Genomic DNA, 53,885 nt, shown 5'->3' with positions numbered 1-53,885 from the left:
AACTGTTATCATTACATTCCCAAACCCCATCATCCATGTCCCAATTCCAGTCTGAACATTCGCTGTCTGTCGGAGCAGGCGGAATATTGTCCTGCGCTAAGGGCTCAATATCCTGCAGCGGCTGGGATACAGCTTCACTATCATCCTCATCAATATAAGAATCCTGTGAACTAGGTCCGCAGCCTGACAGACCGAGTAAAAGGGCAGTTGTTGTAATTCCTGCCATTACCTTTTTTGTTTTATTCATTTTTTTGCCTCCTAACCTTTTCATAATTTACGAATGAATTTACACAAAGATTCACATTTTAATTCCATGCTTAACATTTTTTGTAAGATTCATATTTCATTATCTATGAAACTACCTGTTTTGGAAATAATCTTTTTAAATTTTGTCGAAAAATATGGAATAAAACAGAGTATGAACATTGGAGTATTTTTATGATTATTGGAGGTTTATAGTCGCTTGTTCAAGACAAGGAATATATGATTAATGTATATTTTCAAAAAGGAGTGGCGGCGATGGGAACCACCAAATTTGATGGAATTAAAAAGCTTTCCTATTTGTATGCAAAGGATGAAATTAAAACCGGTGACCTTCTCTTTTGTGATGGGCACTATATGGTTAGCGAACTGATCAAGAAGGTCTCAGCTTCCCGTTTTAGCCATGTTGCACTAATGTTCCACTGGAATGACCGATTGCTTTTATTCGAAAGCGTGGAGGATGACGGAGTAAGAATCGTTCCTCTTTCCCACTATCTTTATAACTATGAAAACAGCGGGGCAAAGTATAACGGTACTCTTTACGCTGCAAGACATAAAAGTGTCTCTTCCCTTATTCAAACAGATGAAATCAAAAATATGCTCGGAAAAGCGGCAGATTTATTAAACCGAAGCTACGATAAAAATGAAATCGCAAGAATCGTAGCCCGTATTGGCCTGGGCGTAGGAAGACACACAGATAATGACGAGTATACATGCTCCGAATTTATAGAGGAGTGTTATAAACAGCTGAAAATCATTTTTTCGTTTGAAAACAAAGGCTTTATTTATCCTGAACATATTGCTGCCGACCCTAATGTAGAATCTCTATTCGAAATTACACATTAATAGAAAAAAATTAAAATAATCCTTTAGCCTGTCTCATATCCTTTTAAGAAGATTTAAAGGAGTGAGACAGCGTGAATTCTTTTTTTAGAGGAACCATTATTTTAATCCTGGCGGCTTTTCTTAGTGAATGTACGGAATTCTTTGTTAACATGATCCTGGCCAGAGAGTTAAAGCAGGAAGGTATGGGCCTATACATGTCAGTTTTACCCGTAGTGTTCCTGGTTTTTGTTATTGCAAGTCTTGAGCTGCAAGTCTCAATTTCTAAATTTGTTGCAGAAAATAAAAGAAATCTGCATTTCCCTTTGCTTAAACATGCATTAAAATTGGCCCTTGAAATAATGCTCGTCATGCTTGTCTTAACCTTCATTGTTACCTCTTTTCCAACCGTTCTGGATCGATTTCATCCAATGGTAAGATGGCTGCTATTCTGCCTGATTCCGATTGCTTCCTTCTCATCAATTGCCAGGGGCTACTTTATGGGCGTTCAGCAAATGGGAAAAATAGCAATCTCAAATTTTATAAGAAAAGTGTTTCAATTAAGTTTTCTTTTTATCATTTTTTACTTTTTTAAGCTTAACGTTGAATTGTCACTGCTGCTCGCCCTTAGCGCAATAATAGGTGGAGAATTAATTGTTTTTCTTTATTTGATAAGCCTTTTCCTTATTCACTTCCGCGCACTTAAAACGATGGACAAAGCCGTTTTATCGGGTAAACAAGCACGCCAAAAACTTCTCTCCATTTCAGTGCCAACTGTCGGACTTCGAGTCTTTCATGCTGTTACGAATGCTATTCAGCCCTTTTTGATTCAGGGCGCACTGGTTTCCTCTGGATTTGGAACCGTTGCAGCCACTGAACAATTTGGCATGCTCAGCGGAGTTGCTATGACCATTGGTTTTTTCCCTGCTTTTATTGCCCATTCCTTAATGATTATGCTAATTCCAACCGTATCCGAAGCTTATGCAAAAAACGATTTCCAAAAGCTCAGAAGCCTGCTGCAGCAATCCATGTGGCTGACAATGATATACGGAGTCCCTTCCGTTTTTTGTATGTACATATTCGCTGAACCCTTAACTTCACTTTTCTTTTCATCTGTAGATGCCTCATTCTATTTAAAATTAATGTGGCCTTACTTTTTGTTTCACTTCTTTATTATTCCGATGCAGGCTTATTTGATTGGACTGGGATTAGTCAAAGAAACATTTCTTCATTCTGTCTGGTCACACATATTTTCATTTGGTTTAATCTATTTCCTTGGCTCCAAGGAACCATTAAATACAACCGGGGTTATTATTGGATTAAATACAGGTGGTGTCCTGCTCGCATTACTGCATTACTTTACTATTTGTAAAAAAATAGGAATAACTATATGGCTTACGATTGAAAGACCGAAAATAACTTAAAAAGGAGAGTCAGCCGGCTCTCTTTTTTTGCAGTACATTATTTTTTTATTGTGAATTGTACAGAATCTTTTGTTACTGAGCTTCGTACAGAAATACAGAAGCAGGCCTTGTCAAAGTCTGCCTCTTTTCAATCTTTGTTATTTTACTCCAAGGTATAAGATACTCAAATTTATAATAGTCACAGCCATAAAAGATCCAAGATAAATAAACACCCCTACAACCTGACTAATCCCATCGGTCTCTGAAAAAAACCACCAAAAGCTTCCTAATCCAAAGATAAGTAAATTTACTATAAATATTTTAAAAAATATGGTTCCCTTTTTAGGAGAATTCTTTTTCCCTCTTAAGCTAAAAAAAATAGTGGAAAAAAGTACTAACCCAATTAGTCCAAAGAATACAAACAGTTTCATTGCACCCCGTCCTCCCATTTCATAATCCATCTAGAGGGATCTACCATGTTTATTATTTAGTGTAATTTTACACAATTAGGAATAAGAAGGAAATGTTTTTTTAAAAAGCACATTTCTGTATTTCAGTTTTTTTGTTTCTTTTTTATAAAATCTTCGAGTATAATAAAAACAATAAAAAGGATATAAAAAAAGACCGCTGGTAGTGGATACACCGAACGGTCTTGCAATAGCAGGTTCCCTTTAGGGGGAGCAGCAAATGATTAAGAAAGTAATCTACACACTTTGGCTGCGAGGCTCAAGGGTGGGTTGCTTTTTCTGTGTTAACCCAAAATTGGTTTGAAAGACCATCATGGCAGCACCCTTTCTTTGAGTAATGCTGTATTACCCTTCAGTATCCTGTTCTATTGCTATAATAATAATAATGTATTCATAGGAATGAACGTTCTTGAAACCTGGTTTGTTTCCTATTTTTAAGGAGTGTAAAAATGAGCGTACATAAAGATCTCGCACAGCATGCCGAAAAACAAAACAAAAAATATCAAAGGTTTATGGAGCTTAATGACCTGCGTGAAACCTATATCGAGGATGCCGTTCAATTGTGTTCAGAAGGCAAGCCTTTTTCAACAGACAAAATTAATGAAATAACCAGACAGATGAATCAAATTAATTTAACGTTTATCCCGGAAATGAAATTTGTATCTGCCGAAATGATCAGTGACTATGTACATTCTAAAAAATAAGACCTGGCATCCTGCCGGGTCTTATTTTGAATCCTTTACTTTTGTATCCACGTCCAGGCTTCTTCCAGCTCATCCTTTTCAAAGTGTTTGGCTACTATTCCAGGAAGGAAAGTACCTAACTGTGTCAGTGCTTCCAGCCATGTTTTTTCACTTACTACTGCAAATTTATTAAATTGCAGCCATCGTTTTGCATCAAATTTTAAGCCTTCAGTTACTCCTTTAAAGGTTGAACCATCTACTTCATGCATAATAGCCAATATATTAAATTTCTGCTTTTCCTTGAACCTTTGTCCGACCTCGTTATCTAAAAGCCTGGCATCTTCTTTTGTAGCCTGACCGCTGAATTCAACTGCTATAGTGAAAGCATCCCTGCTTGGAAGAATGGTTAACAAGAGCATCGTCACCTTTAACTTTTTCTTAACCATTCCCCCACTTGTGGGCTTTAAACTTCTGATAACATTTTCATCTCTCTGGCAATAAGTTCATAAGAACGTAAGCGATCCGCCGGAGAATAAGTAATGGTCACTATCATTAGTTCATCTGCGTTGTTATTTAGCTGCATCTCTAAAAGCATCTCTTTTACTTCTTTTGGTGAACCGATGACCATCTTCTTTTTCATGTTTTCGGCTGTCTCTTTTTCCTTCTCGTCCATTGTGTACGCAATTGCTTCCTCTATGGATGGAACACCCTTATTTCCCTCTCCTTTTGCTCTTTGAAGCGACCAAACGATGGAACTTAACGCGACTTCTTCTGCTTTCTCACGAGTTTCGGCACATATGACGGAAACAGTTAAAATAGCTTCTGGTTTCATTCCATCTCTTCTTGGTTTAAAGGAGTCCCGGTATTGCTGAATGATTTGAGTCCCGTTTTGGTCACTCATAAAATGACCAAAAGCATATAGCATGCCTTTTTCTGCAGCCAGTAAGGCGCTCTTTTTGCTAGTTCCCAAAAGCCACGGAACAGGTGGTGTCTCTGGTCTTGGTGATGCTTTTAGCGAAGCGAAAGGATGGTCCGTGGGGAAATCTAGATTTAAAAATTGCAGTAACTCCTCTACAGCGTTGGGCATATTCCATACTTCTTTTAAGAATTGATCCGAAAGTGCATTTGTGGCTTCCGCGGAACCACCCGGTGCCCTGCCAATCCCAATATCAATTCTATCGGGAAACAAAGTGGCAAGCATGTTGAAAATCTCGGCAACCTTGTATGGCCTATAGTAGGGCAGCAGTACAGCTCCCGAACCAATGCGGATCCTTTTTGTATTTGCTCCGATAAAGCTTAACATCACTTCAGGGACTGAGCAGGCCAGCCCAGGCAAGTCATGATGCTCGGCAATCCAATAGCGGCGATATCCAAGTTTATCACCTGCCTGCGCCAATTTCATAGATTGGATCAAGGCATTATGTGGACTCTGATTGGAAGAAATAGGTGCTTGATCTAAAATGCTAAGCCTCATCCTGCAAGCCTTCTTTCTATTCTCTCACTTCACGAATTACCAGATGAAAGTCACCCGTCTGGCCTTTTTCATATAAATTTGTTATCGATGTAGAGTAATTATAAATGGTACCTCTAAATTCATCGTTTTTTGCAGGAATCCTTATATGAAACGTGCCTTTATAAAGTAAAGTAGTAACATCGTGATAATCATCATGTGTAACCTTGAAATCAAGTGTTACCTGTTTTAGTCCATTTACCTCTGCCTCTTCCAAATGATCAACTTGAATCACCTGATCATTTAAGAAAATTTCCTTAGTCAAAAGATCATCTCCTTTTTTTTATATAGAATACTGTAAATTTCTTATAAAATAAGAGTGAATCCACAAGCCTCCTTGCTCGTACCACCCTGTGGTGCCTTGTCCGCCTGTTTTTCCGGCAGAACATTGTACTAGCATCATCGAATAACAACGCAGGAATGAAATGCGAATGAATATTCGAGGAGTGTCCCAGATTCACTAACATAGCCTTTTGATAAAAAAAATGATACCACTCGGTTAAAGGAGGGGCAAATTTGCCGATTGAAAATAAAACGTAGGATGGTCATTGACATACTTTTGGAGGAAGTGTTAGCGTTTGAGAGTAAAACTTTTTAAAGGGATGGGTCTATGAATACTTTCAGCGGGAAACAGGTTCTGTTTCTAATCGTTATCACTCTTTTGGGCATTCTTAGTTCTGTATTTTTTCATTTTCCTCTTGTGATAGGTTTTTTTCCTGGATTTATTAGTTTACTTTTATTAGCTAGGAGCAAAAAAATCTCGGCTGAGCGCATATGGACGATGAGTTTGAGCGGGGTGGCTAAATCAAAGGTCGTTATTCTGATTCTTTTTTCTGTAAGCTTCCTCCTTCCTTCCTGGTACCTTTCGGGAACCATTCCAGGTATGGTGGACATAACAATCAGCCTGATTGATCCCAGCAATTTTTTTATTTTATCTTTCTTAGCAGCTGCCTTCTTTTCTATGATTCTCGGTACTTCTGTTGGAACATTAAGCACCATTGGAATCCCTCTAATGAGTACAGCTTTGGTCCTTCATCTCCCTGTTTCAGTAGCTGCCGGGGCGATTATTTCAGGAGCTTTTGTGGGAGACAGAACGTCACCTTTTTCCAGTTCCCATCAATTACTGGCTAATACTATTGAAATAACAGTTAAGGAACAGCAAAAAGCACTTAGTCTAACGACTGTTCTGGCTTTAGCAGCCTGCTTTATTTTTTATGGTTTTCTTGATTTTCATGGCAGCAGGGAAATGCCATTTCAAAGCAAGCCAAATAATCATTTTTCATTATGGGTCTTTATTCCGCCGGTACTGCTCGTTTCCCTGATATTATTCAGGATAAAGATCTTCTATAATTTTTGGATCAGTATTTTATCTGCAAGTCTAATAGCTTTTATTAAAGGTGTAAGCCTGTTTGAAATGATTCATTCCTACTGGTATGGGATTAAAGGTCTCGGCGGCGGCCTTAGCCACATGTATGAGCTTTTATTGTTCCTTGTTTTAGCAGGTGCTTACAATGGATTGCTTGAGGGGATGAATGTAATTCAGCCGTTTATGGATAAATGGCTCCAGTCTTCCAAGTCAGTTTTTGGAGATTCAGTGAGAACCATTCTTGCCACTCTGCTAATCTCTCTTATAGCAGCTAACCAAACTCTGCCTATAATTCTTACAGGGCGAGCTTTTTTGCCACATTGGAAAAATAGAAGCCGGCAGAGAGGCCTTGCCAGAGTAATGGCCGACACCACCATGCTGTTTCCTGCCATGATTCCCTGGAGTGTCCTTGCAATTATGTGCAGCACGATCCTAAGGATTTCCGTTTTTGACTATCTGTCCTTTGCTATTTTCCTTTGGATTCTTCCTTTGTTAACAATGGCTATTTCACTTTTTCAAAAAGGAAAAAGGTTTCAGGTCACCAAACGTGCAGCTTAATAATGCCCTGATATTACCATCACTAATTGGTCACATTCTTTGTTACAATTTTTAGGATGGATTATTATCAGGGGGAATGAATAGATGAAAAAGTACAAGATCCTCCTAGCCTTGGTAATTATCATTACCTTTTTAGGAGGATTTTTTAGCGGAGTTCTATACTCTTCCAACAGTGGCAAAGATAGCAAAGAAAAGACATATAAAACTCAATCTCTATCACACTCAGAAAAACATCCACCGATAAAAAATGTTCCAAAGGCCGTTGAGAAAAAGCCGAAAGTGTTAATCGGGTATGTGCAGGATTTTCGGAGCCCGGATACAGTTGATTATACTAACCTGACTCACGTCATATTTTCTTTTGCGCACCCGACTAAGGATGGTCATGTTTTGCTTACCAGTCCGACGGCAAGGCAAAATTTGAAAAAAGTTGTGGCGGCTGCACATAGCCACAACAAAAAGGCAATGATAGCCATTGGTGGATGGTTCCATATGTATGGCGGGAATTCCTATCAATATTTCAAACCGGCAATCGTCAATCCAGTTTCCAGAGAAAGGCTGATAAATGAACTTATTTCACTTGCTGACCATGAGAAGCTGGATGGAGTTGATATTGATTTTGAGCACCCCCGCTCACAGCAGGATGCACAAAGTCTGGCAGCTTTCGCAAAGTCACTGGGAGAGAGGCTTCATAGCAGCCATAAAGAGCTTTCACTTGCTGTTCATGCTAAAATCAACAGTGAAACCTTAACAGAGGCTCACGGAATCATTTACGATACAAGCATGTTCCAATATGCTGACCATGTTAATATTATGGCCTATGATGGTCAATGGGATGGCGGCTACAATGCAGCTAATCTGTCACCTTACCCTTTTACCGAAAAAATAGTAAACTATTGGGCTGGTTTATTTGAAGCGAACAAGATTCCGAAGGAAAAACTCGTTCTTGGTGTCCCGCTATATGGCCAGCCAGACGATCCTGCCATTAAACAGGTCTCTTATTCGACAATTATTAAGTCAAACCCGGAAAATGCAAAAAGAGATACTATTCAAATGAACGGCACCACCTATCATTATAATGGAGAAACAACGATTCAGAGAAAAACGAACCTCGCTCTTACCCATGGTTTTGGAGGAATGATGCTTTGGGAGGAAGGCCATGACTTGCAAGGCCCTCTTAGCGCTTCCGCCTCCATTAACAAGACCATGCAAGAAGATAAATTGGTTACCTCAGCTAAATGAGGAAAAGCAGTCTCATCAGAGGCTGCTTATTTCTTTCCTATTTGCTTTTTAAAATCTCCTTAATGGTAGATGGTTTAAATAGAATGGTTATCGGGCTGGTTAAATTCATTACCTTAACAAAGTCCTTATAGATGCTTAAATTGGTCGCAGATAGCTTAAATAGTTTTTTTACATACCATTGTTGAAAGGCTAATCCAAAAGGCTTTTTACCTTTTACTTCACTGTAGCGGAAGTCCTCACATATGACCATGGACCAGACAGGTTTTACGATTTTTGCAAGCTTCTTTTGTAATCCGCTGGTACTCCTGTTCCCTTTTGAAAAATTCTTACTTATTTCATTAGCCTGAAGAGCAGCTATGCTCATTCCCTGCCCAAAAAAGGGATCAATCCGGCAAAAGGAGTCACCAGCAATAATTAACCCCTCCGGCATATGAATACGGTCAAATCTCCGCCATACAATATGGGGAATATTGAACACTCGTGTTTCCGATAAGCTTTTCCCTGCTGATAGTTCCTGATAAATATCAGTGAGAGGAAGCTTTTTGGAATACTCTATAAAGCCATCTTCGCTTTGTACTTCTTCTTGGTTAATACTATTTATGTATCCTATCAGAGTAGCTATATACTTGCCGCCCTCGACTTTAGATAAGGCTCCGCCAATTTTTTCAAAAGGCGGATTGGGATAAGTTAATTTAATCTTAAAATCCCTCTTTTTATCGGGCAATTGGAACTCCCTCGTTGCATAACAGAGGCCTATTTCCACCTTTTCTTCATTAACCTTTTGCCCCTGTTTCTCCATCCAGCTTTTTGAAAATGAAGCAGCCCCGCTTGCATCTATAATTAAATCTGCGGACAATGTTTTCCTCTCTCCGGCTTGAAGAATTTCCACGCCTGTAACCTTACGCTTATCAACGGTTCCAATATAGGTTAATACTTTTGTTTCATAAGAATAGCCTATGTTTTTAATATTGTTTATCCGGCTTTCAATGTATTCTTCAAGAAAGGGCCTCGTCTGAAGGAATGTCGAAAACTCACTTTTTGACCTGATTTTCCAAGCACCATGATGAAACCAGAAAAAATCATTTAAAGAATCAATTTTAATAGAACCTTTTTTCTCCATATCTTCTTTAAATCCCGGAAAGATCTTCTCCAGCACTTGGTCCCCGGCATGAAGCAAAGCATGTATATGATGTCCCTGGCTAACACCCGGACGAACAGAGTTCTCCTTGGCCTTTGCATCCTTTTCCAATACTTCCACTCTATCAAAATATGGCGAGATAGAGGCAGCAATGAGTTTTCCAGCGATTCCTCCACCAATAATAATAGCCCTTGCGCTTTCTTTTATCATTTGGTCTTCCAACAAAATTTCCCCTTTTAAAAATTACTATTATCCGTGAATCAAGACAAACAGTTTCTCCAAACCATCAAGCAGCCGTGGAGATGGGCGGCAATAAAGCTCCTCTTCCAGGATGAAAATATGATCATTGCTAATATTTATCTGGCCAAAGCCCTGTCTTTTTGTTACGACACTTGATTGCACTTTTTCTTTTCTTACCCCTACCCAAGCCAGACAGATATAATCAGGGTTACGGCTTATGACATCCTCCCAGCTGGTCATAACACTGGCGAGTTCAACATCTTCAAATATATTAACTGCACCGGCGGCAGCTGAGATTTCTGTCAGCCAATTTATTTTTCCCGGTGTAAAAATGGGTTTCGGCCACCACTCCCAATAAAGTCTTGGCCGAGTTTTACGTTCCGAAGATCTTTTTTTAATATTTTCAAGCCGTGAACGAAATATGGCAGCTGCCTCTATTCCCCTATCTGGTTCCTTTAATGCTGCAGCAGTCAAGGTTAAATCATGTTCAATATCGGAGAGTGATTGAGGGTTTAAGACAATATGAGGAATTCCCCTTTCCTCTAAAGCCTGCACATTTTTCTCCATCCCAGGTACACTCAGCGAGGCAAGGACTAAGTCCGGTTTTAATGATTCAACTTTATCCATATCAATCGACAGATCTGGACCAACTCGGGGTAAATCAGTAATAGATATAGGCCAATCTGAATAATCGTCCACTCCAACAAGCAGGCCTGCAAGCCCTAAATATTCCATCATTTCGGTATTGCTTGGGCATATCGAGACAACTCTCACCTGCTCACCTCTTTTTCTACTTTAATGTAATAAGTTTAAACCAACAATTGATATATGAAAATAAAAAAGAGAAGCATCGGCTTCTCTGAATCGTTTTATTGCTCTTCCTCATCAAGAAGTTCCTCAAAGGCAACAGAGACCCTCTCGAATTCTTCGTCACTTTCAATAGCTGCAAGATCTCCATCCTGATCTACTTTTAGGAAGAAAATATCGATATCGTCTTCAGTTTCTTCCTGAATGTCCTCTACAAACGCTACTGCAGCATAATCTGTATTTTCCAGAGTTACTGTTGCAAGTACTTCTACCTCCTGTTCTTCACCATTGGCATCAGTGATAGCAAAGACTTCCCCAACCTCAATCTTTTCCATTTTTTTGACCCCTTTCTTAACCTGTATTCCTTTATTTTTCCACTTCTAGCCGAAAAAATTCCATCTTTAACTTAGACCAAAACATCCTTATAATCTGCATTTTTTTCAATAATATGTTTGGCAAAAGAACATTCCGGGATGATCGCTTTGTTTTCATTTCGTGCATATTCAACGATCTTTTCAACCAGAGCTTGTCCGGCCCCCTGACCCTTTAGTTCATCCGAAATCATGGTGTGGGTTATTGTGATGGTTTCTTTTCCATTCTTGTTTGAGTCCTCTGAAACATATTGTATCGTTCCAAGCTTTTCCCCATTTTTTTCAATATAAAATTCCTGATCGCCTTTTTTAATATCAAACACTGCATTTCTCCTCCTTTGTAGCCAATGAACAAAGTGTATTTTGGAAAACGAATGACGTTCCCTTTTCTATCTTACCTTTTCCCAATACAAAGAATCGTAAACAGATCCCCACCTTAAAAACCGCGTACCCTTTCTTTAATTTGATCTAGTATATGAAAAGAAATTTTTCAGATTCAAGCCTTGCTGTAACAAACGGTGGCCTGGCGTCTTTTAAACCTTCCAAAGGTGTGCCCCTAACAGAAAAAGAGAGATGGAATGTCTTTAATAGGAGCTCTTGAAGACAAACATATAGAAAAGGAAACGTTCAATGTCCTTAATATCTAAAAATTTATTGCAAATTGAATCTATAGGAGGTGTAATCGGTGTTATAAAAGACAAAAAAGCCACAGTATCTGGCGGTCTATCATTACAAATGGAAAAGGGAAAGGCTCATCTTCCTTAAAGTCCGGCTCTAACCTCTCATTAGCAGAGTCACTGGAGAAAAATGAATTTTGCCTTTCCTCCTATTTCCGAGCCCTTCAATCCAATTTTGATCAAGCGTAGCTCCGTTTGGCAGGCAAAGGATGATTGAGGAATTTGCCTGGCTAATATCCTTGAAAATTCTCTCCTGCTTTCGTGCATATCCATTGAAGCCTGGGACCCATCCACGAAGAAAGTGCGATGATTTTCTGAGGAGTGTAACCAACACCATCGCTTAAGATTTTATATATAGGCTATGTTATTGATCCTTGTTGATTGGGCGTGATGTAAATGGAACGAAAGCACTATCCTCCTTCGGTAAAAAGGGTCAAGAGAGACCCTGGAGTAACGACCGCGGAAAAGTGGGTGATTGAAACGTTATCCTATGTATGAGAGCTTTCCAAATCCTTATATAAGTCAGCTGCTGCCTGAAATATGGAAACAGAATAAATAATCGTTTCACTTTGCTCTTGTATTACTGGATTCCATTTTTCTAGTGCTTCTTTAATCCTTTTCAAATGTTCTTGAGGATTTAAATCCATACCGTTAAAAAATTGGCCAACCGCATTCAACAGTTTTGTACAATTGCTTTTATCATCTAAGGTACTGTTCCTTGTCTCTGACCAATTGAAAAGTATCTTTTGTGTATTAGCTAAGAAAAGATACCCGTTTTGAATTTGATTTAAGTCATTAGAAAATTTTATGAGCGCTTTTTTGCTTTTTGCAGAAAAGGGATTCCATTTTAAACTATTTTCAGCTTTTTTCAATGAGTACTGTGCATCGTGCAATCCCTGCAAGAGATGGTTCAATTCCTGCCCAAGTTCATATTCTTCATAATGCTTTTCTCCATTACTAAGCCAATTTGCCAAGTTGGAAATGCTGCCTGAAAGATCTCCTCTCAGGTTTTTAATTCGTTGTCGTGCTTCTTTAGTAAAGTTTGGCGGAAACAAAAACATATGTATCAGAACAGCTACAATAGAACCAATAATCGTATCCCTAATTCGGTCTATTGCATATCCCTTAGTTTTATGTTCAAAAACAAAAACAAAAAGGATCGTTAATGCTACCTGGTGAAGCACCGATTCATCCAGCCTTAAGAATAATGCAAGGCTAGCTCCAATTAATATAAGAAGGCCTAGAATCCAGCCGTTAAGGTGAAAATGACTTGCCAGAAGGACAATTACCATAATTCCTAACACAGTCCCCACAATCCTATGGAACGAAAAGCGGATCGATTGATCAATGGTGGACTGAAGACAAAGTATGACGGAAAGAGGCGCAAGATAGGGGTGACCGGAACCTGCAAGTGAGGCTATTTCCCAAGATAAAGCAGAGCCTAAAGCCATTTTGAAAGTTAATAAATAAGGATTTTCGTATATATGTTTTGCTGATTTTTTTTTCATGGATTCTCCTGAATTGACATGAATTTAAAGATATTTTTCCAAAAAACATGATTTATATACTCTGTTGAAGTCAAGTCAAAATGAATTGATTAAATGACATCTTTTGTTAAAGATTTTCAACTTTCCAGTTTTTTTGGTATAATAAAAGCAAATATCAATATAAACTAAAAAAGACCAAACATGCGCGAACATGTCCGGTCATATACAATAGTAGGTTCCCCACAGGGGATCGGCTATTAGGGACAATAATCCACCAGAGCCTCTAACTCAAGGGTGGATTATTTTTTTTGGTTAAATGACAAAATCGACACGACTAAAGTTGCAAAGGCTATCATCGCCATAATCGATTCAAATACTGTCAAACAGCATCACCCCCTTTCGTTTCGGGAGTGAGCCGACCACCCTTGAGAAAACCTATTCTATTGTTCTTTCATTATATCATTTACAAAAAGCGAAATCCCATAGAGAATTATTCTCTGTTTTTCTCCCACCATTCTTTTACTTCATATATCCCTGCAATCTCCTTCTTTGCTTTTTCAAAAACGGTTGCTGAATCACCCTCCGTATAAGTGAAAATAAAATGTGACGGAGTTTCCGCCAATAATCTAAACGAATTTGTTTCCCCGTCCTGGTATTCCACCATATAAACTGAGCCAGTTAGAGCTGTGCCATTAGCCAAATTTCTCATAAGTTCCACTCCTCTCTTTTTATCAATATATCAAAGAGAGCAGCTTAAAATGGATCATTTTTTGTCAAATAAAGCAACTTATAGGCAACTTTATTTTTTGCATAAAACTGACAGTTTCCCGCTCCTTAAAGGGGGTAAATGGCCAATAAAGACATTTAAGAGGAGGACAAAGCATGAATATTGAAGAAGTCATGACAACAGACGTAGAAACTTGTTCCCCAAATACCCCGATTTCAGAGGTTGCAAAAAAAATGAAGGATCTGGATGTAGGTGTTATTCCTATTTGTGAAGGTGATCAGCTGGCAGGCCTTGCCACAGACCGCGACCTAGTCATCAAGGCATTAGCCAGTGAACTGCCGCTTGACACACCTGTATCAGAAGTAATGACGGAGGATCCAGTACGTGGAACTATTCATATGTCGGCAGAGGAAGCAGCGGAGCTCATGGCAGATGTTCAGATTCGCCGTCTCCCTATAGTGGAAGAAGGAAAACTGATTGGCATTGTTTCTCTCGGAGATATTGCCGTTACAAATCAGCTTGATAGCGAAGCAGGAGAAGCGCTCGAGGAAATCTCCAATCCTTCGGAACCAAATATTTAAAAACAAGTACCCCCGTACTCCAAAAAGTGCGGGGGTTTGTTTTATCTTATTTTATTTTAATTAGCTGTAGGTCAGAAAGTGCCTGCTGCAGATTCGCTCTAGTAGCCTGTGTGCTAAAATCAAGGCCAAGGTTTACAGCTGTCTGTGCAATTTCTGGTCTGATACCAGTTACAATAGTTTGAACACCTAGAAGCTTAAGGGCTGAAACCACCTTGAAAATCTGGTCTGCAACCATGGTGTCCACCATAGCTACACCGGAAAGGTCAAGAATCAGGCTGGAAAGCTTTAGTCTGTTCGCTTCACTAAGCGTTTGTTCCATTAACTGATGGGCTCTCTCTTCATCAATGTTGCCAATTAACGGGAGAATAGCGATTCCTTTTGCCAATGGAACAACAGGAACCGATAACTCTAGGAATGCATTTTTCGCTTCCTCAAGAGATTTTTTGTAAAAGTGTACGTAGGTTAAGCTAAAGCAATAAACAGCATGGTCCATCAGCGGGTCGATAATACTTAATGCCTGGAAAACGGATCGGACTGACATATTCTCCTCGACTGCAGTTTCCTCTATAGTACTGTTAATAAAGGTTCGATAATAGCTTGTATCCTTTAGGGCTTCATCAAGTGGAATACCAAGATTATGGGTGTATTCTCCTGTTTCCTTGCCCCATTTTTCAATTGCATCATATGCCTCATCTTTCTTTAATCCCTTTATCAGTGCCTTTGAAAACAATTCAATGAAATCAGAGCGAATTTTAATTACCTCTGCTTCATCCAGCTGTGAAGATAGTTTTAGATGCTCACCCGTGGCTTCTGATTTACGGATCTCGTGAACTTTTTTAGCAATTTCATTCTTTTTTTCAGATACTCGGGATCCAAGTATAGTAAGTTCATTATTCATATTAATCCTCCAGCTGCAGTACTTACATCATTAATATTATTTTACTAGGTTCCATTTTTACAGGCAATTTTGAATGTGTATCTTAGCGAGTAATTTTTGCAAAAGGGTAATCTTTTTTTTATTGCTAATAAAGTATAAAGTTTTACCTTTTAATTTGTCTAGCTCCAGCGCCCAGCGAGTTATCATCTCTGTAAAGCTTCCTTGAGTATCTTGCATCAAGTATGACCTTTAGGTGATACTTGGTGCAGCTAGTGTCCATCCCGCTTCTCCCTACTATAAGTCAACATCGAAATGCTATACATTTCGTGTTGTCCGGCTTCAGTGTCTAGGGGCTCGAGGTCATAAGCCAATCCGTCTGAAGGTTAAAGAACAACCTTCTCGCCGGCTCGTCTTATGCTTGTCGCCCCTAGTCAAGACACTTCAGCATTTCATTATCCTTTATCTCAGTCGAAGTGGAGGCGCGCAGGACGCGAGTCAGAAAGGAGTTGCCACAGGACAAGAAAAGCTTCGTCAGCTTAATCATCGCACGAAGGAAAAGCGCAGCTTTTTCGAGGACGTGGCGACCTTAGCCTTTCTTCAAATGTCCATACGTCGCTGAACGGGCGCTTTCGCTTTTCTTTTAAGATACTATTCAGAGCCTGATACTATTCAAGCTCTCTAAATTTACCCTGCTCTTTTAAATAAACTGATTACTTGAGAAAATGGCAAATTCCTGAAATAACCTTTTCTTCCCATTCAAATGAATTATAGGTATGATCGGCTCCTTCGATGGAGATTAGACTTGCCTTTTCGCCATAGCATTTTTCAATATATTCTTTTGATACTTCAAAAGAAACGGATTTGTCCTCCGTTCCATGAATAAGCAAAACATCCTTTTTATATTTTGCTGCTTCTGCCCATACTTCAATGCTTTGCAATTCCTCGATAAAAGGCTTGCCAATTAAATTTCCTCCTATATCATATGCATCTTTGCTTTTGATATAGCGAGCATGCTTTTGCATTTCTAATGCTTTTTCCGCCATGCTTCCTGCCGGTGCGAGAAGAATTAATTTATGTAAATCATCCTGTAAATGACCTGCAAGGAGACTGGCTACCAAACCGCCCATACTAAATCCAAGAACGACAATTCTATCTTCTTCAACCAAAGGATGGGACTTAACAAATTCAAAAATGGTTTTTGCTTCCTCAAGTTCATTTAAAACGGTCATATCCTCGAAGCTGCCATCACTTTCCCCACTTCCTAAAAAATCAAAACGAAAGCTGGCAATGCCCCTAGCTTCAAGGGCTTTTGATATTTTTAAGAATAAGCGGTGTGGCTCAAGCTTTGTTCCAGTAAAACCGTGGAACAGGATGACTGCCGGAGTTTTTTCACCAACCTTGATATGTTCCATACCTCTAAGAATTTGCTTATTATGAATGATTGAAATTGCTTGCTGCATGTAAACTCTCCCTTAATCTTTCTTTTTTAATTATGTATTAGCTGACATGATGCATTTTCCCTTTTTCATCTTATCAAATTTTTCATCAAAATAGATTCCAAAAGAATCAGCAAGAATCCAAGCCAATAATAAGTGAATATCCTTCCTGGGCTATGGTCAAACTACTCTAGCGGAAAAATTTTTGAAATGAGGGAAATACATGAAGGAAGTATTACAGCAAGTCAAAGAGGATCTTGAAAAAGCATTCGATCATCCGGAAGCGATAAATCTAGATGAAGGTATTGCTAGACTGCAGCAGGCCCTTGAGCAATACGGAGATAAGGGCACAATGATTGAAAATGCTATTACTGCACTCACACAGGCAAAAAATGCTACTGTTGCCCTTAAAAGTGCCGGTGATGTTTCGTCCTCTGCCGCCTATGGACAAGCGTTCAACGCCCTGGACCAAGCAATTGAATCCTACGTAGAAACAAATAATGATCCTTATTAAAATTTAACAATGTAATTGTTATAGAAAGCAAGGGAGAGAGTCTTTTTTTGCTTTTATAAACAACAAAGTTTACGGAAAGAAAGCTGTCTGGATCATCCAGGCAGCTTAATGTTGCTTAAGTTCTTTGACGGTTACGAATTGATACCCTTTCTTGGATAAGGAGCCTAAAACTCCTTCAATTGTTTTCAACTCATTTCCACCTTTATCATACATAGGATGCAGTAGAATAATCGCTCCAGGTTTTACATGTTTATTTACATAGTGAATCTTGTCATTTACAGACGTATAATAAGTATCTGGTTCGAGGCCCCAGGTTATGGTTTCCTGATGATGCTTATTTAAATAGTAGGGCAAAACTACAAGCTTTTTCCCATTTGGCGGACGGAAATCTATAGCTCCCTTGTAACCCGTTTTCCGAATCAGTTCATTGGTTTTCGTTATCTCATTTTCAACAAATGCAGGGCTCTTCAAGACCATCCTCTGGTGTGTATAAGAGTGATTCCCCAATTGATGTCCAGCTTGAACAATTGCTTGTCCATACTCTGGATTCTTTTCAAGCTCATTTCCTATCACGAAAAAGGTAGCTTTAGCATGGTATTTTTCGAGCAGCGGGAGTATTTTTTCCACATTCTTTGTCGGCCCGTCATCAAAGGTTAAGGCTACTACTTTGTCATTTGTATCTACCTGACTTGTTAACCCTCCGAATAACTGAAACGTTCTTGAGTTCATTAATTTATAGGTTCCTACTAATAGTAAAAATACAACAAAAATCCCTATACCAATTGATATGGCTTTTTTAAGCATAAGTACCTCTTTTTTAAATCATATTATTAGACAAACTTGACATTCGTCAAGTTCCTTTCGGAGTCCCTGGTTATACTTATCACGCTCAAAACGGTACAGCCTCGAAAAAGCTATGCTTTTTCTGCGTGCGAGGCCAAAGCTGACGAAGCTTTCCTTATCCTGTTCGTCGTGGGTTCATAATTTTTGGATTTAAATTCTGTTTGCTAACAAAAAAACACACGGACTTTGCCGTGTGTCAGCATTTAATTTGTTTTGCGGTCAAGGGTGCAATGAAATGAACTTGTGCTGGCGGCGCATTTATTTGCTGGCCTGCCTTTTTCAGTTCAATTTGAAGGAAACGTTTAATTTTTCTGCTCTTCCGAACGGTTTTTGCAGTCATGTTAACGCCCTCCTTATTTTAAAACCGTTTTTTTCAAAAAGATCAATAGTCACCGGAGGCCATTTCGTAATCTTCCCATTCATCATAGACTAGGTCGCCACTTGATGCGCCTTTATGAATCGCGTTTTCACACGAAGGGCAGCAAGGGCTTACTCTCTGCAAATCGGCGATTTCCTGTCCGCAAACAATACAAAGTTTCATACTAAACCCCTCCTATTCAGAAATTGATCTTACATCTATATTATAAAGGATCTGTGGGATGGTTCAACATTGCTAAATAAGGATGAGCCTCTAATATTTTGAATTATCTTACAATAACCTCTTAAAAATTCTTCTTTTCTTACAATTTCTTTTAATTTCGTCGTTTTACTTCATTTTAGCAAATGCTTCCCCAGTTCTCTTCGCCCGTGTATGTGTTTTTATCGCTTCGTATACTTCTTCTTTTTTTCCTTTAAGCTCAATGATTTGGCCAGTAAGCAGGCAGTACAGCAGCTTTAAATCAAGTGTAGTATTTTTTAAAAGCTTCGCCTTCGGTTCATTCTCCACCCACTCGGCGGCTTTTTCTCTGCTGCTGAAAAGGGAAAAATCAAGCTTCGTTCCACTTATAGGAAACTCCTTTCGTAAAAGCAGTTCAGCTATTTCTGGAAAAGTCGCTTTTTTCTTACTTAATGAATCCTTTGATGATGATTCCTGCAATAGGAATGTATCCTTCAGGGGTGCCAAAACTTCAATTATTTGATCGAGTTCTTTTAGCTCTTTTTTAAACTTTTGTATGGAGGCAGCTTTATAAATAAGCTGAAGATGTTCCAGATAACTGGATACTTTTTTGTAGGTGAGTTCGCCCATATTCATTCCTAGCCTTCCAGACAATTTAATATTTCAAAAGATAATGGAGCGTACTCCTCCCGCCTGTTTCCGGCAGCTGTTGCTCTGGCAATTTCCTCGTAATTATGAATAACTGTATGAAAAAAGTATGTGCCTTCAGGGAGCCTGCATTGCACTTCGGCAGATTCTAAATATTCTTTAAGATCCAGCAGCACCTGTTGATTTTTCACCGTGCCTTTTTTTAGGGTTTCAAAAATGCCAAGAAGCTGCGGTCTCTCTCCAAACAATAGACGGGCTAATGAAGCATGGCGGTGCTCCTGGCAAATGTTCTGGTAGATTTTATCGACCGTTGTAATATAGTGGGCAACTCCTCGGATACTGACGGTTTGAATAATAGAAGGAATCAAATAATAGTCAGATAGCAGGAAAGCACCCTGAGTGATTAGGTTATTACTGGGAGGGCAATCAAATAAAACAAAATCATAATCCTGGTCTAAACCTGTCTTTTGAAAGAATTGCTGGAGAACGAAGAGGTCGTCAAAATCATCCTTTAGAAGGATGGAAAGTTCATCAAGCCCGCCACCTTCGTAAAAAATATTAGATGGGATAAAATCAATGCCTTCTCCCGTCTGTTTGACAAGCAATTCCTTATCAACCGGAAACTCGAGATTTAGATGCATTTTTTTCTGAATCCAGGCATCGAAAATATAGTTTAGACACTCTCCTGGATTAAGCCGATATAAATCCAAATCAATGCGAGAGAGACAAATTTCGCTCAAAGAACATTGAGGGTCAAGGTCAACCAAAAGAACTTTTTTTTCCTGCAAAACCATATGGCATGCTATCTGGTAAATACTCGTTGTTTTTCCTACCCCGCCTTTATAATTTCCAACAAATATCTTTTTGGCTTTTGCCATTTCCCCGCCTCCCATCCATCACTATTCATCCTATGGCGGGTTATTGAGATTATGACTCTTTATAACTGTTTGCCAGCAGCTTCCAATCCTCCAAGAAGGAAGGCCATAAATTAGGCCGGCGCCTGACCGCTAGCGGATGGTACCCAGCAGTTAAAGGAATGGAATGAACCTCTGTCCATCTGCCTCTCATATTTTTCACTTCTGCCAGGGGATCTTCTAAAAATGATTGCAGCGCAACATTTCCTAAACATAGTATAAGGGAGGGTTTCTTTGATTCAAGCTGCTCTTTAAGATGACCTATACAAATTTCTCTCGTCTTTTCTTTATCATAGGCCCGAACCGGCCTTCTTTTTAAAATATATGTTACAAATAAATCCGCCGGCACCAGACCAGCGTGATTAGCCGCCTCTTGAAGAGTTTGTCTTGTCCCACAAACATAGGGACTCCCTTCCTTGTCCTCACGTGCCCCTGGATTGTCCAGAATAATCATAATTGGAGCTTCTGAATTTCCCTCCCCCCAAATCATTCGGGAGCCTTGTTTATATAAACTGCACTCCTTACAGTCTTTTGCATGTTCAGGAACCGGCTCCTAAGGCCAGATATTTGGGCAAAAATCGGTCATTTATAGTCACCTACCTAATTTTATATAAACTTATTTTAACCAGCTTACAGGTTATTTTTCATGATGGCCTGGAAGATTGGCAGGTAAACACCTGTTGGGATATTTCATATTTTTTTAGGAAAATCATAAATTTATATATAAATCAATTAAGGTGAGTGATGAAAATGTATTATGCACGCTTGGTGAAGTATAAGCTGGGATCTGGGCAGAGGGTTTTCGCAGAAAGATTAACCAAAGAATTTGATCAGATAAGCAGGACATTAGCCGGGTTCAGAGGAAACGTATATTTTTTTGAAGATACACTTTGCGAGTACAGGGCGCTAAACTATTGGGATACAAAAAACGATGCAGAAAATGCGAATCAAGTTTTGTTTCCGAAGCTTGAACAGGAGCTCGAGAACCTGAGGGCCGAGAAGCCTTCTTACCAATTCTTTGAAGTATTTGACCCTTCAGAGGGCAGAGACCTTTTATTCTCCCATATTAAGCTGGTATAGGATTGCTCTAGCCGAGCAATCTTTTTTTTCGGGATTCCAGTAGGGATTTTTTCCTTGCGGAGAATAACTTATTAATCTGAGAAAGGGTGTGTCCTAATGAGAAAATTAGTAAGAATTGGTACAACCTATATTCCTGTGACTAATGTTGAACTCTCTGCCCAATGGTATGTAAATAACTTAGGTGCAGAATTGAACTATAAAGACGCAGATAAAGCAATCCTCAATTTGGCAAATCAAAGCTTTTTCCTAGTTGAAGCTGCCGAGGATCAAAGTACAAATTTTTATGATAATAAAGGTGCGAAACGTTTTTCGGTCACTTTTGAGGTTAATGGGTTAAGTGCCTTGGAAGCCCTTCATAAAGAATTTAAAGAAAAAGAAATCAAAACTGGAGAGATTGAAGACAGAGGCCATGCTGGAAGGAACTTTGTCTTCTTTGATTCTGATGGCAATATGTTTGATGTTTGGAGTGAATTAAGTCCTGTTTTCATGTAAAGGTTCGGAGTAACTAAATGAGTTAATTTTATAATTTCAGGAAAAGCTTGTCATAGATTTAAAACTTTTTCCATAAATATTGAGAATACCGCAATTAAAGGAGTGAAATTTTATAGTGAAAATGCATGTTATTTATGAACAGCCTAAAAACCCGGAAGGTTTTGAAAAGCATTATTTTGAGGTTCACATTCCTCTTGTTCAAAAGATCCCCAACTTAAAAAAATTTTCCTGTCAAAAAGTGTTACAGGCACAAAATACGGAGAAAAATTTATATTTAATGGCCGAATTAGAATTTGAAAGTTTAGATGTCTTTCAAGAATCTATGAGCTCTAAAGAAGGAAAAGAAACACAAAAGGATGTTGACAATCTTCTAGAGTTTTTACATAAACGACCAGTGATTATTATTAGCCAATAAAAAACTGCCTGGATCCTCTATAAGGGGTCCAGGCAGTTTTTTTATGCAAATACCTTTTGGCTGGCGAACTCTTCTTTAATTTTTGCAAGAAGTTCTGGGTTTGTTAAAATTTCGTATGCAGTAAGGGCCATGGCTTTCGCTCCAAGAATCATGCCTTCTCTGCCCTGCTCGCTCATCGCTGCCTCTCGAAATTCATGTGTATGGGCAACGGTTGGCACATCAACAATTTTAATATACGGGTGAATGGCTGGAACTACCTGGCTAACATTTCCCATATCAAGAGAACCGGAGCCATCGCGTTCAACCACAATTTGCTCCTCGTTAACACCCAATGAAACCAATTCCTTGTTAAATGCCTCTGATAACTCATTGTTTGTGATCATATCATCATAGGAAAATTCATAGAACGACCATTTCATAGTGGATCCTGTCTGAAGTGCTGCACCTTCAGCGCATTTCTTCACCTTTTCAACCAGCTCGTTCACATAATCCCTTTTTGCTGCACGAACATAGAATTGGGCAACTGCGTAATCAGGTACAACATTGGCTGCTTTTCCGCCTTCAGTAATAATACCGTGTATTCTTGCATCTGGCTTAATATGCTGACGGAGAGCATTGATGCTGTTAAATGTCTGGATAACTGCATCGAGTGCATTAATTCCCGCATGAGGACTTGCTGCCGCGTGCGCTGGTTTTCCAAAGAATTCAAACTGAATGGCATCCATCGCGAGCGAAGCACCACTTTTAACATAATTATCACTTGGATGAACCATCATTGCCACATCCAAAGCATCGAAGATACCGGCATCTGCCATCGTTACTTTTCCGCCTCTTGTTTCTTCAGCAGGTGTACCAAAAACTATTATTTTTCCGCCAGTTTCCTGGATTACCTTACTTAAAGCAATCCCAGCAGCGATTCCCATTGTTCCAATAAGATTATGTCCACAAGCATGGCCTACCTCAGGAAGCGCGTCATATTCCGACATAAATCCAATTACAGGACCCGGCTTGCCGCTGTCAAAAGTTGCTGTAAAGGCAGTTGCTAGTCCGCATGTTCCTACTTCTACAGCAAAATCATGTTTTTTTAATTCCTCTGTTAAAACCGTGCATGCCAGAACCTCCTCATGGCCAAGCTCCGGATTTTCCCCAATGTACTTGCTTATTCTATAAAAATCTTCTTTATATAATTCTATCTGATTAATAATATGCTGTTTCATTTTAATCATCATCTCCCTAATATGAATGTATAAAAAATCATATGATATTATATTAATACACTTTTGTGTTTTTTTCACTAGTTATTTATTTCTTTTATAAATTTGGATTCCCTGTTGATTTTCCGTTTAATGCGCTTGCTTTCGGCTGGCGGTTCAGTATTCAGTATCCTTTCAAACTTAAGCACCTAGCCTCTCGAGGTCGCTAAAGTCCTGAGATTGAAGTAAGGGAACGACTTTATCTTCACAGTTACCAGCGCTTGTCGAGGCTGAATAAAGGCACTTCCGTTCTACTTTCTCCAGGACCCTTTGGATCTGCGTGTCTCCCCTGCCCCTCTTTTCGCTCCGGTGTCTCGCACCTTCCGTTCCGATTAACATTTTGTTAATCACCAATGAGCTTTAATATAGCCATATATTAGAGAATCCGTTAAAGGAATTTTATGGTATATGATAGAATTATATTAATTTAAAAAATGAAGAGTGGTCAAGTGGAATTAATCAAATTAATTTTTATCCGTTATCCAAAAATGGCGCGGGTTGCGGCTTTAATATTGCTTGCCTATGTATTTGTGGAATCCATTCAAGCTGGTTATAAAACAGGAATGCCTCTTTTCAGGTAAGGTTCTTTTGGTTTTGGAGGATTTATGTAAACGGGGTATAATAACGGTAAGAAGAAATGAAAGGAATGATTATATGTCTACAGGCGGTTTATGGGGATTAACCATTTTATCAGCAGTAGCATTTTACGGAAGTATTGTATTAGCATATTTTTTAACTTGATAATGTAAAAAAGGCTGTTCTTTTGAGGAGAACAGCTTTTTCTTGAGAAAGATGTGGCCTTTCTATAAAAAAAGTTTATAAATGATTCCCTAGCTCTTAGAAAACGCTAGTATATTAGAATGTGAATGTCCGACTTTTTCTAAGGAATGCTTGACTTCGCCAAGGAATGGCCAACCAAGGCCGATTATGTCTATGTATGAATTGAATTGCTTAACCTTGGCCATGTAATGCACCAAAGAATTGACAGACACCTATCAAATCTCACACCCTTTTATCCTCCAGCTTTTTTCCTCATTAACCTTTAAATAGGACTTTTCCTTATAGAGGGTGTTTGAAATATTAATGCATATAAAAAAAGCACCTCCCCCTCTATGGGGAAGGCACTTAATCTGCCTGAATAGCGATTATAACAAATTTTCCATTTTCCACTTCTTTAACAAAACCCGTCACATCCTCCTGGGAAAGCCCGAGGGAAAGCATCTTGTCATGTACCTCTTCTATGCGGCTAGAGAAAAAGTAGGCCATAATATCAATCAATCCATCCTCTTCAATGGTGTCATCATTTGTATCCGTTTCTTCAATTACTTTCTCAGATTGTTTTTCATTATAGGTAAAGACATATATATCGTCGAGCAAATATCCCTCGTTTTTGAGTCCATTTACCGTGTTTCTCGCCTCTTGTAAATTTTCCGCTACTTTATATATATACATACTTTTTCCTCCTGTTTGACCGTTGGGCCAATCTTTTGTCTTAAATTATTTCCCTCCAGCACAGGCAATTAAACTAAGAAAAAAGGAGAGGATTTCTCCACTCCCTCTATTCACCCTGCTGTTCACTTTCAAGCAGGTGTCTGAGTTTATTAAGTTTATTGTCCCAAAACAATTCAAAATACTGGACCCAGTCCTGCAGTTCCCGCAGAGGCTCAGGATTTAAACTATATCTGGTTTCCCTTCCTGATTTTCGTTCCCGGACAAGCTCAGCCTCTGCTAAGACCCGAAGATGCTTGGAAACCGCGGTGCGGCTTATGGGAAAGTTTGCACTAATCGCGGTAACCGGCATCTCTTCTTTGCTGAGCAGTTTTAATAATTGACGGCGGGTAGGATCAGCTATGGCCTGGAATACGTCATGTTTTGCTCTGTCAGCAGACATTAAGCCTCAACGTACGCACGAAGTTTGTTCTCAACCATACCAGCCCAGCCGTTTTCCATATTCCCGCGGACTGCAGTATGTGGAGCGCCAAATTCGGTAACCTTGTTGACATCCCAGCCGGAGTGGATCAATGTAAATTCCGTTCCGTCTGCTACCTCCAATAATTCAAAAGAAAGCGTCCAGTCTTTTCCCCATCGGAAAGAAAGAGTATTAGGCGGGTCTACCTTTGTCACCTTGCAGGGAGACATACCAAATTGACCGGCATTTAAATGAAATTCATGGCCTTCTTCTGGCTGCATATCATTTGGCATAAACCAAGCTTCAAGCCCTTCTGAGGTTGCTACTGCATCCCAAACCTTTTGGATTGGGGCTTTAAATCTAACCTTGCGAACGATATCTAATAGCTGAGCGTTATTTTCCAATTTAAAATCCACCTTTATTATTTTTTTGTTTTTACTTTATCCGTGTGACGAAAACGAAGGGCAGACCATGTGTCGTCTACCGCCACGTTGCTTACTGGGCGATATGGCGTGTCCTCTTGGGCCAGCTTCCATAAAACGTCCCTATTAATATCCGTTTTAATTTTTGAACTTTTCTTTGGGTAGGTTACCCAGAAAAGCGCATCCTCTTTTAAAAAAGGAATCGTTGCAGCAAATGACTTTTTCACGTCTTCACTATTTAGGACGAATAGCTGAACAAATTCATATGTACCTTCAGGCAGTGTATCCTCTTCAATGCCCAGGCTAAACCCTTCAGGTGCATTTAAAACGAGGGCTCGTCCTTGTTTGTAGCGCAGCTTTTTTAATAATTCTTCCACGTTTCAGTACCCCTTTTCTTGTAAATGCGAAACCATTTGGTTTCGTATTTAATTTAACTATAAAATACAAATTAGTAAGAGTCAAGCCGAATTTTAATTTAAGAATCACCGGAGGCTTTTTTAACTAAAAATCTTGTTTTGCAAAAAAATATTAGATGATGGAAATCAAGTAACCAAGCTTTTTTATTTGTATACTCATTTGTACTTTAGGGCCTCTCCAGTTTCCTTTCTCATCCTTTTGAATACAATCTGTTCAATTGCACGTATTTATTTACAATCTTGAGGATTTAAAGAGCAGGTTAAACAGCTGCAGTATGAGGACAAGTAAAAAGTAAAGGTTGGTGCGATTAAGCTTTTCCTTGATGGAACCCAACGTTTTCATACGGCTGCAGCCGGGTTTTATAATACAGGAATATAATAAGACTGCGAAATGGGTTGGTGAGGAGCAAGAAAAGTACAAGGGGAAACTTCCTTTGGATGATGGGAAAGAAGGATTAAGTTTGCATATAAGTAGTTCAGATAACGTGGAGAAAATCCAAAATCACAGGTTTAATAACATATAAATTAGCAACATAAATAACGATATAATTATCACACCAAAAAGCTTGAGAAAACTTTCAATCTCAAGCTTTTTGACTTTTATGTGGTAAGACTTTAATTAAAGCACCTCGTTATACAGTAATTACCACTTTACCTTGAGCGTGACCTTCCAAGAAATATTTGAAAGCTTCAGTTACTTCACTTAATTTATACCGTTTATCAATTATTGGTCTTACTTTGCCAGTCTCAAGTAATTCTTTTACATAATTTAAGTCTTTTTGGTTTGCTCTCTGTAACAGGTTACTTATTTTCTTGCTTCCAGTCATTGAAATAAAAGGTCCAAGAAATAATGTTTGAAAATATTGGGATTCGGAACCTCCTACGTGAACGAAAATCCCATTTGGGTTTAGTACACGTTTATAAGCAGAAATGGAATTAGAACCGTTCACACCAAGAATCAAATCGTAACACTCCTCATCTTGGGTGAAATCCTCTTTTGTATAATTAATGATATGGTCGGCTCCTATTGAACGCAATATCTCTAAATTTCTTGTACTACATACACCTGTTACTTCAGCCCCAAATGATTTGGCAATTTGTACCGCGAAAGTACCGACACCACCAGATGCCCCATAAATTAATACTTTATGTCCCGATTTAATCTTACCTTTGTCACGTAGTCCCTGTAAGGCAGTTACACCTGCCATAGGAGTCGCAGCAGCTTCCTCGAAGGAGATATTGTTTGGCTTTAAGGCTAAAGCATATTCGGGGACAGTTACATATTCGGCAAAACCACCCCAGCCACTACCAGAGAGGTCGCCAAATACTTCATCACCTATTTGGAATTGCAAAACATTCTTACCAACAGCTTCAATTGTACCAGCTATGTCACCTCCTGGAATAGAGTATTTTGGTCTCGTTAGTCCGAAGGCAAAACGGGCTAAAAAGGGTTTGCCTTTCAAAAGAACCAAGTTACCAAAGTTTAAGGATGCTGTATGAACCTTTACCAATACTTGATTCTCGGTAGGTAAAGGTTTTTTTATCTCTTTTAATTCAAGTACATCAGGTGAACCATATTTATCACAAACTATTGCTTTCATAAGAACCCCCTCCAATTTTCTTTAAAATGAAAGGATTTGCTTGCTTATTTCCGAAATTATCCATATGCTAATCCTCCTTGATTAAATTTTCTTTAATAATAACAAGGGGATTAAAACCTTTCATTGACTTAAGTTAATTTCTAGAGACTTTAGAGTTTTTTTATAGTGGTTATTTCTAAGAGGAAGGGTGTTATTAAGCTCAATATGTTTGGTGAGTTAAACTTCGGTATTTTGTTGCTGATGAGAGGCGGAAGATTGCGAAATGTGGATGACATCTATTTTAAAAATTATTTTTTTTAATTCGCTTTTTTATTCTACTTAATGACTCAGGAGTAATTCCAAGATAACTAGCCAATTGATGCTGTGGTACACGGTCAACTAACTGTGGACGTTTCCTTAAAACGGATTCGTAGCGTTCTTCTGGAGAAGAATTGATAAACTCTCCGAATTGTTCTTGTATTTCACCAAGGTTTATCTCCATCATTTTGCGTATCATTGTTTCTAGTTGTGGGTATTTGTTAAACATCGTTTTTTCAGAATCAACGTCGCCAACAACTAATATGCAGTCTTCGGCACACGCTAATGAATACTTTGACGAATCACCTTGAGTCTGTTCGTTGATAATTGGAATAGCTTGTTCTTCAGTAAAAAAATCTGATGTCACCTCTTTACCTGATTCATCTATAAAAAACTGCCTAACACACCCCATTAATACGAAATAACATTTAATGGCGGATAGTTCTCCTTGTCTAAGGAGGTATTTTCCTTTTTTATATTCTTCAATTCGTAAACTTTCAGAGATTGCCCTCTGTTCATCTTCGCTGAGTAAAGTAAAATCAGACATATATTTCAAAAGCATTTTATTCATATTACCTTCCTTTCTTATAGAGGTAATTTAAATGTTCCTTAATCATTTTAACATTTTTATCCATATAATTTTTCCTTTTTAGATAAAATTACAATTTAAATAGCACTCAAATTCGCATGATGACAATAGCTTATTTGGGGTGCTATTTGCTATGCTATTTTAGGCGTATTTACTTTAAAAATGTTGATGTATCAATGAAAAAAAGCATACCAATTCAGCGTTAATTGATATGCTAATTCATATACTATTTGCTATGTTTCTCCACGAAAACGGAACTACTTAGTCTGCATTATACCCCTCTTCCAATTCTACTTTTTCGTATTCTTTAAATTCTAAAAGGGCCGGAGTTTCGGTATAAGATTTAAAGGCAGCATCAATAGATAACTTTTCCTCAGGAATCCAGCCACTTCAGGTTTTCCTTGTTCATGAGTTCAATTAACTGCTGCAAAAATATTTGTTAAAGGTTCCAGCGAAGCAATTGGGCAATCAGAGCTTCCTGTATACGGATTCCTAACTTGTCGATTGTAGTCCATGCATTGGCACTTTTTAGTGATCAAGTAAGGCCTTTTCCCTCCAGTACATCTTTTCGCTCTCAGAAACTTTGCAGCAATTCTTTCCGAAATCATATATGGCATAATTAATATCATTTATTAATTCATCAGGAATTTCACATTGGAGTTTGGTTTGAATATGGTAAATTAATTTGTTTGAGTAAGGCAAATGGCTTAACAAAGGAGTTCCCCTTTCTTCATTAAGAGTTCTTTCCTTAGAATTGCCAAAAAAAATCATTCTTAAAATGATATAAAAAAACAATCATTAAAAACAAGCGTTATTTTGGCCTGTTTTCAATGATTGTAATCAGTTCCTTCCAATCAGTAATTCGCGGTAAATTCTTATGGCGATTATAAGATTGATCCATTAAAAAAACCTGGGTTGATTCGTTCAGGATGGTTTCAAGAATTTCTGGTTTATCATCAAAATAATAATCTAGTTTTAGTGTTTGTATGATTGCAGCCTTTTCGTGATCTTCCATTCCATAGAAAAACCGTTCATCCTGAACTGGGAAACCATTCCTTTTCATCCATTCCCTTGTCCGTTCACCATGATCTTTTGGCCTGGCGGTAATATAGTATACTTCATGGTCTCGTTTTACTAGTTCCTGAAGTGTTTCAACTGCCAAGGGGAAGGGAGGACAATTGGTATAATAAATTTCATTTAAAGAATGATTCCACATTTCTTTTCCTTGTTCGTCTGTTAAGCCAAAGGGTTCATGGATAAATACCTTCTTTAACTGCTGAAAAGCCTCAATAGGAACATTGTCATTCAGTTTTTTGTTGTATAGGTGAAACGCATGCTCCCTCAGGTTAATTAACGTGTCATCAATATCAAAACCGAATTTCATTTTAAAGCTCCTTTTTAGGAAAAACAGGGTAACCAGTAAATTTAAAGTCTTTCCCGACTTTAACAAAATCGGTTTCAGTCAGCTCTACAGCATCCCGCATTTTTTCAATTCCCATTCCTTCAAGAAAAGTGGGTGCGAGTTTTCCCCCAATTAATTTAGGCGCAAAATAGAGGATAATCTTATCAATAACCTTGCTTTCAAGAAAAGAGGCATTGACGGTACCTCCCCCCTCAATTAACAGCGAGGAAACCAAATTTTCACCCAGAATTTGTACGACCTCATTCGGGTCGATAATTCCTGATCCGGATGTAGGTATTACTTTGGTTCCAAGAGAAGTTAAAGTTTTTGCTTTTTCTTTGTCATACTCACTGCCAGTAAAGATCCAGGTGTCGGCTTCTTTATCTGTAATAACCTTGGAGTCCAAAGGAATTTTTAAGGTTGTGTCTAATACAATCCGTAAAGGATTGCGTCCATTGGGAATACGAGTAGTCAAAGATGGGTTATCTGCTATAACAGTATTAACACCAACGAGAATGGCCATATTCTCATTTCTTAACTGGTGGACATCCAAACGGGCTGCTTCAGAAGTTATCCATTTGCTTTCATTCGTATGAGTAGCAATTTTTCCGTCTAGACTTATACCAGATTTAAGTGTGACGAAGGGTTTTTTTTCAACAATAAACTTATTGAATACCTCGTTCATTTTCCTAGACTCTTCTTCACGCACACCAACAATGACTTCAATCCCTGCTTCTTCAAGGATTTTAACGCCATTCCCCGAAACGACGGGATTAGGATCGAGTGTGGCAATCACCACTGTTTTTAATCCTGCTTCGGCAATAGCAACAGCACAAGGCCCTGTTCTTCCATAATGGGAACATGGCTCAAGGGTTACATAAATAGTTCCTCCTCTTGCTTTGTCACCCGCCATACGCAGCGCATGGATCTCGGCATGAGGCTCGCCGGCCTTTAAATGGGCCCCAATGCCAACTACCCGGTTATCATTTACAATAACAGAGCCGACCAGCGGATTAGGGTCCGTCTGGCCTTTCATCGCTTTGGCGTTTTGCAATGCTAAATCCATATAAAACTCATGGTTAGTCATTTGGACAAGTTCCTTCATTTTTTAAATGGCCGGATTTGTTTATCTTTGTCTGAAGATACTTTTCGTTAAACTCCGATATATCACCCCATAGCGGAACCCTTCCACTAACTGGCAAACCTGCATTTTGCAAAGCATTAAGCTTTTTCGGATTGTTCGTAATCAATGTTACCGGTTTACTGCGTAATGCTTTTAAGACTTCAATGGCATCACTGTAATTTCTGGAATCATCAACAAAGCCTAGGCTTTCATTAGCTTCTACAGTGTCATATCCATTCTCCTGAAGAATATAAGCCATTGCTTTGCTGAATAATCCAATTCCGCGGCCTTCATGGTTAGCTAAGTATAATAAAGCACCATTTCCGTGTTCGACAATCATTTTCATGGACTGTTTTAATTGATATCCACAATCACAGCGTTTGCTTCCAAAAATATCACCTGTGTGGCAAATGGAATGCATGCGGATAATTGCGTCATCCGCATTTTCAAAATCACCGTAAACAAGAACACTGGATTGCTGGAATTCTGCCAGATTGGAAGAGGATAATCTATCAATTACTTGATCGAAATCTTCTGTAACTTCATCACAATTCAGCCAGCAATACCATTGAAATACAACCGTCTCATCATATAAATTAACTGGAAGGCGGATAGGACCAACTATATAGATACCTCCCTCTTCCTTTTTAACTAATTTAATTTTATCTTCTAAAACGCTAAGTACCTTTGAGCTTAATTTCGCCTGGCTCATTTTCATTACCCCTTTTTTCAATAATGCTTATATTAATTTATCATCTATTTTTTCATTAAGTTAAATTTGAATGTGCTCAACGAATCCAGTTAATATTTTTAGTATAGCCAATTTGAGACCCCTGGTAAAAAAGAAACTCTTTTCCGGACCATCATCCAAATAGCCAAACACTGTGGCTTAAGCTTCCATAACGGTAGCTCCGGTGAAGCAAAGTGGCTTTTTGAGCATCGTCTGCTGCGCCCATAGCATAGAATAGCGGAATAAAGTGCTCTCTTCCTAATTGAGGAACTGCATATTCTGCAAATGGTGCAAGTCCATCATATTTAAACAAAGATTCAGTATCCCAAGTACTTAAATGGCTTGATAACCAATTATCAAACTCCTCTGCCCAAGGATCTACCTGTCCATTGTCAGCCCAGTTTAGGACTCTTAGATTATGCACCGTTCCTCCGCTTCCAATGACTAAAACATCATTAGCACGAAGCGCTGTTAAAGATTGACCGATCTTATATTGTTCTTCTGGTGTAATGTTCGGATTTACTGACATGCTGACAACAGGAATGTCGGCGTTGGGGTAAAGCATTCTCAGCACAACCCACGCGCCGTGGTCCAGACCGCGGTCATTGTCTACTTCAAAAGGAATTTGATTAGAAATAAATAAATTCTTTATTTCCTCGGTTATGTGATTATTTCCTTTAGCAGGATACTTGATACTATTTAATTGGGGATCAAATCCTCCAAAATCATAAATAGTTGTAAATTCCTCAACATTGCTTATCAGCTGTGTTGGATTTTCCCAGTGTGCGGAGAACAGAACAACTGCTTTTGGACGAGGCAGTGTTTTTCCCAGTTGACTCAAAAATCTTGTATATTCATTGTTTTCAATCGCAAGCATTGGTGAACCATGAGCAATAAATAATGATGGCAGCATTTTCAGCACCCCTTTTTTAGTATTGTTTATATTTTGGCAATAATGAGCTTTAGCTTAGCTTTTATTATAAAGGATCAACACAGATGTTTCCTCATATGAATCTTTGTTTTCTATATAATATCAACTAAGGCAGTGGATAGTCAATTCATTTTTTGTTAATATGTAATTAAGTTTACTATTAGGCAACTCTTGAGGTGATATAATGGATATCGGTTCCAAAATCCGTGCAATAAGAAAACGAAAAAAAATAACCATTGCTCAAATGTGTGATGGAACGGGGTTATCAAAGGGTTTTATAAGCAACGTGGAAAATAATAATACTTCTCCTTCAATTAATACGCTGCAAACCATTGCTCAGTTTTTAAATGTGCCACTTCCCTATCTTCTACTAACAAAGGAACAGCATATGAGTGTAGTTAGAAAAAACGAAAGGGAAGTCACAACAACTGAGTGTACGGACCTTAAGGTTCAGCAGCTCGCTTCCAGAAGCGGTTTAAGTTTAAGCCTTGTTGAAATTCCCCCTGGGGCATCCAACGGTGAAAAAAGTGCGCATGAAGGTGAGGAATGCCATCTGGTATTACATGGAAAAGTACTGGCTGAGCAAGGTGAGGATTCCTTTATTCTAGAAGAAGGCGACACCTTTAGCTGGAGCGCCAGTGTGCCCCATTATGTTAAAAATGTTGGCGATGATATGGCAAAAATTTTAATCGCTGTATATAAAAATAATCTTGAATAATTAAAGGCCCATTTTGATAATAGGCCTTTTCTACCTATTAAAATTTGCATCTATTTGGCTGAGTGTTTCTCCAATTGATTCGTGTATAACGAATGTACCAGAGTCAAAGTCATAAGGCGTATCGCTCTTATTAATAATAATGAGTGGTACGCCTTCCCTTCTGTACTGAGGGAAGGTAGAAAAAGGTGTTACCTTCAGGCTTGTACCAAGAACAAGAATACAATCCGCTTCATGGATAAGCTGCAATATCGTATTAAAGCCCTCTATAGTAAACCACTCCCCTGCATCACCAAAAAGAACGACATCGGGTTTAATATAACGATCCCTCTTATTCTTTGTCTGGCAATGGTCACACACATAAAACTCCTTCATGGCTTTCTGCCTATTTGCCATTTCTTCTGTTGAATATTTTGTTCCGCAATTCAAACAAGTGGCCGTTTTCATCGTTCCGTGAAACTCAATTACCTTTTTGCTTCCCGCTTTTTGATGAAGGGCATCAATGTTTTGAGTAATAATATGCGAAACAAGCCCTTCCCTTTCCCATTTTGCAAGAACCTCATGCCCCCTATTCGGTTCTGCGTTAGGGTGATAGAGATTCTCTACCGCAAACTGATAAAATTCTTTTGGATGCTTTGAAAAGTAGTCGATAGACAGGATATATTCAGGAGCAACCGAGTAAATCCCTGTACGCGAGCGAAAATCCTTAATACCTGATTCCGTACTAATTCCTGCTCCTGTTAAGACAATAATATTCTTTGAATTACTTATCATATCTGTAACCTTTTTAAACATGCTGTTTTCCATGTCAGACACTCCCAACTATTAAATTCTTTTATTTTATTCCTTTTTAATCCCCATACTAGACTTGGTTTATACCGAATTAAAAAACATCACAAAAAACCAAACCTTTAAGAGTAGATGGCACTTCTATGCCATTCAAATATAGACAGATATAAATAAATAAAAGGGCAGATGATTTCTGCCCTCTTAGATAAGCTTTTTCAATTCTTCCCTGACACCATCGATAAGATCAGGCGGATTAACTCCATAATGAGATAAAGTTTTTGCCTTTTCTTCTCCTGTCTTTGCATGCAGGTAGCTGGCCGAAACAAGGGCTTGAATGGGAGAAGCACCTTGAGCCAGAAAAGCACTGACTATGCCCGTAAGTACGTCCCCGCTTCCTCCTTTTCCAAGTGCATCATGACCCAGAGGGTTTATGTATATTTCTCCACCAGGTGATGCAATAATGGCGCGATGTCCTTTTAACAGTAAATATATATTGTTTTCTTTTGCGAAATTCTTGGCGATTTCTATACGGTTTTCTTCCACTTCATTCACCGATAAATTTAATAAAATCGCCATTTCACCAGGATGAGGAGTGAATATAACATTACCCTTGTATTGTCTTACTATATCAAGGCTGTTTCTCAGTAAATATAGTCCATCTGCATCAACAACAACTGGCTGTCCATTAAGAGATGAGAACAAAGATCTAATCCACGCTTCGCCGCCAGTAAATCTGCTTATACCTGGTCCTACAGCGATTGTTTTCATTTTATTAAGTGATGGCTTGATTTGATCTATTGCATTTAGAGCAAAGTGGCCTTCCTCTTCGTACAGGGGTAAAAATAATGATTCAGGACTTTGGGTGGCTGCTAATGGATAAATACTTTCAGGAACTCCAAGTGTGACAAGTCCTGCTCCTGCATTTAAGGCAGCTTTTGCTGTAAAAATCGGTGCGCCCACGAAAGTGCGTGAGCCCCCCAAAACAAGGACATGTCCAAAGGTTCCTTTATGTCCATGCGCTGGCCGGACGGGTAGAAATTCTTTTGCGAGCGCTTCAGTCATTAATTTCGGTAATTTTAGTTTTAAATCTGTTATTATCGAAGGCGGCACCGAAATATCGACAGCCTTCCACTCCCCTATATAGCTTGGACCATCTTGTAAAAAGAAGCCATTTTTCGGGAATACAAAGGTAATCGTTTTATCTGCTTTAATGGCAGCACCTTCTACTTTTCCTGTATCACTGCTGACACCAGAGGGAATATCGACGGAAATCACCAGTTTATCTATAGCTATTTCGTTTACCACAGAAATTACCTTGCTGACAGGCTCGCGAACTGGCCCGCTAACTCCAGTTCCGAGGATGGCATCTACAATAATGTCTGCCTTCTCTATTTCAACGCGGAATTCTTCTATCTCTGAAAAATATAAAATTGGCAGACCCCTATGCAAGTAGGCATCATAATGGATTTTGGCATCTCCATTAATCCTCTTTGGATCAGTGACTAAATAAAGAAGGGGATCGTACCCTAAATCAAAAAGCCTGCGGGCAATGACAAAACCATCTCCCCCATTATTTCCGCTTCCGGCAAGTACAACAATTTTGGAATTTATCCCCTTGGCAGCAGATTTGACCTCTTCAGCTACTTTTGCACCGGCATTTTCCATTAATACGATGCCTGGCAATCCTAATTTTTCAATTGTATACTGATCCATTTGCTGCATGTCCTTCTGCCCTGCGACAAACATATCCATCCCTCCGATAAGGAGTTTTTTCTAATATTACCTCTTTAGATCTTTTTCTGCTAATTTAAATTTCTATCTTCATTAATCCGTCATAGCCAGACAGAAAAATTCCAAGCCTGTAAATTTACAATAAAAAACTCCCTGTTAATCAGGGAGCCCATTAACGTTGAAAGGTTTTTCGATAATCATTAAGTTCCATTTCTATGGAAGTAATTATTGCAAGGTATCTCTTACATAATTCTTCATTGTCAAAATCATCGCCTTCTCCTAATACTTGCCACTTCAAAAAAGTGTTATCAATTTCTTGGACGGCTTTGGCAATATCTTCTTCAAGTAAGTGAAAATTCTTATAGAGTAAAGGTCTAATTAGATGGTTATATGGCTCCGAATGAAATATGCTTTCTCCTGTTTGAGGATTCCACTCTATGACTTGTACATCGTTATTTACTTTAAGGATTTCATTGTAAGCTTCCAATTTTTTAGCAATTTCTTCCCTTTTGAATTGAACCTTTAATATTTCTAATTGTCTTTGATGCTGTTTTTCTTGAATATCTAATTGTTGTTTATACTGTGTTTCCTGGACTTCCAATAGTTTTTTATGCTGTGTTTTTTGCATTTCAATTTCGAATTCTTTTTGTCTATTAAATTGGGAGGATTGAAGAAAATAAGATACAACTCCGGTAGAAACTGTACCAACAGCAACACTTATTAGCGCGATAAATGCATCATTCATACCACCACTCCTTTAGCATTAATGAATATTAAATAATGAAAGGAAAAATGAATGTAATGATAAAATAAAAGCATAATAAAAATTTACAAAAAGATTCATTTGAATGCTGAACAAGAATTATTTGGTACTGCCTAAATAGGTTTCATCCAACTGTTTTAATACTAAAGGCCATGCTTCTTTATGCTGGTCCCGTGATACCTCATCCATAAAACCTGCGTGGGTTAGCCTTAAGTTTGTCCTATTGCCAATTGGTTTGAGTTCAACTGTTACCACTGTCTCTGCTCCCCTGGTTCCCTCAGCACCAGTAACCCAAGTTAATTCTACCAATCGATTCGGCTCCAGCTTTAAGAATCTTCCATAATGCGGATGACGCTGCATCTCATTTTGATTCTCGAATTTAAATTGGGTTTCAAAGAAGAATGCTGTATTAACTTCTCCCTTCATTAATACTGTACCGGGAGCTGCGAACCATAGATTAAACTGCTCCGTCCAGGCTTTATATAGAATTTCAGGCGCTGCTTCCATTCCACACTCAACAGTCAAATCAAAGGGTCTTTTGGAAAGATCAGGCATAGTAACAGCCTTAATCCCTTTACGTAAATTAATGCCAAACTCAAGATAAGCCTTCATGCAATTAAGCATGTCAACCCATCCTTTGGTTTGCTGGCTAAAGCATTTAAGTCCCTCCTCTGTCCATTCCCAGCCCTCTTCAAAAATCTTAACAGAAGTTTTTCCCACATCTAATAGTTCAAGTTTAATATCTACTTTTGTCTCTTCTCCGCTAGCTGTCCATAAAAAAGAAATGAAGTTTTTCTCAATAGTTGTAACCTTAATGGATAATTCTGCACCTACATCATCCCAGCTCCAAATGACGGTTTTTCCTTCTTTGAGTCTGTCGCTGCCGCTGGATATAAAGTAATTAGACATCTTTTCCGGGGATAAAATCGCTTCAAGAACTTCATTTACAGGTTTTAAAATGATTGCTTCTACTTCCACTTTTAGTTTCATTTTATACTCTCCATAAAAAATAATGACCCTCAAGAAATGAAGGTAAATTACGTTACTTTCTTTTTATTCAATAAATCTAACAGAAATCCTCTTCTAAAAAGAAATAAGGCTGCCCCATTTTACTTGGACAACCTTATTACTTACCAATATGCTCCAGTGCACGTTCAACATTTGAAAAGGATTCTACACCCGCAAAGTTTATTCCAATACCTACAGTATTGGATGCTAAATCAGGTCTTATTCCGGTAAAGATGACTCGAATTCCTAATAACCGAAGAACCCGGTAAAGATTGAATATATGATTTGCCCCCTCGGAATCGATATTGACAATACCTGAAAAATCGATAATAAGGGATTCTATCTTATGTCTACTAATCTTGGGTACTGTATGATTAAATAGATGCTGAGCTCTGTCATAATCAATAGTACCTATCAGTGGCAAAATAGCAGTTCCATCTTGGATTGGAACTATTGGAGATGATAATTCCATGATCTCCTTACGCTTCTTTTTATCCTCCATCTCTGTTAGTGCCTCGTTATCCATAATCGCTTTAGTTAAACCAATATCCAGCATGTAATTTAATCGATTTTGAATCATTGCCGCTTCTTCAATTGGAAGATGATGATCACTGCTGATAGATGTAAGGCGTTTATTAAGAAATAAACGTACTTCAGCATATGGCGCAACAATGTCAGAAACTTTAGAAGAGGTTGTTGACTTTGGTTCATGTATTTTATACCATTCGTTAAACCTTTGAGACACTTCTTGATCATTCTCGCAGTTGATTACTTCTCCTAAAAATTGAATAAATTCAGTTTGGAAATCAATTAGGTTTGTTTTTATGAATTCAGGTACTTCATACGGAAGCTTGCTGATATTGAATTCGACAACATCAGTGGCGATTAATTTTGCATTTTCTATAATATTTGTTGAAACCTTTGAAACAGAGTTCATTATGCCCACTATCCTTATCTGTCTTTATAGTTAAATACTATCAAACTTTCCAATGTTAAAACTAACATTAATCGAGTTTACTCAAATAGTTTCAACTGGAAATCCTTGAGTTTGAACCGAGAGAGTTAAGAAAAGGAGTAAATCAACTTTTTCTAGCAACTGGCGAACTGGCGGATTGGTGGATTGTTTTCTGATCCGGTTGAAATCTCTCTGTCGATTAAATTAAAAATGGTATTAAAACCTTACTAAATAAAGTTATTTGGGACAGTACTCAGATTATTTCTTGAAACATAACAATTTCCAAGCATGCCCAGTGGCTTTAAAGATTATATTCCGGTTAATACTGTGATAATGGTATATGGAAATAATAAATGTAAAATGCTGCAAATAAAAAAGACACGATCCAGGCAGGAATTGGTTTAACGAAATGAAAACGAAGCATAGGAAAAATACTTATATTAAAAGCAACCGACCACCAGATATTCCAGCCATGATGATAAGTGATTCTGCCTGCTAAATAAGCGCCTGTTTCAATACCTAAGGCAATAACAATCCACAATAAAAAATGAAATAATTTTTTATTAAAAGTTTTAGGATAGTTTGCTAAGAAAAGCATGACCATAAAGGGGAAAATTAAAAAGGTAATAAATAAGAAAGAGAAGGTTTCATTTAATAGAAAAAAATCATTCTCTACTCTCCAGAGAAAATATCTCCCATTCACAAAAAAACGGTACAATAATTGGTTGATGATCATGTATAAGATGGTTGGATAGTACTTTCTCCAGTTTTTTAAATCTCCCCAACGCCAGCATGCAGCAATAAAAATGAGACTCAAAATGATTCGCAAGGTCAACACCTATTTTCCTGATGAAATTATTCAATTTTCGGTGTCCTGTAATGATTTCATATACCTTTCTTCTCCTCAAAAACCTTTTCCATAGTTTCCCGATTTAAAGACGAATTATTCTAGCATTCCTTCTCCATATTAAATGCTCGGAAAACCACGGAATAAACACCTATTTTTGGACAAAGATAAATTATGGGAAGACTTACCCGAATTGCAGGGGAATACCAAAGGAGCAAGTTGCATGGTCTTATTGTTTTATTTCTTGGTGAACATAATAGCAATTTTTCTTTTTATGCGGGTAAAGAAAAATCTGCACATACTCGAAATCATGGTATATTGGATGGTTGCTACCTACCTCTTTCAAAACTTTTCTGCGATTTGTTATATGAATTATAAAACCATATTTATCCCTAATAAACTTAGCTATGAGTTTTCCCATTTTTTAAATCGCTTGTTCTTATATCCTGTACTGATGGTTGCTTTTCTTAACCTTTTTAACCTTTTTAACCTTTTTATCATTTTAAAATCTAAATTAAAAAAGCTTTTATTAACCTTTGTTTCAATATTGCTTTTAACAGGACTGGAATGGTTTGCAGATTTTCTTGGGGTAATTAACCATGTCCATTGGCGGCTTTGGTGGTCTTTTTCCTTTTGGCTGGCAGGACTGTTAATATTACTGGTTGCTATGGGGTTCTTTCGAAAATCCTTTATAGAAGAGGGTCGCATTTATGAATTATCATTTTGGCTGGAATGACTGGTTTTTCATCATCACATCTTGTGGGATGTTCCTTTTATTTTTACCGATTCGAAATTACTTTCCGCGTGTTATGGTAATTGTTATTTGGATCTTTAATATTGCTTTTGTATCCACTATTGATTATTTTCTTCTTGCCACACCCTATCGTCTTTATATTTTCGGCGATAATGCTACCTATGAGTGGCCGGGGGCACTTTTTCATTTATTGATGTATCCTGCTGCCTCCATTATCTTTTCGATTACCGTTAAAAATCATGCACTGACCTATTTGAAATGGAAATGGTACTATTCCATTCCCACGTATCCACTTGCTGCAGGGATGTTAATTCTTCTCTTTCATTTTACAAAATAGAAGCTTTTGGAGCTTTCAGTTACGGAGCTGCAATAAAAAAACTCAACGATTGCCGAGCTTTTAGGTTACTGAAGAGCCGTATTTGCACTTAACTGAATTTATGGATATAAATTCTTGGTCAGAAAAAAAGAGATGCAATTTTTTGCATCTCTTTTAAATATTAACTGAATCCCAATACAGGATGCGGTACATACGGTTCTTCCAGATAGGAAACTTCTTCATGAGTCAATTTCACATTAAGGGCATCAACTGCGTCCTCTAAATGCTTCATTTTGGTTGCACCAATGATGGGAGCTGTCACCGGCTCTTTTTGGAGAACCCATGCCAACGCAACTTGTGCTCTAGGAAGCCCGCGTTTTTCAGCCAGCTCTGCAACACGTTCAACAACTTGTTGATCTGCTTCAACAGTAGCTGCATAAAGTGTTTTTCCAAACTCATCTGTTTCCGAACGAGCTGTTGTCTCGTCCCATTCGCGAGTCAGCTTTCCTCGGGCAAGAGGACTCCAAGGAATCACTCCGATTTTTTCTTCCCTACATAGCGGAAGCATTTCCCTTTCTTCTTCACGATATAGCAGGTTTAAATGGTTTTGCATGGAAACAAACCTGGTCCAGCCATTTTTTTCGGCCACATGCTGTGCCCTTAAGAACTGCCAGGCATACATGGAAGAAGCCCCTATGTATCTTGCCTTTCCTGCCTTCACCACATCATGTAAAGCTTCCATCGTTTCCTCAATTGGAGTATTGTAATCCCAGCGGTGAATCTGGTAGAGATCGACATAATCCGTTCCCAGTCTTTTTAAGCTATTATCAATTTCGCTCATAATCGCTTTCCGTGAAAGTCCGCTCCCATTTGGCCCCTTAAACATACGGCCATGGACTTTTGTAGCAAGGACAATCTCGTCCCGATTGGCATAGTCCTTCAATGCACGCCCTACGATTTCCTCGCTGGTTCCATCTGAATAAACATTGGCGGTATCGAAAAAGTTAATTCCAAAATCAAGTGCTTTTTTTATAATGGGTCGGCTTTGCTCTTCGTCAAGAACCCAGCTGTGATTGCCTCGCTCAGGAACTCCAAAACTCATACATCCCACACATAATCTTGAAACGTCCATACCTGTATTGCCAAGTTTAACAAAGTCCATTTGCTTCCCTGCTTTCGAGTTAGTATATTTAATAACTCCATTATACATAAGTTTCCATTGAAAACCTCATGATATGAATGCGTCCTTTTCCAAAATATAAAACAAAAAGAGCAGGAAAACTCCCGCTCTAATTATTTATTAATAATATTTATTTAAAATGCCTGCTGCTGGGACCAATACTCAGTCTAACTCTTTTACCTCAATTGGAATCAGTGTACGTTCCAACTTTCTTCGGTGCGGCTCAAATTGTACAGGAAGCATTAAGTTTGTGCCCATCGTTTCCTTTGGTTCATCCTGAGTAAATCCAGGAGGGTCAGTCGCAATTTCAAAAAGAATTTCCCCATGTTCTCTGAAATACACGGCATTAAAATAGTTTCTGTCACGTACGGGAGTGACCCCGTATCCATTTTTCTCAATATGACTTTTCCAATCTAATTGATCCTGGTCGTCAATTGCCCGCCATGCAATATGGTGGACAGTGCCTACTCCCATACGTCCTCGTCCGATAGGAGTTAATTTTAAGTCAATAATATTACCGATTTCAGCAGTTGAACGATAACGTGTAAAATCTCCTTCATTCCCAATTAATTCGAGACCCATGACTCTATCTAACAAATCTGCTGTTTTGCCTGGCTGTGCAGATAAAAGAGTAGCTCCGCCAAATCCTTTTATGGCAACCTCGGGTGTGACTTCCCCAAAGCTCCATGCATTAGCGTCTCCTTCTTCTCTTCCAACAATTTCCAAGTGAAGACCGTGCGGATCATCGAATTCCAAATACCGCTCACCAAAACGTTCCATTTTGGAATAAGGAATTTGGAATTTTTCGAGTCTCTTTTCCCAAAAATCCATTGCGCCAATAGGAACAACATAGGAAGTGACTCCTACCTGGCCGTCTCCAATGGAACCCTGCTGAGCACCTGCCCAAGGGAAGAAAGTGATAATCGTACCTGGCTTTCCGCCTTCATTGCCAAAATACAGATGGTACGTACCCGGGTCATCAAAATTGACCGTTTTCTTCACCAAACGAAGACCTAAAAAACCGGCATAAAAATCCACGTTCTCTTGCGGATGTCCAACTATGGCTGTTATATGATGAATACCCATTGTTTTTTTACTCACTTTGATTACTCCTTTTGTTGTTCCTATATCCTAGTTCTTTTTACTTACCTTTTATACTTCCCAACTTTAATAACAGAATTTGAAAATCATTGATTAAAGTATTTTTAGAATAACAGGGCGTCTAAAGCGTATTGTCCAGGTCCTGCTAAAGCAACAGCAATGGCAGTCACTAATAAGATCAGATTGTATTCATATCCATTTCCTGTTGACCAAAATCCATTAGGACCATGCACCTTAATAATGGCGATAACCATTGTGCCCGCAATCATCACACCGGCAAGAGGAGTTAAAAGTCCTAAAGCAAATAAAAGTCCTCCGAAAAATTCTGCAAGCCCAGCAAACAATGCCATCGTAACACCAGGCTTAATACCAATCGATTCCATCCATCCGCCTGTTCCTTTTAATCCATAGCCGCCGAACCATCCAAATAATTTCTGTGAACCATGACCCATAAATGAAATTCCTATAACCAAACGAATTAATAATAAACCGATATTTATCACTTTTTTTCCTCCTAAAAAATATATTTATCTTGAATTCGAGATATTTGTTTAAAAAATAGGCTTGTTAATCTTCCCAGTTGATTTCCGCTGCCGGCGCTATGGACCTGCAAGGCTCACTTTTGGACCGCTTTACACCAAGGACATTCGATAGCAACCTTAAAATCTCCCACACCATTGCATATGTGATAGTTCAAGGAAAGCATCGCACGGAATTTTGCGAAAGTCTCGCACCTTTTGCTTTAATCAAAATAAGGGAAAACTAACAACAATCTTTAACAGCGAATAACAAAAACTTTTTATTTTGAATTAAAATATCTTGAATCTGAGATAATAGTACACCCGGAAAAATTTATTGTCAAGCGCATTTAGGAAAGAATTTTTCATCCAGTCATCTTCTCCTTTGGGACATCTTCTTATCTGCACCGTTTTACATATCCCAATCAAGCTTAAACAATTTACAACCAAAACCAAATAAAACAATTATGGATATTATTACAATTGCATTAAAACTCATTTCCTTCTCATTAAGCTTCTGTCCTTATCGCTGCTGCAGGAATCTCTTTGTAATAAAAAGGCGTCTCTGCCATTTGCAGAAACGCCTGGGTTTAGGATGATGTAACCTGTCCCCCGTTAACGTGTAAAGTTTGACCTGTTACAAAGCGTGAATCGTCAGAGGCTAAATAGACATAGGTTGGTGCAAGTTCAAACGGCTGGCCCTGGCGATCCATTGGATTTCCTGCTAAAGCGGTTTCATCTGCTGAGAAACTGGATGGGATAAGTGGAGTCCAAAACCTGCCGGGAGCTACCGCATTTACACGTATCCCCTTTTTCACTAAATTATTAGCTAATGACCTTGTAAAACCAACAATTGCTGCTTTTGTGGCGGTATAATCAATCAATTGTTCATGCCCATAATATGCAACTACTGAAGCGGTATTTATAATGGAACTTCCCGCTTTTAAGTAGGACAATGCCGCTCTCGTTGTATAAAAATGGGAGTAAATATTCACTTTAAAGGTGTCATCAAACTGTTCATCTGTTATATCAAGCAGGCTATGCTGTTGAAATTGTATTCCAACGTGATTACATAACACATCTAACCGGCCATAGGTTTGTATCGTTTTCTCTACTATATCGATACACTGCTGCTTTTCTCTTAAATCACCTGGAAGCAATAAGCTGCGCTGGCCAATTTCCTCAATTCTTCTTTTTGTGCGATTTGCATCCTCGTGCTCATCTAAATAAGAAATGGCGACATCTGCACCCTCCTTGGCAAATGCAATAGCTGCTGCAGCACCTATCCCACTGTCTCCTCCTGTAATGAGAACGACTTTTCTTTTTAATTTTCCACTTCCTTGATAATTAGGATTTTCAATAATGGGTCTTGGGACCATCAAGCTTTCTACACCTGGCTGACGAAGCTGGCGCTGCTCAGGAACAGTTAAGGCTACATCCTCATATCGAGTTATTTTTCCATAGTTGGGATACATGGGGTATTGATTGTTCCTATTTCCTTCGGGCATAAAAATCCTCCTGATAAAAATTGAAGTCCGAATTACAATATGTTAATTGGGCTATAAAGTGCATGGCAATTAGGGAAATACATACGGGTACCTTCAGCTAAAGGAATGAATAAAGTGAAGAATAAATTGGAATTTTGAGAACCAGCCTTTGAAGGAAAAACTTAATTAAGGAGGAAATGGAATGCAAAACTATCAATATAGTCGAGAAATAAAGTTACTACTAATCAATCAATCTGAGGAAAAAGTAGAAGTACTTTATAATTCAAATCCTGTCTCTTATAAACTGCCTCTTATCGGTCTTAGACCGCCCTATTATATAAATCCAAGATATGAACAATACTCCCCTAAAATTTAAGCTAGTTTTATTTTTAAGTCTCAGTTAAAGCTCATTGTTGATTTAGCATCATATTGATGGAGCGGAAGCTGCGGGTTCATCGGAAATGTAAAGCATTTCCTTCGTGCGGTGTTAATTCAAGGAAACAGAATCAACGTCCTTGGGGAAAAGTGACAAAGGGTACCCGATTGGGAGCAAAAGTTCCGAGGACAAAGAAGAACGGAAACGCCTGGTTCAGTCCCGATAAGTGCTGGCCGGCTAAAAATCACCACTTCCTATGGCGACGTCGGAACTAGCACTCACCTTTGTGTCGAAGGGCCTGCAGATGCAGTCGTTCTTACTTAAACCTTAGGTCTAAAGCGACCTTGAGGCGTTAGACGCTTAACTTTGACAGGGTCCCGAACACCAGCGGAAAGTGAGCGCCTGAAGCGTAAATCAACAGGGGAATTTAACAGATCTACTTTAAAAATTATTGATAAGTTTTGTGAGGACCTGCACACCAGCCTATTTATAAAACATACGATAATTTGATAATGATAAACGCGGGAGGTCCCTATTATGTATTCAGATTATCACTTTTATAATAATAATCCTTACTTTTATGATTCTTATAGAGCGCCGGTTGACACTCAATTAGTGAACGATATTCAAAAAGCAATTAATGGTGAGTATAGTGCCATTGCCTGTTATGAAAGGCTTGCTCAAATGGCAGGGTCACAGAGTGAAAGAAGGCGAATTCGTGAGATTCAAAAGGACGAAAGACGCCATTTTGAGGAGTTTGTCAGAATTTACACCAATTTGACAGGAAGGCAGCCAAGAACGGAAATACAGGAAGGCTGTCCCAATGCCTATAAACCGGGTTTGGAATTTGCTTTTAAAGATGAGCAGGAAACCGTAGATTTTTATCATGAGGTATCTGAAAGAGCTCAGGATCAATTTATTAAGCGAACGTTCCGCCGGGCAGCAGCAGATGAACAAAATCATGCAGTGTGGTTTTTGTATTTTATGCAAAAGCATCCTAGGTATTAAATGCAAAAACAAAAAATTAAAGGAGGCAGATTTGCCTCCTTTAACAAAGTACCTAAACTATTTCAAAGGAGTTTAATTCTTTCAACATGAGATGGTAAACATCTTCAATTTTATATAGATGAGGATTTTTTAATTTTTCTTCTAATACCCATTTCTTTGCCAGATTCATTGCTTCAGGATAATCCTCAGTCATACCCAAATGTACAGGATGGGATTTCTCGTAATCAATAGAAAAATCATAATAAGAATTGAGTAAAATAGATAGATTCTCTAATACTGGAAAAGGGCCTTCTATCTTTATTGGCTTCCGACTAAGGTAAGGAGTTGTTCCTTTCAGATTTGTGCTGCCGCCGTATTTGTCTTTAGCAGCATATTTCAGGTTTCGAATACCACTCATGTAAAAAGCGCCAAAACATAGTGGGCAGGGCTCCAACGAAGAGTATAAGGTATATCCATTCACTTGCTTATGTATACGATTATCAAGCTTTAATAATGCATTTACCTCTGCATGTGCTAGTTCATTATGAAAAATCACCGCACCACCGGTCTCTTTCATAGCGGAACTTTTCCCACTAGAAATGATTTCTCCCTCTTCATTAACCACTATTGCCCCTATTGGACGTGACCCATCCAGGAAGGATTCCCATGCCATGTTCAATGTTTCTTGCCATAAATAAGGTATATCTGACCATTTCATCATTAATCTTCTCCCAATTATACTGATATCTATTTTTTAATATCAATTATACCTATTAGGTGCAGATTAATGTTTAACTTTTTTCTAGATAATGGGAAATAGAGCGAACTTTGGAAGGTTTGTGTTTTATACTTAGAGGAATATATGATGCTTCTCTAACGCTTCTGTTACTCCATTGTGATGAGGGATAGTTTTATTTGGAGTAATGTGTAGAAAAAGCAAAAACAGAATAAAAAGATGTATAGACAGACGCACTACTGCGGGTCGGTTAGTAGTCATATAACATCAAAAAAAAGAAAAAACTGGACAACCGTTGCTGTCCAGTTTGATAAATCTTTTTACTAATTAACGCTTTTCGAAGGTTTTACAAGCTGTCTCCATCACATTTTCAGCTTTATCTCCATTATGTGCAACAACAAGAATGGAGTCAGCTACACATTGATCACCTTCAGCCCAATACTTACAATTTTCAACATCACATTTCACTTCGATTTTCATGGTGTGCCACCTCCTTTAAAAGGTTGTATTAATCAATACCCTTTTTTAGGTGGATTAACCATTTTTATAATGCATTTACTGAAGGAAAGAAAAGTCATTAAAAAATTGTTAATACGATGAACAGTCTCTGCAATCGGAGGCTGTTTTTCTTTGTAAGTATTTCTTACATTGTCTTAATCGTTTCTAAAAAACTATGTCAGATCTTTTGACACATTTAATGAAACCCGTCTTTAAATGCTTTATGCTAACTGACATAGTTAACCAATTGGAGGACAGATATTGTGAAACTTAGTTGGTTTTTTCAGCTCTTGATTATTTTTGGCTTCCTTTTGCTGGGTTACAGCACGGTTGCTGCCTTTCATCTTCCTTTACCGGGGAGCGTTGCCGGCATGCTTCTCCTCTTCCTGTTCCTTTTAACAGGAGTAATTAAATTGGATTGGATTGAAAAAGCAGCTTCTTTTCAGCTAAAACATCTTACCTTGCTCTTTATACCGCCCATTGTCAGTCTCTTCTTATCCGCCCGTTTAGGTGAGATATTAAATTGGAGTATCATTCTTATTTTAATTATAAGCAGTATTTGCAGTCTGTTAGGCACAGCTATTTTTGTAGAATGGTATGAAAAAATAAAAAGGAGAAATCCAAAATGATTACTTATACAGAAAATATTCTTCTCTGCGTGGTGTTCACCCTTTTATGCTATTTGTCGGGTTTATGGCTTTATGTAAAATATCAAAAAAACTGGTTGAATCCTTTATATACATCTTCGATTCTTTTGATTTTATTAATGTTTTCTGGGCATATTCGGGAGGATTCTTATCAAGAAGGCAGCCGTATTTTTAATCAGCTATTGCAGCTGGCTGTTGTTTCACTGGCTGTTCCTTTATTTAAACAATGGGCCTTTTTAAAGACAAACTATAAAAAAATTCTTATGGGGGTCTTCTCCGGTACCCTTATGGGAGTTCTATCTGCAGGAGTTTTGGCCAGCCTTTTTCACTTGAAACATCAATTAATCGCTTCGTTAATACCAAAATCCGTCACCCTTCCTATTGCTTTAACGATTTCAAGGGATCTGGGAGGCATTACATCAACAACCGTTTTCTTTGTTGTTTTATCCGCCCTCATTTCTTTAACAATCGGTCCTCATTTATTTAAAGGTTTAGGAATAAAAAGCAAAGCGGCCAAAGGCTTGGCAATGGGTACATCTGCACAAATGCTAGGAGCGAACCGCTCCCTTCTCTGGGGTGAAGAAGAAGGAGCGATGGGCAGCGCAGCGATGATTACTTCTGCTGTGGTGCTATCTATTTTAGTTCCAGTCCTGCCATTGATTCTGAAATTATAATATTAAGAAGGAGTTAATGAAAAATGGAACATTCCAGAGGGATTATATTAGCGAAGCAAATCATAGAATTAGATTTAAAAAGAGATGAACTATTTGAAGAACTAGCCATGATGCTGGGCTCAAAGGCGAATGATTTGCTCAGGGCTATACAAAATCAAATAGAGCTCAAGGATGATAAAACTGCATAAAAAAAGGTTCTGTCAAATGACAGTCTTCGATTGGAGGCTGTCTTTTTTAAATTCGAAAAATGGACAAAAAGTTTAATCAGTCCTAACCATGACAATGATAAAATATTTAAATCCGGGGAAATAGGAGGTCAAAGCTTATGAACAAAACAGAAATCATCGCACGAAGAATATTTGGCTGGAAATTAAATAGATGGGACCGATGGTATGATTTTGAAAACAATATTTTTATTCCAGTTTCCGAATTTCAGCCAGAGCAAAACATTGACCACGCGATGCTGATTGTTAAAAAATTAGAAGAGCATGGTGTTACCTATAAAACAAATGGAGACAGCGAGGTTTGCTTTAATGAGGTATGTGCTGCAGGCAGTACATTAGCTCAGGCTATCACAAACGCCGCCAGCGATATCGCGGATAATAGCTCCATTGCGGATGAATGGGTTTAAAATAAAATTAAACGAAAAATTTGCAAATGTAGAGAAATGGATTTGTTGTGCAGACAAAGTGCCTTACTTTGTAGAGAAAAATTTCATTAATAATGAAGTTACAATCAAAAAAGCCTATCCATTTGATAGGCTTTAAAATCTTTGTTTTAGCGCTTGCTTTAAATTCCCCATAGTATACTGATGTTTGAAAAATCAATTCCTAAATTAACGACCGCTTGGGCAATTTCCGGCCGAATGCCAATAAATGTTGGTTTTACACCAATTAAATTCAGGGAATGTGCTATTTTAAACAGCTGATCGGCAACCATAGTATCCACTATTGGTACTCCGGATAAATCAATGATTAATTCCGTATTCTTTAGCTCACTGCATTTTTCTAGTGCTGTTTCCATTAAAACCTTAGCCCTGTCAGTATCGATCTCCCCTACCAATGGAAGAACCGCAATATTGTCGGAAACAGAAACAATGGGTGCAGAAATTTCAAGCATGGATTGTCTCACAAAACTCAGGTTTTTTGCGTGCTGCTTCACATAGGAAGTACTAAATACATAAGCTGTCTGGTCCAAAAATGAATCGATTATTTTATTTATTTGTAAAAAGGACTTGAAGTTCAGCTCATCATTATCCTGACTTTCAACAAATTCCCAGATCACCTCACGGTAAACCTTTATCGTTTTCATGAGTTCATCAATTCCTACATTATACTGGGCCGCTCCGGCACCCGTTTGTTGGGCCCAGTCGGTTAATTGTTCCCACACATTCTCAGGCTGATTAGAAATAAGGGCCCTACCAATATACTCGATAAGCTTCCCCCTCCATCTGACAATCTCCTGATCCTCGATACTGGATTCATTTAAAAACTGAGTATATCTCTCATTCAACCTATGGCTTATTTTGGATGATAATTGAAGCTGCTGATCTACGAGTAATGTTCCTAAATGTCCTAATGGCAACTTATATCCTCCTGCAAGTAATTTGGTACCTTATTTATAACTTTATAAATAAAAAAAGGCAAACGCATAATTAAAAAAGCCTTCAACCCTTTTTGGATTGAAGACGTTGGATTTGAAGTTATATGTGGTTTAGTACCTTGCTTAGAAAGGACTTTGTACGGTTATGCTGAGGATTGCCAAACAGCTCATCTGGAGTATTTTCTTCTACGATATAGCCGCCGTCCATAAAAATAACCCGATCTCCTACTTCTTTAGCGAAGCCCATCTCGTGAGTCACAACGACCATGGTCATCCCTTCTTTAGCAAGCTGCTGCATGACCTCCAGAACATCTCCTACCATTTCTGGGTCAAGTGCCGAAGTTGGCTCATCAAAAAGCATAATTTTAGGATTCATTGCAAGTGCTCTTGCGATGGCAACACGCTGCTTTTGGCCACCGGAAAGCTCGCCTGGATAGCTGTTTGCTTTTTCGCGAAGGCCAACTTTATCCAGCAGCTCCAATGCTCTTTTTTCTGTTTCTGCTTTTCCAGCGGAGCGGACTTTCATAGGAGCAAGCGTGATGTTTTCTAAAACTGTTTTGTGAGGGAAAAGATTGAACTGCTGAAAAACCATCCCTACTTCTTGGCGTACTTTGTTGATGTTGACTTTAGGGTCGGTGATGTTATTGCCATTAATAACAACCTCTCCGCCGGAAATATCTTCGAGACGGTTCAAACACCGGAGGAATGTACTTTTTCCTGATCCTGATGGCCCAATAACGCAGATAACCTCTTTTTCCTGGACTTCTGCGTTAATATCCTTTAGGACTTCAACGATTCCAAAAGACTTTTTCAGATTCTTAACAGAAATCATACTCATCGCAGTTCAAACCTCCTCTCAATGAAACTAGCCAGGGCAGAAATAAGGTAGATAATGATAAAGTAAATTAACCCGACTGTCAGCCAGATTTTGAATGCTTCAAAGGTAGCTGACGCCTGAATTTGTCCCTGCTGTGTTAAATCGGCTATTCCGATAATAGATAACAGGGATGTATCTTTTAAAGATATAATTGATTGGTTTGTAATCGTTGGCAGCATTCTTCTAAAAGCCTGTGGCAGGATGACATGGCGCATTGCCTGTGAACCTGTAAGACCAAGAGATCTTGCTGCTTCTGATTGCCCTTTATCGATTGACTGGATTCCAGCGCGAATAATCTCGGCAAAGTAGGCACCAGCATTAATTGCTACTGTAATGATACCAGCGATAGTACTATTGAGTGAAATCCAATGCAGTGAATTGACTCCGAAGTAGATAAAAAACAACTGAACAATAAATGGCGTTCCTCGGATAGCATTAACATAAACAATACCAATCCAGTTGAGGATTTTTAAAGGAGCAAGCCTTAACAGCGCTACCACTAAACCGATTAAAAATCCTAAAATAATCGCAATGATAAATATATATATGGTTACTTCAAGACCCTTTAATAAAAGAGGAATTGCTGAAGCAATAATATCCATTGGTAATACTCCTTTCTAAAAACAAAGCGCGCTTAAAGCGCGCCCGATAGCTTATTTACCTAGGTAAGTCTTTATGATCTTGTCATATGTTCCGTCTTTTTTCAACTCGGCAAGACCTTTGTTGATCTTTTTCAAAACATCCTGGTTTTGGCCCTTTAATACAGCGATACCATATTGGTCGCCATTCAGGCGGTCACCTACAATTTTAAGTCCAAGATCTTTTTGTGCAATCGCATAAGAGATAACTGGGTAGTCTTCGATAAGAGCATCTGCATTGCCGTTTGATACTTCCTGGAACATAGCAGGGCTATCATTAAATTGAACTACTTCGATACCTAATTTAGACGCATTATCTTGTGCATATTTCGCACCTGTTGTACCTTTTTTAACGGCTACCTTTTTACCTTTTAAATCGTTAACCGATTTAATGTCCTTGTTGTCTTTTTTTACAACAACTGTTAATCCTGCATTAAAATAAGGTGATGAGAAATCTACTACTTTTTTACGTTCATCGGTAATACTCATTCCAGCAATAGCTACATCAAGCTGGTTTGCTTGCATAGCTGGGATAATTCCGCCGAAATCCATTGGAGTAAGATTAATTTTAAAGCCTTGGTTTTTTGCAATCGCTTTAATTAGTTCAATGTCAATACCTTTATATTGATCTCCCTCTTTAAATTCAAAAGGAGGATAAGTTGTATCAACACCAACTTTATAAACTTTTCCTGCGCCGTTTGTTTCTTTGGAATCACTATTGGTTCCGCACGCCGCTAGCACAACAGCTAGTAAAAGGCTTAAACTTACTAAAAGAAATTTCTTCATATTAACCATCCCTTCTTCGTATTAAAATATATTCTTATAAAGTTTTACCAATATACTAAAAATTAAAGGAATAACAGGAATATATTTAATACTTACTTTCTTTCTTTTTACTAATTATTATCTTAATAATAAATTTCTATATTAACAATACAATTTTTTGATATAATTAATATCAAATTGATATGTATTGGAGGTTTGGATATGGAGCTCAGACAATTAATCTATTTTATTGAAGTTGCAAAACAGGAGCACGTATCCAGTGCAGCTGAAAAATTACATGTTGCCCAGTCTGCCGTCAGCCGCCAGATTAGTAATTTAGAAGCTGAATTAGGTGTTCAGCTTTTGGAAAAAGATGGCCGTAATATTAAGTTAACGCATATAGGAAAACTATTTGCAAAACAGGCAGCAATTGGGATAAAAGCGATAAATAATGCCAAGCAATTAGTAGATGAATATATAGATCCTGACCGTGGAACTATCCGAATTGGTTTCCCAACCAGCTTTGCAAGTAATATTCTCCCTAGTATTATAACAGCCTTTAAAAAGAAATACCCTGATGCACGCTTCCATCTCCGGCAGGGATCTTATCAATTTTTAATAGATGCCGTTAAAAACCGTGAGATTGACTTAGCTTTTATTGGTCCAGTCCCGTCAAGGGATCCTGACATTCGTACAGATATACTTTTTACAGAACAATTCATGGCACTTTTGCCAAAAAGCCATCCACTTGCACAGGAAAAAACGATTACCCTGCTGAAATTAATGAGAGAATCTTTTGTTTTGTTTCCACCGGGCTATATCCTTCGGAAAATTGTCGAGGATGCTTGTCTTCATGCCGGATTTCGGCCTATGATTCCCTTTGAGGGTGAAGACCTGGATGCAATAAAAGGCTTAGTATCTTCGGGTATGGCTGTCACATTATTACCAGAGGTAACTCTTAATGACAATCTTCCAAGAGATACCGTTAAGATCAAAATTACTCAGCCAGAGGTCAGAAGAAGCGTTGGTTTAATAACGCCTAAACATCGTGAGCTCTCCCCTTCAGAAACTCTTTTTTATAACTTCGTAAGAGAGTATTTTGCTTACTATGATGAATACAAAACACAAGCCTGAAT

General features: G+C 38.4%; 69 protein-coding genes (1 of these 69 only partly in view). 22 read left to right on the top strand and 47 right to left on the bottom strand.

Going from position 1 to position 53,885, the window contains the following annotated elements:
- On the bottom strand, nt 1-247 hold the 5' end (the start) of the coding sequence (locus AC3WR0_RS06265; RefSeq protein WP_492551497.1) for a hypothetical protein. It extends 266 nt beyond the left edge of the window; the window shows 247 of its 513 coding nt (coding positions 1-247); its start codon is at nt 245-247; its stop codon lies beyond the left edge, outside the window.
- A 272-nt stretch (nt 248-519) separates the two neighbouring features.
- Here AC3WR0_RS06265 and AC3WR0_RS06260 point away from each other — a divergent pair, with 272 nt between their 5' ends.
- Nucleotides 520-1,107, top strand: a complete 588-nt coding sequence (locus AC3WR0_RS06260) for a YiiX/YebB-like N1pC/P60 family cysteine hydrolase (RefSeq protein WP_492551496.1) — start codon at nt 520-522, stop codon at nt 1,105-1,107.
- 71 nt (nt 1,108-1,178) lie between these two features.
- Complete coding sequence (locus AC3WR0_RS06255) at nt 1,179-2,507, top strand: oligosaccharide flippase family protein (RefSeq protein WP_492551495.1); 1,329 nt, start codon at nt 1,179-1,181, stop codon at nt 2,505-2,507.
- 137 nt (nt 2,508-2,644) lie between these two features.
- Here AC3WR0_RS06255 and AC3WR0_RS06250 read toward each other — a convergent pair whose 3' ends face one another.
- Nucleotides 2,645-2,917, bottom strand: a complete 273-nt coding sequence (locus AC3WR0_RS06250; protein WP_492551494.1) for a hypothetical protein — start codon at nt 2,915-2,917, stop codon at nt 2,645-2,647.
- A 485-nt stretch (nt 2,918-3,402) separates the two neighbouring features.
- Here AC3WR0_RS06250 and AC3WR0_RS06245 point away from each other — a divergent pair, with 485 nt between their 5' ends.
- Nucleotides 3,403-3,657, top strand: coding sequence for a DUF2533 family protein (locus AC3WR0_RS06245; protein ID WP_492551493.1), 255 nt, complete (start codon nt 3,403-3,405; stop codon nt 3,655-3,657).
- A 35-nt stretch (nt 3,658-3,692) separates the two neighbouring features.
- On the opposite strand, the gene AC3WR0_RS06240 is transcribed toward AC3WR0_RS06245, so the two are convergent.
- From AC3WR0_RS06240 to AC3WR0_RS06230, 3 genes are read right to left on the bottom strand one after another with little or no spacing between them, the layout of a single operon-like run.
- On the bottom strand, nt 3,693-4,082 hold the full coding sequence (locus AC3WR0_RS06240) for a SpoIIAA family protein (protein WP_492551492.1): 390 nt from the start codon (nt 4,080-4,082) through the stop codon (nt 3,693-3,695).
- A gap of 17 nt (nt 4,083-4,099) precedes the next feature.
- A complete protein-coding gene (locus AC3WR0_RS06235) occupies nt 4,100-5,110 on the bottom strand; it encodes an LLM class flavin-dependent oxidoreductase (RefSeq protein ID WP_492551491.1) in 1,011 nt (336 codons plus the stop codon).
- Nucleotides 5,111-5,126: 16 nt separating this feature from the next.
- On the bottom strand, nt 5,127-5,411 hold the full coding sequence (locus AC3WR0_RS06230; RefSeq protein WP_492551490.1) for a DUF3219 family protein: 285 nt from the start codon (nt 5,409-5,411) through the stop codon (nt 5,127-5,129).
- Between the two features lie 531 nt (nt 5,412-5,942).
- Here AC3WR0_RS06230 and AC3WR0_RS06225 point away from each other — a divergent pair.
- Together AC3WR0_RS06225 and AC3WR0_RS06220 are read left to right on the top strand one after the other, a co-directional pair.
- The gene (locus AC3WR0_RS06225; RefSeq protein WP_492551489.1) at nt 5,943-7,070 is read left to right on the top strand and encodes a Na+/H+ antiporter NhaC family protein; all 1,128 of its coding nucleotides are present in this window, start codon (nt 5,943-5,945) and stop codon (nt 7,068-7,070) included.
- 84 nt (nt 7,071-7,154) lie between these two features.
- Nucleotides 7,155-8,309: a glycoside hydrolase family 18 protein gene (locus AC3WR0_RS06220; protein ID WP_492551488.1), complete on the top strand. Its 1,155-nt coding sequence runs from the start codon at nt 7,155-7,157 to the stop codon at nt 8,307-8,309.
- Between the two features lie 37 nt (nt 8,310-8,346).
- Here the strand turns inward: AC3WR0_RS06220 and AC3WR0_RS06215 are convergent, their stop codons facing one another.
- The 4 genes from AC3WR0_RS06215 to AC3WR0_RS06200 all read right to left on the bottom strand — a co-directional run bounded on the left by AC3WR0_RS06215 (nt 8,347) and on the right by AC3WR0_RS06200 (nt 11,227).
- Nucleotides 8,347-9,669, bottom strand: a complete 1,323-nt coding sequence (locus AC3WR0_RS06215) for a geranylgeranyl reductase family protein (protein ID WP_492551487.1) — start codon at nt 9,667-9,669, stop codon at nt 8,347-8,349.
- 27 nt (nt 9,670-9,696) lie between these two features.
- A complete protein-coding gene (locus AC3WR0_RS06210; RefSeq protein ID WP_492551486.1) occupies nt 9,697-10,461 on the bottom strand; it encodes a cobalamin-binding protein in 765 nt (254 codons plus the stop codon).
- Between the two features lie 95 nt (nt 10,462-10,556).
- Nucleotides 10,557-10,829 carry a DUF1292 domain-containing protein gene (locus AC3WR0_RS06205; protein WP_492551485.1) on the bottom strand — a complete coding sequence of 91 codons (273 nt, stop codon included), beginning with the start codon at nt 10,827-10,829 and terminating at the stop codon, nt 10,557-10,559.
- 71 nt (nt 10,830-10,900) lie between these two features.
- Nucleotides 10,901-11,227, bottom strand: a complete 327-nt coding sequence (locus tag AC3WR0_RS06200) for a GNAT family N-acetyltransferase (protein WP_492551569.1) — start codon at nt 11,225-11,227, stop codon at nt 10,901-10,903.
- 268 nt (nt 11,228-11,495) lie between these two features.
- Here AC3WR0_RS06200 and AC3WR0_RS06195 point away from each other — a divergent pair, with 268 nt between their 5' ends.
- Nucleotides 11,496-11,630, top strand: a complete 135-nt coding sequence (locus AC3WR0_RS06195) for a hypothetical protein (protein WP_492551484.1) — start codon at nt 11,496-11,498, stop codon at nt 11,628-11,630.
- Nucleotides 11,631-12,030: 400 nt separating this feature from the next.
- Here AC3WR0_RS06195 and AC3WR0_RS06190 read toward each other — a convergent pair whose 3' ends face one another.
- From AC3WR0_RS06190 to AC3WR0_RS06180, 3 genes are all read right to left on the bottom strand, one after another.
- The gene (locus tag AC3WR0_RS06190) at nt 12,031-13,050 is read right to left on the bottom strand and encodes an FUSC family protein (RefSeq protein WP_492551483.1); all 1,020 of its coding nucleotides are present in this window, start codon (nt 13,048-13,050) and stop codon (nt 12,031-12,033) included.
- A 278-nt stretch (nt 13,051-13,328) separates the two neighbouring features.
- The gene (locus tag AC3WR0_RS06185; protein ID WP_492551568.1) at nt 13,329-13,412 is read right to left on the bottom strand and encodes a putative holin-like toxin; all 84 of its coding nucleotides are present in this window, start codon (nt 13,410-13,412) and stop codon (nt 13,329-13,331) included.
- A gap of 107 nt (nt 13,413-13,519) precedes the next feature.
- Nucleotides 13,520-13,738, bottom strand: a complete 219-nt coding sequence (locus AC3WR0_RS06180; protein WP_492551482.1) for a hypothetical protein — start codon at nt 13,736-13,738, stop codon at nt 13,520-13,522.
- Nucleotides 13,739-13,911: 173 nt separating this feature from the next.
- Here AC3WR0_RS06180 and AC3WR0_RS06175 point away from each other — a divergent pair, with 173 nt between their 5' ends.
- Entirely contained in the window at nt 13,912-14,337 is a 426-nt protein-coding gene (locus AC3WR0_RS06175; RefSeq protein WP_492551481.1) for a CBS domain-containing protein, read from the top strand.
- Between the two features lie 46 nt (nt 14,338-14,383).
- Here the strand turns inward: AC3WR0_RS06175 and AC3WR0_RS06170 are convergent, their stop codons facing one another.
- Nucleotides 14,384-15,235, bottom strand: a complete 852-nt coding sequence (locus AC3WR0_RS06170) for an STAS domain-containing protein (protein WP_492551480.1) — start codon at nt 15,233-15,235, stop codon at nt 14,384-14,386.
- Nucleotides 15,236-15,924: 689 nt separating this feature from the next.
- On the bottom strand, nt 15,925-16,674 hold the full coding sequence (locus AC3WR0_RS06165) for an alpha/beta hydrolase (protein ID WP_492551479.1): 750 nt from the start codon (nt 16,672-16,674) through the stop codon (nt 15,925-15,927).
- 199 nt (nt 16,675-16,873) lie between these two features.
- On the opposite strand from AC3WR0_RS06165, the gene AC3WR0_RS06160 reads away from it, so the two are divergent.
- Nucleotides 16,874-17,164, top strand: a complete 291-nt coding sequence (locus AC3WR0_RS06160; protein ID WP_492551478.1) for a hypothetical protein — start codon at nt 16,874-16,876, stop codon at nt 17,162-17,164.
- Between the two features lie 105 nt (nt 17,165-17,269).
- Here the strand turns inward: AC3WR0_RS06160 and AC3WR0_RS06155 are convergent, their stop codons facing one another.
- From AC3WR0_RS06155 to AC3WR0_RS06130, 6 genes are all read right to left on the bottom strand, one after another.
- The gene (locus AC3WR0_RS06155; protein ID WP_492551477.1) at nt 17,270-17,968 is read right to left on the bottom strand and encodes a polysaccharide deacetylase family protein; all 699 of its coding nucleotides are present in this window, start codon (nt 17,966-17,968) and stop codon (nt 17,270-17,272) included.
- A gap of 235 nt (nt 17,969-18,203) precedes the next feature.
- Nucleotides 18,204-18,347, bottom strand: coding sequence for a hypothetical protein (locus AC3WR0_RS06150; RefSeq protein WP_492551476.1), 144 nt, complete (start codon nt 18,345-18,347; stop codon nt 18,204-18,206).
- A gap of 42 nt (nt 18,348-18,389) precedes the next feature.
- Nucleotides 18,390-18,548, bottom strand: a complete 159-nt coding sequence (locus AC3WR0_RS06145; protein WP_492551475.1) for a hypothetical protein — start codon at nt 18,546-18,548, stop codon at nt 18,390-18,392.
- A 165-nt stretch (nt 18,549-18,713) separates the two neighbouring features.
- Entirely contained in the window at nt 18,714-19,199 is a 486-nt protein-coding gene (locus AC3WR0_RS06140; protein WP_492551474.1) for a hypothetical protein, read from the bottom strand.
- Nucleotides 19,200-19,201: 2 nt separating this feature from the next.
- On the bottom strand, nt 19,202-20,089 hold the full coding sequence (locus AC3WR0_RS06135) for a ParA family protein (protein WP_492551473.1): 888 nt from the start codon (nt 20,087-20,089) through the stop codon (nt 19,202-19,204).
- A 49-nt stretch (nt 20,090-20,138) separates the two neighbouring features.
- Nucleotides 20,139-20,615, bottom strand: coding sequence for a uracil-DNA glycosylase (locus AC3WR0_RS06130; protein WP_492551472.1), 477 nt, complete (start codon nt 20,613-20,615; stop codon nt 20,139-20,141).
- Nucleotides 20,616-20,875: 260 nt separating this feature from the next.
- On the opposite strand from AC3WR0_RS06130, the gene AC3WR0_RS06125 reads away from it, so the two are divergent.
- From AC3WR0_RS06125 to AC3WR0_RS06115, 3 genes are all read left to right on the top strand, one after another.
- Entirely contained in the window at nt 20,876-21,205 is a 330-nt protein-coding gene (locus AC3WR0_RS06125; protein WP_492551471.1) for a hypothetical protein, read from the top strand.
- 96 nt (nt 21,206-21,301) lie between these two features.
- Nucleotides 21,302-21,697: a VOC family protein gene (locus AC3WR0_RS06120; protein WP_492551470.1), complete on the top strand. Its 396-nt coding sequence runs from the start codon at nt 21,302-21,304 to the stop codon at nt 21,695-21,697.
- A 121-nt stretch (nt 21,698-21,818) separates the two neighbouring features.
- Nucleotides 21,819-22,112 carry an EthD family reductase gene (locus tag AC3WR0_RS06115; protein WP_492551567.1) on the top strand — a complete coding sequence of 98 codons (294 nt, stop codon included), beginning with the start codon at nt 21,819-21,821 and terminating at the stop codon, nt 22,110-22,112.
- Nucleotides 22,113-22,153: 41 nt separating this feature from the next.
- Here AC3WR0_RS06115 and AC3WR0_RS06110 read toward each other — a convergent pair whose 3' ends face one another.
- A complete protein-coding gene (locus tag AC3WR0_RS06110) occupies nt 22,154-23,329 on the bottom strand; it encodes a M20 family metallopeptidase (RefSeq protein WP_492551469.1) in 1,176 nt (391 codons plus the stop codon).
- A 485-nt stretch (nt 23,330-23,814) separates the two neighbouring features.
- Between AC3WR0_RS06110 and AC3WR0_RS06105 the strand changes: the two genes are divergently transcribed.
- Nucleotides 23,815-23,946, top strand: a complete 132-nt coding sequence (locus tag AC3WR0_RS06105; RefSeq protein ID WP_492551468.1) for a hypothetical protein — start codon at nt 23,815-23,817, stop codon at nt 23,944-23,946.
- A 544-nt stretch (nt 23,947-24,490) separates the two neighbouring features.
- On the opposite strand, the gene AC3WR0_RS06100 is transcribed toward AC3WR0_RS06105, so the two are convergent.
- The 10 genes from AC3WR0_RS06100 to AC3WR0_RS06055 form a co-directional block, all read right to left on the bottom strand.
- On the bottom strand, nt 24,491-24,817 hold the full coding sequence (locus tag AC3WR0_RS06100) for a YflT domain-containing protein (protein WP_492551467.1): 327 nt from the start codon (nt 24,815-24,817) through the stop codon (nt 24,491-24,493).
- A gap of 106 nt (nt 24,818-24,923) precedes the next feature.
- The gene (locus AC3WR0_RS06095; protein ID WP_027319655.1) at nt 24,924-25,256 is read right to left on the bottom strand and encodes a metalloregulator ArsR/SmtB family transcription factor; all 333 of its coding nucleotides are present in this window, start codon (nt 25,254-25,256) and stop codon (nt 24,924-24,926) included.
- On the bottom strand, nt 25,256-25,678 hold the full coding sequence (locus AC3WR0_RS06090; RefSeq protein WP_492551466.1) for an SRPBCC family protein: 423 nt from the start codon (nt 25,676-25,678) through the stop codon (nt 25,256-25,258). The genes AC3WR0_RS06095 and AC3WR0_RS06090 overlap by 1 nt, the downstream gene beginning before the upstream one ends.
- 17 nt (nt 25,679-25,695) lie before the next feature.
- Entirely contained in the window at nt 25,696-26,073 is a 378-nt protein-coding gene (locus AC3WR0_RS06085) for a hypothetical protein (protein ID WP_492551465.1), read from the bottom strand.
- 671 nt (nt 26,074-26,744) lie between these two features.
- Nucleotides 26,745-27,713 (bottom strand): NAD(P)-dependent alcohol dehydrogenase, encoded by a 969-nt coding sequence (locus AC3WR0_RS06080; protein ID WP_492551464.1) that lies wholly within the window; start codon nt 27,711-27,713, stop codon nt 26,745-26,747.
- A gap of 280 nt (nt 27,714-27,993) precedes the next feature.
- A complete protein-coding gene (locus tag AC3WR0_RS06075) occupies nt 27,994-28,581 on the bottom strand; it encodes a Crp/Fnr family transcriptional regulator (RefSeq protein ID WP_492551463.1) in 588 nt (195 codons plus the stop codon).
- 829 nt (nt 28,582-29,410) lie between these two features.
- Nucleotides 29,411-29,983 carry a 5' nucleotidase, NT5C type gene (locus AC3WR0_RS06070; protein ID WP_492551462.1) on the bottom strand — a complete coding sequence of 191 codons (573 nt, stop codon included), beginning with the start codon at nt 29,981-29,983 and terminating at the stop codon, nt 29,411-29,413.
- Between the two features lies 1 nt (nt 29,984).
- Nucleotides 29,985-31,088, bottom strand: coding sequence for a bifunctional diaminohydroxyphosphoribosylaminopyrimidine deaminase/5-amino-6-(5-phosphoribosylamino)uracil reductase RibD (gene ribD, locus AC3WR0_RS06065; RefSeq protein ID WP_492551461.1), 1,104 nt, complete (start codon nt 31,086-31,088; stop codon nt 29,985-29,987).
- Nucleotides 31,081-31,836, bottom strand: a complete 756-nt coding sequence (locus AC3WR0_RS06060; RefSeq protein WP_492551460.1) for a GTP cyclohydrolase II — start codon at nt 31,834-31,836, stop codon at nt 31,081-31,083. The genes ribD and AC3WR0_RS06060 overlap by 8 nt, the downstream gene beginning before the upstream one ends.
- Nucleotides 31,837-31,987: 151 nt before the next feature.
- Entirely contained in the window at nt 31,988-32,767 is a 780-nt protein-coding gene (locus AC3WR0_RS06055) for a dioxygenase family protein (protein WP_492551459.1), read from the bottom strand.
- 202 nt (nt 32,768-32,969) lie between these two features.
- Between AC3WR0_RS06055 and AC3WR0_RS06050 the strand changes: the two genes are divergently transcribed.
- A complete protein-coding gene (locus AC3WR0_RS06050; protein ID WP_027319664.1) occupies nt 32,970-33,503 on the top strand; it encodes an XRE family transcriptional regulator in 534 nt (177 codons plus the stop codon).
- Between the two features lie 30 nt (nt 33,504-33,533).
- Here the strand turns inward: AC3WR0_RS06050 and AC3WR0_RS06045 are convergent, their stop codons facing one another.
- The 6 genes from AC3WR0_RS06045 to AC3WR0_RS06020 form a co-directional block, all read right to left on the bottom strand.
- Nucleotides 33,534-34,307: an NAD-dependent protein deacylase gene (locus AC3WR0_RS06045; protein ID WP_492551458.1), complete on the bottom strand. Its 774-nt coding sequence runs from the start codon at nt 34,305-34,307 to the stop codon at nt 33,534-33,536.
- A gap of 183 nt (nt 34,308-34,490) precedes the next feature.
- Complete coding sequence (locus AC3WR0_RS06040) at nt 34,491-36,035, bottom strand: NAD(P)H-hydrate dehydratase (RefSeq protein ID WP_492551457.1); 1,545 nt, start codon at nt 36,033-36,035, stop codon at nt 34,491-34,493.
- 157 nt (nt 36,036-36,192) lie between these two features.
- Nucleotides 36,193-36,765 carry a hypothetical protein gene (locus tag AC3WR0_RS06035; RefSeq protein WP_492551456.1) on the bottom strand — a complete coding sequence of 191 codons (573 nt, stop codon included), beginning with the start codon at nt 36,763-36,765 and terminating at the stop codon, nt 36,193-36,195.
- A 117-nt stretch (nt 36,766-36,882) separates the two neighbouring features.
- On the bottom strand, nt 36,883-37,773 hold the full coding sequence (locus tag AC3WR0_RS06030; protein WP_492551455.1) for an SRPBCC family protein: 891 nt from the start codon (nt 37,771-37,773) through the stop codon (nt 36,883-36,885).
- Nucleotides 37,774-37,909: 136 nt separating this feature from the next.
- Complete coding sequence (locus AC3WR0_RS06025; RefSeq protein WP_492551454.1) at nt 37,910-38,728, bottom strand: STAS domain-containing protein; 819 nt, start codon at nt 38,726-38,728, stop codon at nt 37,910-37,912.
- A gap of 337 nt (nt 38,729-39,065) precedes the next feature.
- The gene (locus AC3WR0_RS06020) at nt 39,066-39,581 is read right to left on the bottom strand and encodes a CBO0543 family protein (RefSeq protein ID WP_492551453.1); all 516 of its coding nucleotides are present in this window, start codon (nt 39,579-39,581) and stop codon (nt 39,066-39,068) included.
- 235 nt (nt 39,582-39,816) lie between these two features.
- Here AC3WR0_RS06020 and AC3WR0_RS06015 point away from each other — a divergent pair, with 235 nt between their 5' ends.
- Nucleotides 39,817-40,329 carry a hypothetical protein gene (locus AC3WR0_RS06015; protein WP_492551452.1) on the top strand — a complete coding sequence of 171 codons (513 nt, stop codon included), beginning with the start codon at nt 39,817-39,819 and terminating at the stop codon, nt 40,327-40,329.
- Nucleotides 40,304-40,684 (top strand): hypothetical protein, encoded by a 381-nt coding sequence (locus AC3WR0_RS06010; RefSeq protein WP_492551451.1) that lies wholly within the window; start codon nt 40,304-40,306, stop codon nt 40,682-40,684. Before AC3WR0_RS06015 ends, AC3WR0_RS06010 begins: the two co-directional genes overlap by 26 nt.
- 160 nt (nt 40,685-40,844) lie before the next feature.
- On the opposite strand, the gene AC3WR0_RS06005 is transcribed toward AC3WR0_RS06010, so the two are convergent.
- The 4 genes from AC3WR0_RS06005 to AC3WR0_RS05990 all read right to left on the bottom strand — a co-directional run bounded on the left by AC3WR0_RS06005 (nt 40,845) and on the right by AC3WR0_RS05990 (nt 44,970).
- The gene (locus AC3WR0_RS06005; RefSeq protein ID WP_492551450.1) at nt 40,845-41,825 is read right to left on the bottom strand and encodes an aldo/keto reductase; all 981 of its coding nucleotides are present in this window, start codon (nt 41,823-41,825) and stop codon (nt 40,845-40,847) included.
- A 180-nt stretch (nt 41,826-42,005) separates the two neighbouring features.
- Nucleotides 42,006-42,944 (bottom strand): ring-cleaving dioxygenase, encoded by a 939-nt coding sequence (locus AC3WR0_RS06000; protein WP_492551449.1) that lies wholly within the window; start codon nt 42,942-42,944, stop codon nt 42,006-42,008.
- Between the two features lie 104 nt (nt 42,945-43,048).
- Nucleotides 43,049-43,447 carry a DoxX family protein gene (locus AC3WR0_RS05995; protein WP_492551448.1) on the bottom strand — a complete coding sequence of 133 codons (399 nt, stop codon included), beginning with the start codon at nt 43,445-43,447 and terminating at the stop codon, nt 43,049-43,051.
- Nucleotides 43,448-44,052: 605 nt separating this feature from the next.
- Nucleotides 44,053-44,970, bottom strand: coding sequence for an SDR family oxidoreductase (locus tag AC3WR0_RS05990; RefSeq protein WP_492551447.1), 918 nt, complete (start codon nt 44,968-44,970; stop codon nt 44,053-44,055).
- A gap of 181 nt (nt 44,971-45,151) precedes the next feature.
- On the opposite strand from AC3WR0_RS05990, the gene AC3WR0_RS05985 reads away from it, so the two are divergent.
- Both AC3WR0_RS05985 and AC3WR0_RS05980 read left to right on the top strand, forming a co-directional pair.
- Nucleotides 45,152-45,325: a hypothetical protein gene (locus AC3WR0_RS05985; protein ID WP_492551446.1), complete on the top strand. Its 174-nt coding sequence runs from the start codon at nt 45,152-45,154 to the stop codon at nt 45,323-45,325.
- A gap of 537 nt (nt 45,326-45,862) precedes the next feature.
- Complete coding sequence (locus AC3WR0_RS05980) at nt 45,863-46,333, top strand: ferritin-like domain-containing protein (RefSeq protein WP_492551445.1); 471 nt, start codon at nt 45,863-45,865, stop codon at nt 46,331-46,333.
- A 52-nt stretch (nt 46,334-46,385) separates the two neighbouring features.
- Here AC3WR0_RS05980 and AC3WR0_RS05975 read toward each other — a convergent pair whose 3' ends face one another.
- A complete protein-coding gene (locus AC3WR0_RS05975; RefSeq protein ID WP_492551444.1) occupies nt 46,386-47,033 on the bottom strand; it encodes a nucleoside deaminase in 648 nt (215 codons plus the stop codon).
- A 342-nt stretch (nt 47,034-47,375) separates the two neighbouring features.
- Nucleotides 47,376-47,528, bottom strand: a complete 153-nt coding sequence (locus AC3WR0_RS05970) for a DUF1540 domain-containing protein (protein ID WP_492551443.1) — start codon at nt 47,526-47,528, stop codon at nt 47,376-47,378.
- Between the two features lie 281 nt (nt 47,529-47,809).
- On the opposite strand from AC3WR0_RS05970, the gene AC3WR0_RS05965 reads away from it, so the two are divergent.
- The 4 genes from AC3WR0_RS05965 (at nt 47,810) to AC3WR0_RS05950 (ending at nt 49,498) form a co-directional block, all read left to right on the top strand.
- Nucleotides 47,810-48,175, top strand: a complete 366-nt coding sequence (locus AC3WR0_RS05965) for a CidA/LrgA family protein (RefSeq protein ID WP_492551442.1) — start codon at nt 47,810-47,812, stop codon at nt 48,173-48,175.
- Complete coding sequence (locus tag AC3WR0_RS05960) at nt 48,172-48,867, top strand: LrgB family protein (RefSeq protein ID WP_492551441.1); 696 nt, start codon at nt 48,172-48,174, stop codon at nt 48,865-48,867. Before AC3WR0_RS05965 ends, AC3WR0_RS05960 begins: the two co-directional genes overlap by 4 nt.
- A 23-nt stretch (nt 48,868-48,890) precedes the next feature.
- Nucleotides 48,891-49,055, top strand: coding sequence for a hypothetical protein (locus AC3WR0_RS05955; protein WP_492551440.1), 165 nt, complete (start codon nt 48,891-48,893; stop codon nt 49,053-49,055).
- Nucleotides 49,056-49,192: 137 nt separating this feature from the next.
- On the top strand, nt 49,193-49,498 hold the full coding sequence (locus tag AC3WR0_RS05950; protein WP_492551439.1) for a BC1872 family protein: 306 nt from the start codon (nt 49,193-49,195) through the stop codon (nt 49,496-49,498).
- 158 nt (nt 49,499-49,656) lie between these two features.
- Here AC3WR0_RS05950 and AC3WR0_RS05945 read toward each other — a convergent pair whose 3' ends face one another.
- From AC3WR0_RS05945 to AC3WR0_RS05930, 4 genes are all read right to left on the bottom strand, one after another.
- Nucleotides 49,657-50,451, bottom strand: a complete 795-nt coding sequence (locus AC3WR0_RS05945; protein WP_492551438.1) for an STAS domain-containing protein — start codon at nt 50,449-50,451, stop codon at nt 49,657-49,659.
- A 118-nt stretch (nt 50,452-50,569) separates the two neighbouring features.
- Complete coding sequence (locus AC3WR0_RS05940) at nt 50,570-51,307, bottom strand: amino acid ABC transporter ATP-binding protein (RefSeq protein ID WP_492551437.1); 738 nt, start codon at nt 51,305-51,307, stop codon at nt 50,570-50,572.
- Nucleotides 51,304-51,948 (bottom strand): amino acid ABC transporter permease, encoded by a 645-nt coding sequence (locus AC3WR0_RS05935; RefSeq protein WP_492551436.1) that lies wholly within the window; start codon nt 51,946-51,948, stop codon nt 51,304-51,306. The genes AC3WR0_RS05940 and AC3WR0_RS05935 overlap by 4 nt, the downstream gene beginning before the upstream one ends.
- 51 nt (nt 51,949-51,999) lie before the next feature.
- Nucleotides 52,000-52,770, bottom strand: coding sequence for a transporter substrate-binding domain-containing protein (locus tag AC3WR0_RS05930; RefSeq protein WP_492551435.1), 771 nt, complete (start codon nt 52,768-52,770; stop codon nt 52,000-52,002).
- Nucleotides 52,771-52,971: 201 nt separating this feature from the next.
- Between AC3WR0_RS05930 and gltC the strand changes: the two genes are divergently transcribed.
- Nucleotides 52,972-53,883 carry a glutamate biosynthesis transcriptional regulator GltC gene (gltC, locus tag AC3WR0_RS05925; RefSeq protein WP_492551434.1) on the top strand — a complete coding sequence of 304 codons (912 nt, stop codon included), beginning with the start codon at nt 52,972-52,974 and terminating at the stop codon, nt 53,881-53,883.
- Nucleotides 53,884-53,885: the final 2 nt, after the last annotated feature.

This window comes from Neobacillus sp. FW104-15D2 (assembly GCF_058790155.1).
Note: the sequence above shows the minus strand (reverse complement) of the source record. Positions and strands in the feature narration are given on the sequence as shown.

What these genes read in the sequence shown, in the direction of transcription:
- AC3WR0_RS06260 (WP_492551496.1), top strand. Translation starts at nt 520, where the DNA reads ATGGGAACCACCAAATTTGATGGAATTAAAAAGCTTTCCTATTTGTAT.
- AC3WR0_RS06250 (WP_492551494.1), bottom strand. Translation starts at nt 2,917, where the DNA reads ATGAAACTGTTTGTATTCTTTGGACTAATTGGGTTAGTACTTTTTTCC.
- AC3WR0_RS06245 (WP_492551493.1), top strand. Translation starts at nt 3,403, where the DNA reads ATGAGCGTACATAAAGATCTCGCACAGCATGCCGAAAAACAAAACAAA.
- AC3WR0_RS06240 (WP_492551492.1), bottom strand. Translation starts at nt 4,082, where the DNA reads ATGGTTAAGAAAAAGTTAAAGGTGACGATGCTCTTGTTAACCATTCTT.
- AC3WR0_RS06235 (WP_492551491.1), bottom strand. Translation starts at nt 5,110, where the DNA reads ATGAGGCTTAGCATTTTAGATCAAGCACCTATTTCTTCCAATCAGAGT.
- AC3WR0_RS06220 (WP_492551488.1), top strand. Translation starts at nt 7,155, where the DNA reads ATGAAAAAGTACAAGATCCTCCTAGCCTTGGTAATTATCATTACCTTT.
- AC3WR0_RS06205 (WP_492551485.1), bottom strand. Translation starts at nt 10,829, where the DNA reads ATGGAAAAGATTGAGGTTGGGGAAGTCTTTGCTATCACTGATGCCAAT.
- AC3WR0_RS06195 (WP_492551484.1), top strand. Translation starts at nt 11,496, where the DNA reads ATGTCCTTAATATCTAAAAATTTATTGCAAATTGAATCTATAGGAGGT.
- AC3WR0_RS06190 (WP_492551483.1), bottom strand. Translation starts at nt 13,050, where the DNA reads ATGAAAAAAAAATCAGCAAAACATATATACGAAAATCCTTATTTATTA.
- AC3WR0_RS06180 (WP_492551482.1), bottom strand. Translation starts at nt 13,738, where the DNA reads ATGAGAAATTTGGCTAATGGCACAGCTCTAACTGGCTCAGTTTATATG.
- AC3WR0_RS06175 (WP_492551481.1), top strand. Translation starts at nt 13,912, where the DNA reads ATGAATATTGAAGAAGTCATGACAACAGACGTAGAAACTTGTTCCCCA.
- AC3WR0_RS06170 (WP_492551480.1), bottom strand. Translation starts at nt 15,235, where the DNA reads ATGAATAATGAACTTACTATACTTGGATCCCGAGTATCTGAAAAAAAG.
- AC3WR0_RS06165 (WP_492551479.1), bottom strand. Translation starts at nt 16,674, where the DNA reads ATGCAGCAAGCAATTTCAATCATTCATAATAAGCAAATTCTTAGAGGT.
- AC3WR0_RS06160 (WP_492551478.1), top strand. Translation starts at nt 16,874, where the DNA reads ATGAAGGAAGTATTACAGCAAGTCAAAGAGGATCTTGAAAAAGCATTC.
- AC3WR0_RS06155 (WP_492551477.1), bottom strand. Translation starts at nt 17,968, where the DNA reads ATGCTTAAAAAAGCCATATCAATTGGTATAGGGATTTTTGTTGTATTT.
- AC3WR0_RS06150 (WP_492551476.1), bottom strand. Translation starts at nt 18,347, where the DNA reads ATGACTGCAAAAACCGTTCGGAAGAGCAGAAAAATTAAACGTTTCCTT.
- AC3WR0_RS06145 (WP_492551475.1), bottom strand. Translation starts at nt 18,548, where the DNA reads ATGAAACTTTGTATTGTTTGCGGACAGGAAATCGCCGATTTGCAGAGA.
- AC3WR0_RS06140 (WP_492551474.1), bottom strand. Translation starts at nt 19,199, where the DNA reads ATGAATATGGGCGAACTCACCTACAAAAAAGTATCCAGTTATCTGGAA.
- AC3WR0_RS06135 (WP_492551473.1), bottom strand. Translation starts at nt 20,089, where the DNA reads ATGGCAAAAGCCAAAAAGATATTTGTTGGAAATTATAAAGGCGGGGTA.
- AC3WR0_RS06130 (WP_492551472.1), bottom strand. Translation starts at nt 20,615, where the DNA reads ATGATTTGGGGGGAGGGAAATTCAGAAGCTCCAATTATGATTATTCTG.
- AC3WR0_RS06125 (WP_492551471.1), top strand. Translation starts at nt 20,876, where the DNA reads ATGTATTATGCACGCTTGGTGAAGTATAAGCTGGGATCTGGGCAGAGG.
- AC3WR0_RS06120 (WP_492551470.1), top strand. Translation starts at nt 21,302, where the DNA reads ATGAGAAAATTAGTAAGAATTGGTACAACCTATATTCCTGTGACTAAT.
- AC3WR0_RS06115 (WP_492551567.1), top strand. Translation starts at nt 21,819, where the DNA reads ATGCATGTTATTTATGAACAGCCTAAAAACCCGGAAGGTTTTGAAAAG.
- AC3WR0_RS06110 (WP_492551469.1), bottom strand. Translation starts at nt 23,329, where the DNA reads ATGAAACAGCATATTATTAATCAGATAGAATTATATAAAGAAGATTTT.
- AC3WR0_RS06100 (WP_492551467.1), bottom strand. Translation starts at nt 24,817, where the DNA reads ATGTATATATATAAAGTAGCGGAAAATTTACAAGAGGCGAGAAACACG.
- AC3WR0_RS06095 (WP_027319655.1), bottom strand. Translation starts at nt 25,256, where the DNA reads ATGTCTGCTGACAGAGCAAAACATGACGTATTCCAGGCCATAGCTGAT.
- AC3WR0_RS06080 (WP_492551464.1), bottom strand. Translation starts at nt 27,713, where the DNA reads ATGAAAGCAATAGTTTGTGATAAATATGGTTCACCTGATGTACTTGAA.
- AC3WR0_RS06075 (WP_492551463.1), bottom strand. Translation starts at nt 28,581, where the DNA reads ATGAATAAAATGCTTTTGAAATATATGTCTGATTTTACTTTACTCAGC.
- AC3WR0_RS06070 (WP_492551462.1), bottom strand. Translation starts at nt 29,983, where the DNA reads ATGAAATTCGGTTTTGATATTGATGACACGTTAATTAACCTGAGGGAG.
- ribD (WP_492551461.1), bottom strand. Translation starts at nt 31,088, where the DNA reads ATGACTAACCATGAGTTTTATATGGATTTAGCATTGCAAAACGCCAAA.
- AC3WR0_RS06060 (WP_492551460.1), bottom strand. Translation starts at nt 31,836, where the DNA reads ATGAGCCAGGCGAAATTAAGCTCAAAGGTACTTAGCGTTTTAGAAGAT.
- AC3WR0_RS06055 (WP_492551459.1), bottom strand. Translation starts at nt 32,767, where the DNA reads ATGCTGCCATCATTATTTATTGCTCATGGTTCACCAATGCTTGCGATT.
- AC3WR0_RS06050 (WP_027319664.1), top strand. Translation starts at nt 32,970, where the DNA reads ATGGATATCGGTTCCAAAATCCGTGCAATAAGAAAACGAAAAAAAATA.
- AC3WR0_RS06045 (WP_492551458.1), bottom strand. Translation starts at nt 34,307, where the DNA reads ATGGAAAACAGCATGTTTAAAAAGGTTACAGATATGATAAGTAATTCA.
- AC3WR0_RS06040 (WP_492551457.1), bottom strand. Translation starts at nt 36,035, where the DNA reads ATGTTTGTCGCAGGGCAGAAGGACATGCAGCAAATGGATCAGTATACA.
- AC3WR0_RS06035 (WP_492551456.1), bottom strand. Translation starts at nt 36,765, where the DNA reads ATGAATGATGCATTTATCGCGCTAATAAGTGTTGCTGTTGGTACAGTT.
- AC3WR0_RS06030 (WP_492551455.1), bottom strand. Translation starts at nt 37,773, where the DNA reads ATGAAACTAAAAGTGGAAGTAGAAGCAATCATTTTAAAACCTGTAAAT.
- AC3WR0_RS06025 (WP_492551454.1), bottom strand. Translation starts at nt 38,728, where the DNA reads ATGAACTCTGTTTCAAAGGTTTCAACAAATATTATAGAAAATGCAAAA.
- AC3WR0_RS06015 (WP_492551452.1), top strand. Translation starts at nt 39,817, where the DNA reads ATGGTCTTATTGTTTTATTTCTTGGTGAACATAATAGCAATTTTTCTT.
- AC3WR0_RS06010 (WP_492551451.1), top strand. Translation starts at nt 40,304, where the DNA reads ATGAATTATCATTTTGGCTGGAATGACTGGTTTTTCATCATCACATCT.
- AC3WR0_RS06005 (WP_492551450.1), bottom strand. Translation starts at nt 41,825, where the DNA reads ATGGACTTTGTTAAACTTGGCAATACAGGTATGGACGTTTCAAGATTA.
- AC3WR0_RS05990 (WP_492551447.1), bottom strand. Translation starts at nt 44,970, where the DNA reads ATGCCCGAAGGAAATAGGAACAATCAATACCCCATGTATCCCAACTAT.
- AC3WR0_RS05985 (WP_492551446.1), top strand. Translation starts at nt 45,152, where the DNA reads ATGCAAAACTATCAATATAGTCGAGAAATAAAGTTACTACTAATCAAT.
- AC3WR0_RS05980 (WP_492551445.1), top strand. Translation starts at nt 45,863, where the DNA reads ATGTATTCAGATTATCACTTTTATAATAATAATCCTTACTTTTATGAT.
- AC3WR0_RS05975 (WP_492551444.1), bottom strand. Translation starts at nt 47,033, where the DNA reads ATGATGAAATGGTCAGATATACCTTATTTATGGCAAGAAACATTGAAC.
- AC3WR0_RS05970 (WP_492551443.1), bottom strand. Translation starts at nt 47,528, where the DNA reads ATGAAAATCGAAGTGAAATGTGATGTTGAAAATTGTAAGTATTGGGCT.
- AC3WR0_RS05960 (WP_492551441.1), top strand. Translation starts at nt 48,172, where the DNA reads ATGATTACTTATACAGAAAATATTCTTCTCTGCGTGGTGTTCACCCTT.
- AC3WR0_RS05955 (WP_492551440.1), top strand. Translation starts at nt 48,891, where the DNA reads ATGGAACATTCCAGAGGGATTATATTAGCGAAGCAAATCATAGAATTA.
- AC3WR0_RS05950 (WP_492551439.1), top strand. Translation starts at nt 49,193, where the DNA reads ATGAACAAAACAGAAATCATCGCACGAAGAATATTTGGCTGGAAATTA.
- AC3WR0_RS05940 (WP_492551437.1), bottom strand. Translation starts at nt 51,307, where the DNA reads ATGAGTATGATTTCTGTTAAGAATCTGAAAAAGTCTTTTGGAATCGTT.
- AC3WR0_RS05935 (WP_492551436.1), bottom strand. Translation starts at nt 51,948, where the DNA reads ATGGATATTATTGCTTCAGCAATTCCTCTTTTATTAAAGGGTCTTGAA.
- AC3WR0_RS05930 (WP_492551435.1), bottom strand. Translation starts at nt 52,770, where the DNA reads ATGAAGAAATTTCTTTTAGTAAGTTTAAGCCTTTTACTAGCTGTTGTG.
- gltC (WP_492551434.1), top strand. Translation starts at nt 52,972, where the DNA reads ATGGAGCTCAGACAATTAATCTATTTTATTGAAGTTGCAAAACAGGAG.